Origin of the sequence: Dyella sp. (assembly GCF_035508675.1) — a bacterium.
In the GTDB taxonomy this organism is placed as follows: domain Bacteria; phylum Pseudomonadota; class Gammaproteobacteria; order Xanthomonadales; family Rhodanobacteraceae; genus Dyella_B.
The window spans coordinates 1-51,487 of the sequence record NZ_DATJMN010000105.1 but is presented as its reverse complement, the minus strand read 5'-3'; the positions used below and the strand labels follow the sequence as shown (position 1 = coordinate 51,487).

Genomic DNA, 51,487 nt, shown 5'->3' with positions numbered 1-51,487 from the left:
GGTGGAACCTACGCGCTCCAGCGTACCTTCCTGCAGCAGGCGCAACAGGCTCATCTGCGCATCCGGCGGCAGATCGCCGACTTCATCCAGAAACACCGTGCCGCCTGCCGCCGCCTCGAAGTGGCCCACGCGGCGGGCATTCGCACCCGTGAACGCGCCGCGCTCATGCCCGAACAACTCCGACTGCACCAGGTTGGCCGGCAACGCACCGCAATTGATGGCCGCAAAAGGATGAGCGCGGCGCGGCGATAACTTATGCAGCGCACGCGCAGCCACTTCCTTGCCAGTGCCGGTTTCGCCGGTAATCAGCACCGGCAGTTCCACCGGCGCGTATTTGCGCAGGCTCGCCACCACCGCCATCATCGCCGGGCTGTTGCCGGTAATGCCTGGCACGTCCGCATGGACGATGATCGGTGGCGGCGCATCGCCTGCCAGCTTGGCCAGCGTGTCAACCAGCCGATGCATATCTACTGGCGCGGTGAAGAAATCGATGCTGGCACGGAGCACGCGCTCCACTTCGGGCGCCTGCACCGAGGTCTCGGCAGACAACAGTGCCAGCCACGGAATACGCGGATGATCGGCCATCAGTTTGGCCATGCTGCGCAAAGCCTCGACGTCGGCCATGCGCACGTCGGCCATCGCCACGACCGTATCGCCTCGCCGGATGCCCACGCCACCCCCTGGGGCATTCGCATCCGCCACTCGCGTATGCCAACCTGCCTGCGCCAAACGCGCTCTTTCTATACTCGTCGGCTCCCCGAACCACACTAAACAGCGGATCGACGTATCGCTAATCATCGCAACGCCTCCCTCCAGGATAGCTGGCCCGCGGTCCCAGCCACATCCCATGGCAGGCCTTCGCCCCCGCGCCCGTGGGCCAGCATGCGCCAGAAACTCGGCGCCGTTCACGGAATATACACCCGAATTTCGTGGGCGATCACTTTTTGAGCAGGCAAAACGCCTATTGCCATGCCCGCCCGCCATGGCATGGGATGTCCATGCTAAGCATCAAATGGCGGCGGCCTGATGACAGGCGCTTCTTGAACGCGTTAGTTCAAGAACAGATCGGGCAGCAGCGGCGCACCGGGCTGATAAGCGTAATGATCGAAATCGCGCGTGCCCGCTTCGCGCAACACGTCCTCGTCGATCGCGAAGCGGCCGGTGCACTGCCGCGCAGGCTGGGTCAGCAGCACGTGCGCAGCATCCGCAACGATCTCGGGACGGCGACAGTGTTCGGGCCTTACGCCATCGATCATGGCAATAGCTGCCGTGGCAATGACTGTGCGCGGCCATAGCGCGTTCACGGCGATGGCCAGCGAGGCAAGTTCCGCACTCATGCCCAGCACACACAGGCTCATGCCGTACTTGGCAATGGTGTAGGCGGTATGCGGGGCGAACCATTTCGGATCGAGGTTCGGCGGTGGCGCCAGCATCAGTACATGCGGATTGCTGGCCTTTTTCAAATAGGGCAAGCACGCCTGCGTCACCATGAAGGTGCCCCGCGTGTTCACTTGATGCATGAGATCGAAGCGTTTCATCGGCGTGCCTTCGGTGCCGGCAAGCCAGATGGCGCTGGCATTGTTGACTACGATATCGATGCCACCGAACCGCTCCAACGCTTGCGCGACCGCCGCCTGCACGTCGCCTTCTTCGCGAATGTCCACCTTCAACGCCAGCGCCTTCCCGCCGGCCGCTTCCACGTCGGCAGCGGCCGTATGGATGGTGCCCGGCAGTTTGGGATTGGGCACGCCGCTCTTGGCAGCGATCACGATATTGGCGCCATCGCGTGCTGCACGCAGCGCTATCGCAAGCCCGATGCCGCGCGAGGCGCCGGTAATGAACAGGGTTTTTCCGGCCAGGGTGCTCATAGGAATGCTCAGGCTTTTTGGAAGCGCGGCAGGATATCGCGCAGGGTGGCCAAACGCTGCAATGGATCTGTCATTTCCAGCAGCTGTTGTTGTTCTTCGCGTGTCAACGGCAACAATTCGGCAAGGCGAAAACCCAGCCAGCCAGCATCGTCATAGGAGGCGCGCGGTTCGTGCCGCCAGTGCGGCCCAATGGTTTCAATCAAACGTTCAAGAATGGTCTGCAGCAAGGCGAATTCCACCGGCACTTCCTGCGGTGATTCGTCCGGCCACAATTGCACATCGCCACGCAGCAGGCCATCGGAGCGTGCACGTGTGCGCAATACGCGAAAACGGCTGCCGCCTTCGGCGGAGATGCCCAGCAGACCGTCTTCCCGATGACTGAAGTCCACGATGCGCGCCAGCGTGCCGATGGCCGCCGGGCGCGCCGGCACGCCCACCTCGGCGCCTTCCAGAATGAGGCACACACCGAAGGCTGTACCGCTGCGCGTGCATTCGCGCACCAGGTCCAGATAACGCGGCTCAAAGATTCGCAGCTGCAGCTGGCCGCCCGGATACAACACGGTACCGAGCGGAAACAGGGGCACTTCCATGGGAGGTAACTGAGCGGCCATGCCCTGAATAGTAGCCACTGGACGCCTCACATCGCACGCGGCAGAGTGCGTCGATATCCATGCAGGAAGCCCCACCGGATGTCCGTCACACCACTGGCCGCCGCCATGCCACCCGCCTCGACACCCGTGCAGCCGGCACCCGCCCCGGCCGTGCTGGAAGTCCGCGCCCTGAATAAGTCCTTCAAGCAACGCCAGGTGCTCAGGTCGCTGGACTGGAGCGTGCCAGGCGGACGCGTGATCGGCCTGCTCGGCCGCAACGGTGCCGGCAAGACGACGCTGCTGCGCTGCCTGCTGGGTCTTTCGCCTATCGACGGCGGCAACATCACGCTGTTCGGCGAGCCGATGCTGGAACCGGGTGGCGAGCGCATGCACCGCATTGGTTTCGTGCCGCAGACCTTCGATCTGTTTCCCTGGATGAAGGTGCGCGCTTATCTCGATTTCACCGCGGCCTTCTACGCGCGCTGGAATCATGACCTGGTGACTCGCCTGCTGGCGACCTGGGAGCTGGACGTCAAGCAAAAGATCGGTGAACTTTCACAAGGCCAACGGCAGAAGCTGGCGATCGTGCGTGCGATTGCGCCGGATCCGGACCTGCTGGTACTGGATGAGCCCGTAGCCAGCCTCGATCCCCAGGCGCGCCGCGCCTTCATGGGCGAATTGCTGACGCTGATGCGCGCGCCGGGCAAGACGGTCATTTTTTCTACCCATATCACTGCCGACCTCGAACGCGCCGGCGCGGATATCGCCCTGCTGCGCGATGGCCGCATCCAATTCACCCGGCCGTTGGCGGAATTGCGCGAGCGGCTGAAGCGCGTGGTCTTGGCGCGCGCGGAAGGTTGGGCACAGGCACCCACGGTGGCAGGCAGTCTCAAGTCACACGTGCAGGACGAACAAGCCGTGCTGCTGGTCGAAGATCCCGTTATCGATAGCCTGCATGCGCTCGCCATGCGTGAAAACGCCAGCATGCACATCGAGACACCCACGCTGGAAGATCTGTTCGTGGAGTTGGCATGAGTGTCGCCTGGCAACTCTGGCTGCAGTTGTTTCGCCGCACGCCATTACTGGTCGTACTGGCGAACCTGTTGCGCCTTGCCGCCGCGTATTTCGCCGTACGATGGCTGCGTGGCGAGGAGGAGCTCGCCATCGTCGCCGCGATGCTGTTTGGGGCAGCAACGTGGATATGGCATACCGGCCAGGGTTATCAGCTGCGAGGCCTATGTGTACCGGAGAGTTTTCTGCTGCCAAATTTCCGCAGGCGCTTGCTGGAATACGGCGCCATCGATGTAGCGATGTGGGTGCTGCTGCCGCTGCTCATCACCGTCATCGGCGGCGCGCCGCACTTGTCGCTGATCGCCTGCGCACTGCTGATCCTCGCCGGCATGGGGCTGATGATGGGCAGCAACCCCCGCACCGGCGCCTACATCTGGCCGTTCCTGATCGTGCTGGGCTGGATGCCATCGTTCCTGACCGCCTTCTTCAAAGAAGCGCTGCGCTCGCCACTCACCCCATGGCTGCTGCTGGCTGGCGTGGCTTTGCTGCTGCGGTTCAGCATCGCGCCGTTATTGCGGATCGAGGATCGGGAAACCGCGGCTTCGCCACTGGAAAGCACCAGCCTGGGCCGCATGCAAACCCGCAGCACGCCTGGCGAACCACGGCGCATGGGCCGATTCGGAAAACGCATCAATGCGCTATACGAACAACTGGCAGAGCGGACCCTGCAGCGTGCCTTGGCGGCCTACGCGGGCAGCCCAAGCTTTCGACGACGCATGATCCTGGTGCGGCGCTTGCTGCTGCCGAACGACAACCCGGAAGCCATCGTGCTGCGCATAGTCCTGGTGGCCGTGATCGTCTGCTTTTATTTCGTCGCCATCATGCATCGCCAGCATTTCAACCCGGTGGTTATCGGCGCCTACGCGATCATGCTGAGCGTCTCGCGTTTTCCGCAGTTGAATGTCGGCATGCTGCGCATGCGGCCGAACATGGCCGATCTTTATCTGACACTGGCGCCGGAGACACGCGCCGAGTACCAGCAAACCATCTCGGATGCATTGCTGATCCTGGTGCCCATCAGCCTGCTTACCGCACTCGTCTACACCGTGCTCGGCGCCGTGTTGATGCATGCGCCGGATCCGTGGCACATGCTGTTCGTGGCAGCGATCGTTTCGCTGGCCACCAGCCTGGCTGCGCTCGCCTTGCATCTGATCGGCCCGGAAGGCAGCACAGGCCGCGCCATCGTCAACCTGGCGGTGATGTTCGGCACGATGGCCGTGTATTGGGGCGGTTATTGGCTGGTAGGCACCGCCGGCTACCTGATCGGCGGTGGCCTGCTTGCGCTGGTGTCACTGGGATTTGGCGCCGGGGTGTGGATGGCGGCGCAGCGTGAATATGTGTCGCGCGCGCCGCGCTTCGATGCGCCGATCGGTTGATGCTTGCAGGTAGGCCGGAACGAGGCGTAGCCGAATCCCAGCCCAGGCATACATCATGGCGATGCTGGGATTGCCATCCCAGCCTACGCGTGCAGCGCTTCGACGAAACGGCGCGGCGCGTTCTCGAAGCCGCCGTTGGACATGAACACTACATGGTCGCCGGCACGCGTTTGCGACCTCAGCACAGCAAGCAAATCGCTGACGGTAGGCGCAGTGCTGGCGCGGCCGTGCAAGGCGTCGGTCACGCGACGGGCGTCCCACGGTAGTTCGGGTCGATGCAGAAACACCACGGCGTCGGCGTCGGCCAGTGAGGGCGCCAAGGCGTCGGCGTGCGCACCCAGCCGCATGGAGTTGGAACGCGGTTCCAGCGCCACCAGGATGCGCGCGTTACCCACTTTCGCGCGCAAACCGGCCAGCGTGGTGGCAATGGCGGTGGGATGATGGGCGAAGTCATCGTAGACGCGCACGCCAGCGACTTCGCCCACCAGCTCCATGCGACGCTTTACGCTCTGGAACGTGCCGAAGGCCGGCAGCAGCGCGCGCGGATCGGCGCCTGCTGCGGTGGCCGCGGCCAATGCGGCCAGCGCATTCATCACGCTGTGATCGCCCAGCAGCGGCCAGTTCACCTCGCCGATCGCTTCACCTTGGTATTGCACGGCGAAGTGCGATCCATCGGCTTCGATCAAGCGTGCCTGCCAGTCGCCCTTGCCGATGCCGAAGGTTTCGACCGGCGTCCAGCAGCCCATCGCCAGCACTTCGGCAAGATAGGCATCGTGCGCATTGACGATCAGCTTGCCGTTGCCCGGCACCGTGCGCACGAGGTGGTGGAACTGGCGCTGGATCGCGGCGACGTCCGGGAAGATGTCCGCATGGTCGTACTCGAGATTGTTGAGAATGGCGATGCGGGGGCGGTAGTGCACGAATTTGGAGCGCTTGTCGAAAAACGCGCTGTCGTATTCATCCGCCTCGATCACGAAAAGCTTGCCCTGCCCCAGCCGCGCCGAGATACCGAAGTTGCCGGGCACGCCGCCGATCAGGAAACCCGGCGCCAGCCCCACGCTATCGAGCAGATGCGCCAGCAGGCTGGTGGTGGTGGTCTTGCCATGCGTACCGGCTACCGCCAGCACCTCGCGCTCGACCAGCAAGCGCTCGCCCAGCCACTGCGGACCGGACACGTAGCGCAGGCGCTCATCGAGCATGTGCTCCACCGCCGGATTGCCGCGCGTCATGGCATTGCCGACGATGACCAGATCGGGCGCGGGCTGCAAATATTCGGCCCGGTAGCCTTGCATCAAGGCGATGCCCAGCGCTTCGAGCTGGGTGCTCATCGGCGGGTAGACGTTGGCGTCAGAGCCCTCCACCGTTTCGCCGAGTTCGCGCGCCAAGGCGGCGACGCCGCCCATGAAGGTGCCGCAGATACCGAGAATGTGCAGACGCATGCGATGTGTGTGTCTAGGCCCGGCTCTCTTCCCATCTTTGATCACTAACGCCTTGATCAAGGACAGCGAAGACTAAGCCAAAAGCGTCAGCTATGGGCCGCCGCCGTCTCGTTGGCCAGCGCACGCTTCACGCGCGCCGTGACCTCATCCAGTTCGCCCACGCCATCGACCACCTGCAACTTGCCGCGGCGTGCGTAGAACTCGGCCACCGGCGCCGTCTGTTCGGCGTAGACCTTCAGGCGATCGCGCACCACTACCGGGTCGTCGTCCTTGCGGTGTTCCGCAGCGAAGCGGATTTCGCAGCGCTTGATGATCACCTCGCTCGGTACCTCCAGCTTCACCACCGCATCCAGCGGCTGGCCGATCTTGGTCAGCAGGTGGTCGAGCGCGTCGGCTTGCGCGAGATTGCGCGGGTAGCCGTCGAGGATGAAGCCGGGCCGGGTATCGGCTTCGGCCAAGCGCTCCTCCAGCATGCCGAGCAGGATGTCGTCGGACACCAGTTGGCCGGCATCCATCACCGCCTTGGCCTTGATGCCCAGTGGAGTACCCGCTTTCACCGCCGCCCGCAGCATGTCGCCGGTCGAGATGTGCGGCACGCCGAGATCGGCCTTCAGCCGAGCCGCCTGGGTACCCTTGCCCGAGCCGGGCGCGCCAAGAAGGACAAGTCGCATATATCTCCACAAGATCCCGCGTTCTGTCGCACACTGCGGCAGTTACCGGGATTCCTTAGATGAATGGCGGTCAAGGTAGCGTCTGCGTGGGGTTGCGTCAAACGACAAACGCTCCGAATTCACGCCAAGTCGCTGATATATATGTGATCCATCATTAACGTCGAATTGTCACATAGGCTTTGGAGAGCGCCCATGAAGTCGAAAGCACGTTCCGCTACCGATCGCATGCTGTACGCCCAGTCCGGCGGCGTCACCGCCGTGATCAACGCCACCGCCGCCGGCGTGATCCAAACGGCGCGCGCGCGCCGCATTCCGGTATATGCCGCACGCAACGGCATCCTTGGTGCGTTGCGCGAAGAACTGATCGACACCACCCGGGAAACGGCTGCCGCCATCGCCGCGCTCAGGCACACGCCGGGCGGCGCCTTCGGCTCCTGTCGCTACAAGTTGAAATCGCTGGATGACAACCGCCGCGAGTATGAGCGGCTGATCGAGGTGTTCCGTGCCCACGACATCCGCTGGTTCCTCTACAACGGCGGCAATGATTCGGCCGATACGGCGCTGAAGATTTCCCAGCTAGGCAAAGCGATGGATTACGACATCCGCTGCATCGGCGTACCCAAGACGGTGGACAACGACCTGATGATCACGGACTGCTGCCCTGGCTTTGGCTCGGTGGCGAAGTACACGGCTGTTTCGACGTTGGAGGCGAGCCTGGACGTCGCCTCCATGGCAGACACCTCCACCAAGGTGTTCATCCTGGAGGTGATGGGGCGTCACGCGGGCTGGATCGCCGCCGCGTCGGGCCTGGCCGGCGAAGGCCCGGATACACCGCCACACATCATCCTGTTCCCCGAGCGGGTGTTCGACGAAACCGCCTTCCTCGACAAGGTGAAAGCCACGGTCGAGCGCGTGGGGTGGTGCACGGTGGTCGCCTCCGAAGGCATCCGCAACGCCCAGGGACAATTCCTCGCCGAGGCCGGCACGCGCGATGCCTATGGCCATGCCCAGCTCGGCGGCGTGGCGCCGGTGCTGGCCGCGCTGGTAAAGGAAAAGCTTGGCTACAAGTATCACTGGGCATTGCCCGACTACCTGCAACGCTCCGCGCGCCATATGGCTTCCAAGACCGATGCGGACCAGGCCTACGCCGTCGGCAAGGCTGCGGTCGAATACGCACTCGGTGGCATGAACGCCGTCATGCCGGTCATCGTGCGCACATCGGAATCGCCGTACCGCTGGAAAATCGAATCGGCGCCGCTGGATAAAATTGCCAACCATGAAAAGAAGATGCCGGCGGATTTTCTTACCCACGACGGTTTCGGCATCACCGCGGCAGCGCGACGCTATCTCGCCCCCTTGATCCGCGGCGAAGCGCCACTGCCCTATGGTCGCGACGGTTTGCCCAAGTATGTGCGGCTGAAGAACGCGGCAGTGGCGCCGCAATTGCCGGCATTCGGCCGCTGATCGGTAAGCCTGTATCTTGCGCTCGCCGGGATGTGTCCCAGCCAAGTTCGGACGAGGTGAGTGCGCACGCTTCACATGGCCCACACATCAGAACGCCCTAGCGTGCGCTGCTCTTGGCGTTTGAAAAAGCCACACTGCAGCTATGTGCCCCCCAAGATCATCGCCTAAATAACAGCGGCCTACTGAGGAGTCGTTTCATCGACATCATGTCCGCCATGGGCGCTACCCCGCCAGCGTGAACTAATAAGGGTCTGCCCATTGCCTATCGACGACATTGCATATCGATGACAACGAAGGGTGCGGCAAAGCATGTCGCGCATGCTGTCGCACCCGCTTGACCGCTGCGACGCACAACGAATAAATCGCGAACCTCTGTCTATACTGCTCCCAGCAGTCCGCTTCAGATCACTTGGGTTCAACCAACGATGGGGAGGCACCGATGCTGCAGCAGTATGGCTTATGGATCGCGTTAGCTTGCGCGGTCGTGGCGATTTTGTACGGGGCGTTTTCGGTACGCTGGATATTGGCGAAATCGCCAGGCACCCCGCGCATGCAAGAGATCGCCTCGGCTATCCAGGAAGGCGCACGCGCCTACCTCAACCGCCAGTACCGCACGATCGCGCTTGTGGGCGTGGTGCTGCTGGTGATCATCGGGTTTGCCCTGGACTGGGGCACGGCCATCGGCTTCCTGATCGGCGCGGTACTGTCCGGCGCTACCGGCTATATCGGCATGAACGTCTCGGTGCGCGCCAACGTGCGTACCGCGGAAGCGGCACGCAGCGGACTGGCTGCCGCCTTGAACGTGGCATTCCGTGGTGGCGCGATTACCGGCATGCTGGTGGTCGGCCTGGCCTTGCTGGGCGTGGCTGGCTATTTCGCGGTGCTCACACACATGGGCTATGACAACGACCGCGCCTTGCACGCCATGGTGGGGCTGGCCTTCGGCTCCTCGCTGATCTCGATCTTCGCGCGCCTGGGCGGCGGCATCTTCACCAAGGGCGCGGATGTGGGCGCCGACCTGGTCGGCAAGGTGGAGGCCGGCATTCCGGAAGACGATCCGCGCAATCCCGCGGTAATCGCCGACAACGTGGGCGATAATGTGGGCGACTGCGCCGGCATGGCCGCCGACCTGTTCGAGACCTACGCGGTGACGCTGATCGCCAGCATGCTGCTCGGCAGCGTGGTGGGCGAACAGGCCGGCGTGAACGCAGTGCTGTATCCGCTGCTGCTGGGTGGTGCATCGATCCTCGCTTCGGTGATCGGCACGTTCTTCGTGCGAGCCCGCGCCGGCGCGAAAATCATGAGCGCGCTTTACATGGGCGTGATGGTTTCCGCGGTGCTGGCCGCCATCGCATTCTGGCCCATCACCAAGGTGCTCATGGCCGATGCCACGCTGGGCGTCACCCGCCTATACGGCAGCGCGCTGATCGGCCTGGTGCTGACCGGCGTGATCGTGGTGATCACCGAGTACTACACCGCCACCGAATACGCGCCGGTGCGCCACGTGGCGAAGTCGTCGACCACCGGCCATGCCACCAACATCATCGCGGGACTGGGCGTGTCGATGAAATCGACCGCGCTACCCGTATTGGCGGTATGCGCGGCGATCTGGGGGGCGTTCGCATTAGCCGGTCTGTACGGTATCGCCGTTGCGGCTACCGCGATGTTGTCGATGACCGGCATGGTGGTCGCGCTCGATGCCTACGGCCCGATCACCGACAACGCTGGCGGCATCGCCGAAATGGCCGACCTTCCGCCGGAAGTCCGCGGCGTCACCGATCCGCTCGATGCGGTGGGCAACACCACCAAGGCCGTTACCAAGGGGTACGCGATCGGCTCGGCCGGCCTGGCTGCGTTGGTACTGTTCGCCGACTATACGCATCGCCTGTCGCTGGAGCATGCAGGCACGATCTTCACCTTCGATCTGTCCGACCATCGCGTGATCGTTGGCCTGCTGATCGGCGGCATGATTCCGTACCTGTTCGGCGCGATGGCGATGGAAGCGGTAGGCCGCGCCGCCGGTGCCGTGGTCGAAGAAGTGCGTCGCCAGTTCCGCGAAATCGCTGGCATCATGGAAGGCACCACCAAGCCCGATTACTCGCGCGCCGTGGACATGCTGACCAAGTCGGCGATCAACGAAATGCTGATCCCCTCGCTGCTGCCGGTGCTGGTGCCGATCATCGTCGGTTTCACTCTTGGCCCGGTCGCATTGGGTGGCATGCTGATCGGCACCATCGTCACCGGCTTGTTCGTGGCCATCTCCATGACCACCGGCGGCGGTGCGTGGGACAACGCGAAGAAGTACATCGAGGATGGCAACTTCGGCGGCAAAGGTTCGGATGCGCACAAGGCTGCGGTCACCGGCGATACGGTCGGCGATCCTTACAAGGACACCGCAGGGCCGGCGGTGAATCCGCTGATCAAGATCATCAACATCGTGGCGCTGCTGCTCATCCCCTTGCTCTGAGCATTCGCGCAGGATCAGGGCTGCAGCGCCAGCCCTGATCCCAACCTACTGACTTCCCTCACTGGCGTTTTTCCGCCGAGTTGGCATGCTGACGGTTCTGCGTGCGCTCGGCGCGCATCCATCATGGGGAGGGAAGCATGAATCTGAAAGCATCGATGCGCCTGGCGCTGGCACTCGTCGTCATAATGAGTGGCATGACCCAAGCCCAAGACACTCCCGCGCCTGGCGCCGCCGCTAGCACCGACGATCCTTATCTGTGGCTGGAAGACATCCACGGCACGCGCGCGATGGCTTGGGTAAAAGCCCAGAACGCCATCACGCAAAAGCAGTTCGCCGCCAGCCCTGCATTCACGCACACGCGCGACCGCATCCTGGAAGTGCTCGATTCCGATGCGCGCATTCCATACGTGGAACGCCGCGGCGATTACCTCTACAACTTCTGGCAGGACAAGGCGCATCCGCGTGGACTGTGGCGCCGCACGACGCTGGAGGAATACCGCAAGCCCGAGCCGAAGTGGGACGTGCTGCTGGATATCGATGCGCTCAACCAGGCCGAAGGCAAGCGCTGGGTGTTCAAAGGCAGCGATTGCTTGAAGCCGGCTTACCAGCGCTGCCTGCTCAGCCTGTCGCCGGATGGCGGCGACGCGGTGGAAGTGCGCGAGTTCGACATTCCCAGCAAGTCGTTCGTGAAAGACGGCTTCCTGCTGCCGGTCGCGAAAACCCAGGTGGGCTGGATCGACCAGGATGACGTATACGTAGGCACCGATTTCGGGCCGGGTTCGATGACCACCTCGAGCTATCCGCGCATCGCAAAAATATGGAAGCGCGGCACGCCGCTCAGCGCCGCCCGCACGGTGTACGAAGGCAAGCCGGACGATCTTGCCGTCAGCGCCTACCACGACCGCACGCCTGGCTTCGAGCGCGACTTCATCAGCGTGGCGCACGACTTCTTTCATAGCGACATGTACCAGCTCAAGGACGGCAAGCTGATCCATCTGGACGTGCCGGCCGATGCCGCGACGGTGGATCCGCATCGCGAATGGCTGCTGGTGCAGTTGCGCAGCGCATGGACGGTGGGTGGCACAACCTATCCTTCCGGCGCGCTGATCGCGACCAAGTTCGACGATTTCATGGCCGGCAAGCGCCAATTCACCACGCTGTTCGCGCCGGACTTGCATACCGCCTTGTCGAACTATGCCTGGACGCGGCACCACCTGATTCTGGACATCATGGACGATGTGAAGAGCCGTCTCGATGTGCTCACGCCGAAGGCCGACGGCAGCTGGGCACGTGAAGACATGCCTGGCGCCCCTCAATTCAGCACGGTGTCGGTGGTGGATACCGATCCGGACAACAGCGACGAATACTGGCTCAGCGTGACCGGCTTCCTCACCCCGTCATCGTTGGCGCGTGGCGTGCTCGGCGCGGGCCAGGCGCAGACGGTCAAACAGAGCCCGGCCTTCTTCGACGCATCGAAATACGAGGTGAGCCAGCACTTCGTGACCTCCAAGGACGGTACGCAAGTGCCCTACTTCGAGATCGCACCGAAGCATATGAAGCTCGATGGCCGCAACCGTACCCTGCTCTACGGCTATGGCGGTTTCGAGGTATCGCTGCAGCCGTTCTACAGCGGCAGTATCGGCCGCGCGTGGCTGGACCGCGGCGGCGTGTATGTGATCGCCAATATCCGTGGCGGCGGCGAGTACGGTCCACGCTGGCATCAGGCAGCGCTGCAAAAAAATCGCCCGCGCGCCTATGAAGATTTCTCGGCCGTGGCCAGCGACCTGATCAAGCGCGGCGTGACCTCGCCCACGCACCTGGGCGCCGAAGGCGGCAGCAACGGCGGCCTGCTGATGGGCAACATGCTCACGCTTTATCCGCAACTGTTCGGCGCGATCGCCTGCGAGGTGCCGCTGCTGGACATGAAGCGCTATGTGCATCTCTCTGCTGGCGCATCATGGATCGCCGAATATGGCAACCCGGATGATCCCAAGCAATGGGCCTTCATCAAGACATTTTCGCCGTATCAGAACGTCAAGGCCGGCATGACCTATCCCGCGGTATTGTTCTACACCACCACCAGCGACGATCGCGTCGGTCCGGCGCAGGCGCGCAAGATGGCCGCGAAGATGGAAGGCATGGGTTACAGGAACGTGTGGTTCTACGAGAACACCGAGGGCGGCCACGGCGCCGGCGCGGACAACAAGCAGGCGGCTTACATGCACGCGTTGGCTTATGAGTTCTTATGGGACCGGTTGAAGTAAGGCATCGCGCTTGGTTGCACCCCTCTCCCGTCGGGAGAGGGGATAAAATCGCCTCATGAAATCGCACCTCCCGATACGCCCCGAACTGCGCGAATGGATCCTCGGCACCACCCGTGCCGGCCACAGTGTCGACACCGTGTTGAAAATGATGCAGGAGACCGGCTACGACCCGCGCCAAAGCCGCAGCATCGTCGCCTCCGTGCTGAACATGCCGATTTCGGCCCTGGATGCACATACGCAAACCCCGGCAGCCAAAACCCAGGGCCGCCGCACCCGGCACCCCGAGGCGCCGCAGATGGTGGTCAATGGCTACACCGTCCATGTGGGGCTCAGCATGGAGTCGCCCGCGCTGCGGGTGCTCAATGACTTTCTCTCCGTCGAAGAATGCACGGCGCTGATCGAACAGGCCGCGCCGCGCTTGCAACGCGCCAAGACGGTCGACCAAGCTGGCAAGCAACAGATCGACGCACGCCGTACCAGCGAAGGCATGTTTTTCACCGTCGGCGAAACGCCGCTGGTCCAGCGCATCGAACAGCGCATCGCCAGCATGCTGAGCATCCCGGTGGAGCATGGCGAAGGCCTGCAGATTCTGCATTACCGGCCCGGGCAGCAATACGAGGCGCACTACGACTGGTTCAATCCCGAGCAGCCGGGGTTTGCCGCCATCACCGCCAAAGGCGGCCAGCGCATCGCCAGCCTGGTGATGTATTTGAATACGCCCGAAGCCGGCGGCAGCACCGCGTTTCCGCAGGTGGGGCTTACCGTGACGGCGCTGCGCGGTTCGGCCGTCTATTTCGCTTATGACACCGGCGACGAGGCATCGCTGCACGCAGGCCTGCCGGTGGAGAAAGGAGAGAAATGGATCGCCACCAAATGGCTGCGCGAATGGCCGTTCCAGAAAACGTCGCGCTGACGGTAACTACGCTTGAGGCACGGGCCGCATGGCCCAGCGTGCACCCAAGGCAATCACCAGGCCGATAACCACGTGCACCACCACGCTGCTGACGATCCAGCTCGGCACCACCGGCGCTTTCGGCGCGGCCGATAGCGGTACGACAATCAGGTTCATCACCACGAACAGCACCAGTCCATACAGGCTGCCGTACCGCCAAGGCCGCTCGACCAGCGCGCGGCTACGCCGACTCGCCAGGACATACACACTCACCATCGCGCCCATGATGGCGTAGTGCAGCAGCGCACCCAAGGCCGCCGTGCCGGCGCCCCCGAGAAACGCTCGCTTGCCCAGCAAGCCGGCGGCGATGTTTTGCATGAGGCGCACGGGCGGCACGTGATACAGCGAGAACCAGAACGTACAGGCAAACAGCAAGTCCGCGCTGGCGAGCGCCAGGGTGACGAGTACCGCAAGCAGCACGATGCGTTGCGCGCGCAGAGGCTGCCGCGCAGCGGAATCAAACGTTGTTGACATGATCACCACTCGATGAGAACAAAGGCACCCACGCCCGAAAAACTCCGCGAAGCAGTTGTTGGGGGACAACCGCTCCGCGGCATCGAAGCGAGGAGACGTCGCCGCCGGGTTCGTCTGCCTGGGGAGAGCGCCGACGATAAAGTGTTGTTAGCGAGCCCTGCGACACACGCAGACTAGGCAGCTTGGCACATTCCCTCCATAGCCAATTGCCCGTATTTTCTTGGGGCCATTGGGAGGGCGTTGCGTGTTTCTAGAACTCGACGGGCGGGGGCCGCTCTACGATCAGCTGACGCGTGCATTGAAAGCTTCCATCCTTGACGGCCGCATCAGCGCGGGCACGCAACTGCCGCCCACGCGCGAGCTGGCGCAGGAACTGGAGATTTCCCGCACCACCGTGCTCGCCGCTTACGAACAGCTGCGTGCGGAAGGCTTTATCGATGGCCGGGTGGGCTCCGGCAGTTTCGTCAGCCACCTGCAAGCCAGGCCGCCGCAGCATCCGGTCCGCACCGAGGTTCCGGCGCCTTCCCGATATGCGCAGCGTGCACGCGTGGTGCGCAATTGGGATATTCCACGCATGCATCGCGGGTTGCGCTACAACCTGCAATATGGCTATCCGCTGGTCAATCCAGCGCTCAACAACGCCTGGGGGCGCGAGCTGGCACGCGCGGCAGCGTATACACGCCTCAACGTCAACGAAGTAGCCGGGTTCAGTGCGTTACGCCAACAGACCTGCGACTACCTGGCGCGCCGTCGTGGGGTACAGGCGCAGCCTGAGGATGTGCTAATTGTCAGCGGCACCCAGCAGGCCATCGATCTTACGGCGCGCGTGCTGCTCAACGAAGGCGATCGCGTGGTGCTGGAGGAGCCGCACTATTTCCTTGCCCACCAGGCACTGGTCGCGCATGGCGCCGACATCATCGCCGTGCGCACCGACCAAGACGGACTGGTGTGCGACGCACTGCCGGCGCAAGCGCCGCGCCTGCTCTACGTCACACCGTCGCATCACTTTCCGTCCGGCGCCGTGCTTTCCATGCAGCGCCGGCTCGATCTGCTGCATTACGCCGAGCGGCACCAGTGCTGGATCCTGGAAGACGACTACGACGGTGAATTCCGCTACGACGCGCATCCGCTGGCCGCGCTGCGTTCGTTGGACGAACAGGATCGCGTGATCTATGTCGGCACCTTCTCCAAGGTGATGTTCGGCGGCCTGCGTCTCGCTTACATGGTGATACCGGCGGCCCTGCGCAATGATTTCATCAGCGCGAAATACCTCAGCGACATGGCCTGCCCGGTGATCGATCAGGCCGCGCTGGCGCATTTCATGGAAAGCGGCGGTTTCGAACGACACCTGCGCCTGGCGCGCAAGGAATTGAAGGCACGCCGCGACGCGCTGGTCGCTGGATTGAAAGAGCATGCGCGCGAGCGGGTCGAGATCACCGACACGCCGGCCGGCATGCATCTGGTGGTGTGGCTGCGCGGTTACGATGCGCCGCGCCGCGAGGCGCTGGTGGCCCATGCACACCAGCTTGGGCTGGGCCTGCATCCGATGAGCCCGCTGTATCTCAGGGCGCCGGAACGCCAGGGCCTGCTGCTGGGCTATTGCGGCCTGTCGGTGAACGAATTGCGCGAGGCGATGCAGCTGTTTGGCCGTTGCCTGGATGAGCTGGAGCGCGCCTGAAGCGAGCCCTCGCCGGTTGGTGCGCCGCGGCAAGCTTTGCCTTATCCTGATCGGCTTTCCCCGCTTTGATTAACGTAAGGAGTGCCCGATGGGCCTGGATAGGGTTAACGCTGGCCGCGATGTGCCGAACGAAATCAACGTCGTCATCGAGATTCCGAAGGACGCCGAGCCGGTCAAATACGAGGTGGACAAGGATAGTGGCGCGATTTTCGTGGATCGCATCCTCTCCACCCCCATGCGCTATCCCTGCAACTACGGCTACGTGCCGGGCACCCTGGGCGGCGACGGCGATCCGCTCGATGCGCTGGTGATCCTGCCGCTACCGCTGGTGCCGGGCTCGGTGATCCGCTGCCATCCGGTCGGCATGCTGAAGATGACCGACGAAGCCGGCTCCGACGAGAAGCTGGTGGTGATCCCGTCGAAGAAGATCTTCCCCGGCTATGCACATATCGAGGACATCAAGGGCGTGTCGGGCCACTGGCTGGAGCGCATCGGCCACTTCTTCGAGCACTACAAGGACCTGGAGAAGGGTAAGTGGGTGAAGGTGGAAGGCTGGGTTGGCGCTGAAGAAGCCAAGGCCGAAATCCTCGCCGGCGTGGAGCGCTGCAAGCAAAAGGCGTAACGCCTGCGCTCGCCCCTTTGCCGTCATTTCCGCGCAAGGCGGAATGACGGCGTGGGAGTGCCAGAGGAACGGCCGTCTAGACGTCCAAGCCCCGCTCCCACGGCGGCAGGTCGCCAAACTGCTCCGCCAGAAAGTCCACGAATGCCCGCACGCGCAGCGGCACCAGCCGGCGCTGGGGCATCACGGCATAGATGCCGGTCTCGGCAATCGAATATCCAGGCAACACCACGTTCAGCCGTCCGCTGCGCAAGTCATCGCACACGTGCCAGGTGGAATGCTGCGCAATGCCCAGCCCCGCCAGCGCCGAATCACGCAACAGTTCGCCCAGCGTCGACTCCAACCGGCCGTTGACCCGCACCGTATGCAACTGCCCTTGCGCGTCGTGCAGGCGCCAGATGTCCTGTCGGCCATGGCTGCCCACCAGCAACAGGCACTCGTGCTTGCCGAGGTCTTCCGGCGTTTTCGGCGTGCCGAAACGCCGCAGATAGTCCGGCGAGGCGCATAACACGCGGCGGTTCACCGCCAGCTTGCGCGCCACCAGGCGCGAGTCGTGCAGCGCGCCGATGCGGATGGCGAGATCGAAGCCGGCGCTGATCAGGTCCTGCAGCTCGTCACTGAAATGCACGCTCAGGCGCACGCGCGGATAGCGCGCCATAAAGGCCGGCAGCAGCGGCGAAACGTATTGGCGCCCGAACGACGCCGAGGCGGTAAGCCGCAAGGTGCCGCCCACGTCAGATGCCGCCTGGCGCAAGCCGGATGTAAGCGCCTCCAGGTCCTCGACCAGGGTTCGCCCCTGCTCGGCCAGGGCCAGCCCTTCCGGGGTGGGACTCAGCCGCCGCGTGGTTCGATGCAACAGGCGGACACCGAGGTGCTGCTCCAGCCGCTTCAGGCGCTGGCTGGCCACGGCCACAGAGAGGTCCAGGCTGCGCGCGGCGGCGCTGATCGAGCCCTGGTCCAGCACGCGCATGAACAGAACGAGATCGCCGACGCGGTCCATATTGTCAATGCTTTGTTGAAAGTGATTCGCCATCCTGGCGGTTTTTGCTGAAGATGCAAGCGCCTAGGCTGCACGGCATCGTTTTCCCGACGGAGCCGCCGCATGTCTTCCCACCCTTCCCGCCCCATGCCCCTGGCGCTGTACGCGCTGGCCGCCGGCGCCTTCGGCATCGGCACCACCGAGTTCGTGATCATGGGTTTGCTGATCCAGGTGGCGGCCGACCTGAAAGTCACCATCGCCACCGCCGGCCTGCTGATTTCCGGCTATGCATTGGGCGTGTTCGTGGGCGCGCCGGTGCTTACCGTCGCCACCAGCCGCCTGCCGCGCAAGGCGGTGCTGATCGGGCTGATGGCGATCTTCACCCTCGGCAACCTGTGCTGCGCCATCGCGCCGAATTACAGCGTGCTGTTGCTGGCGCGCGTGATCACCTCGCTGGCGCACGGCACTTTCTTCGGCGTGGGCTCGGTGGTGGCGACCGGCTTGGTGGCGGCGGATCGCCGCGCCTCGGCCATCTCGATCATGTTCACCGGCCTGACCATCGCCACCCTGCTGGGCGTGCCGGCAGGCGCGTGGCTGGGCTTGCACTTCGGCTGGCGCTCGACGTTCTGGGCGGTTGCCGCCATCGGCGTCGCCGCGATGTTGGTGATCGCAGCGCTGGTGCCGGCCGATCATACACATGGCCATCGCATCGCGGTACGCGATGAATTGCGCGCCATCGGCAATCCTTCCGTACTGCTTGGCTTGCTGATGACAGTGCTTGGCTTTGCCGGCGTGTTCACGGTGTTCACCTATATCCAGCCGATCCTGACCGAAGTGACCGGTTTCGCGCAGAGCGCCGTCTCGCCGATCCTGCTGGTGTTCGGCGTCGGCTTGATCGCGGGCAACCTGCTGGGCGGCAAGCTGGCCGATCGGCACCTGGTGCGCGCGCTGCTGCTGACGCTGGTGGCGCTGATCGCCGTGCTCGGCATGATGACGTTCGCGCTGCACAGCAAGGTGCTGGCGGTGCTGTTCGTCGGACTGCTCGGCATCGCCGCCTTCGCGACGGTGCCGCCGCTGCAATGGTGGGTGTTGCACAAAGCCGACGATGCCAAGAGCCTCGCGTCCAGCTTGAACATCGGCGCCTTCAATCTCGGCAACGCACTGGGTGCCTGGCTGGGCGGCATCGTGGTGGCGCGTGGTCCGGGCCTCGACGCACTGACGTGGGTGGCGGCGCTGGTCACGTGCTCCGGGCTGTTGATCGCACTGTGGGCGCAGCAGCGCGACGCCCATCTGCAACACCTGTCGCTGGACGGCTGCGCCAGCCGTGGCGTGTGATCGTCCCACTTCCGTCATTTGACGACACATAGAGGAACCATCATGGATTACCGATTACTCGGCGCATCGGGTTTCAAAGTGCCGGCGCTTGGTTTTGGCGCCGGCACGTTCGGTGGCAAGGGGCCGCTGTTCAGCGCCTGGGGTAATGCCGATACAGTCGAGGCACGCCGCCTGCTCGACATCTGCCTGGATGCCGGCGTGAATCTGTTCGACACGGCGGACGTCTATTCCGACGGCGAGTCGGAACGCATCCTTGGCGAAGCGCTCAAAGGACGGCGCGACCAGGCGATCATCTCCACCAAGCTCACGCTGCGCGCGGGCCATGGCCCGAACGATGTCGGTGCGTCGCGGCACCATCTCATCACCGGCGTCGAACGCGCGCTCAAGCGATTGAACACCGATTACATCGACCTGCTGCAACTGCATCACTTCGATGCGATGACGCCGGTGGAAAGCGTGATGCGCACGCTCGACGACCTGGTCCACGAAGGCAAGCTGCGCTATCTGGGCGCATCCAATTTCTCCGGCTGGCAGCTGATGAAATCGCAGGCCGTGGCGGATCGTTACGGCTACACGCGCTTCGTCGCCAACCAGACGTACTATTCGCTGGTCGGTCGCGATTACGAGTGGGAACTGATGCCGTTGGGGCTGGACCAGGGCGTGGGCGCGGTGGTGTGGAGCCCGTTGGGCTGGGGCCGCCTTACCGGCAAGATTCGCCGCGGCCAGCCGCTGCCGGAGGGCAGCCGCCTGCATGACACGGCCGGCTTCGCGCCGCCGGTGGACGAAGAACGGCTGTATCGCGTAGTCGATGCGCTGGAGCAGACCGCCGCGGAAACCGGCAAGAGCGTGCCGCAGATCGCGCTGAACTGGTTGCTGCAGCGCCCCACCGTATCGACGGTGCTGATCGGTGCGCGCAACGAAGCGCAATTGCGGCAGAACCTGGGCGCGATCGGCTGGACGCTCACACGCGAACAGGTGATGCGACTGGATGCCGCCAGCGCCGTCACGCCGCCTTATCCGTATTACCCGTATTGGAATGGACAATTCGCCGAGCGCAACCCACCGGCCGTGCAGACCGTTTGAACCTCGCCTTGAGAGATATCGCCATGAAAGCTGTCGCCCTCACCCGTTACCTTCCCATCGACGATCCGCAATCGCTGCTTGACGTGAACCTACCCAAGCCGGAGATCGGCGTGCACGATCTCCGGGTGCGCGTGGAGGCTGTTTCCGTCAACCCCGTCGATACCAAGCTGCGCTCGCCCAAGCCGCAGGTAGAACCGCAGCCGCGCGTGCTCGGTTTCGATGCATCCGGCACGGTGGAAGCGGTTGGCGCCGAGGTCATCGGCTTCAAGCCCGGCGACACGGTGTACTACGCGGGCGATATCACCCGCGCCGGCAGCAATGCGCAATACCAGGCGGTGGATGCGCGAGTGGTGGCGCATCGTCCGCACCGGCTGGATGCCGCCGCAGCCGCCGCACTGCCGCTGGTGACGATCACCGCGTGGGAGCTGCTGTTCCACCGCATGCCTTACGATCCTGAGCATGGCGGTGAAGGCAAGTCGCTGCTGGTGATTGCAGGCGCCGGCGGCGTGGGTTCGATCGCCATCCAGCTTGCACGGCGCGCCGGCTTCACCGTCATCGCCACCGCCTCGCGGCCGGAGACGCAGGCGTGGTGTCGCGCGATGGGCGCGCAGCATGTGATTGATCACCGTCAATCGCTTACCGCGCAATTGAAAGCCTTGGGTTTCAACGCCATCGACGCCGCCATCAACCTGGCCGACACCGCGCACTACTGGACCGAACTCGGCGAATTGCTGGCGCCGCAAGGGCACGTCGGCTTGATCGTGGAACCGAAGACGCCGGTGAACATCGGCGACCCTTACAAGGCCAAGTGCATCGGCATTCATTGGGAAATGATGTTTGCGCGGCCGCGCTTCAAAACCGCGGACATCGCCGAGCAAGGACGCATCTTGGCGCGTGTTGCCCAGTTGATCGACGAAGGCGAGCTGCGTGGGATTCAGCGCGAGACGTTGAACCCGATCAACGCGGAGAATCTGCGCGAGGCGCATCGGCGCCTGGAGTCGGGCAGTACGATCGGAAAGCTGGTGATTGCGGGCTGGTAGTCAAAAGGCGCGGACGTCGATCCTGCGAAAGCGCAACGACGTCCGCGCGGCTTGTTTCAATGTTTCACGGGTTTGGCCGGCTCACCCTTCTTGCCCAGCTCTTCGAGCAAGGTCGACAAATCCTCGGCGTGTTCTTCTTCCTTTGCGAGGATTTCTTCTATCACGCGCCGCGACGTGGGATCGTCGTGCCCAAGGTATTCCACGATGTCGCGATAGCTGTCGATGGCAATGCGCTCGGCAACCAGGTCCTCCTTGATCATGTCGACCAGATCGCCGCCTTCGACGTAATCGGAGTGGCTGCGCGTCAGCAGACCCTCCGGATTGAAATTGGGCGCGCCTTCCAGCTGCGTAATGCGCCGGGCCAGCATGTCGGCATGCTGCTCTTCTTCCTGCGCATGCTCCAGAAATTCCGCTGCCACGCTCTTGGCATGAATGCCTGACGCCATGTAGTAATGCCGCTTGTAGCGCAAGGTACAGACTATCTCGGTTGCCAGCGCTTCGTTAAGCAGCTTGATGACGGTGTCGCGGTCGGCCTTGTAGCCTGCCGTGATGGCACCTTGATCGATATGCTCGCGCGCACGCTTGCGGATCGTCTGAATATCCGTGAGGAAGGGCTTTGCCGCCATGGCTTTCTCCTATGAGCGAGTGGCAACTTCCCTTCCATCCTGTCTTCACTGCTGCGAAGCACGGGTGAAATTAAGGTAGCGAAGGCGTTCCGCGTTCAGCCTTGTCGCCCAAGGGAGCCGCTCATGAAAGCATGTAATCGAAGCTGTAGTAATGCTTGCCTTCTTCGATTCGAATCTGCATCGACCCGCTCAAGCCGCTCAGCGCCTCCGTTCCCGAATCCGGCACCACCGTCACCGACAATTCCGGCACACCGCGATCCATGACGCCACGATGCTGCAGCACGAAACTTCCCGACTTCCCATGCAACGTACCAGTCACGCGCTCGATCGCCACATAGCCCGCCGAACCCTGGACCTGGCCCATCGCCGAAAGCATTTCGCCCAGGCTGGTGGCTTCCAGATCGCCCTGGAATTGCTTGTCGATCGTCATCCGACCAAGGTTGGCCTGTTCGAGGCCGGGGGCCGGCGGCTGCGGGGCGAGTTTCACTTCGAACCGTCCGTTTGCTTGCATGACCTGCTCCGATTCGCTTTCTGGATGCGACCTTAGTACAACTGCGTCCATGGCGATTGGAAAAACGCGACAAACCCGCCCGAACGAGCGCAGCCTGGACGTCGACCTGGGCAAGCCGCGCGGCGTATTGCATCCGCGCCTGGCGGAAGGTGATTTCAAGCACGCCCGCCGTGCACCGTCGCCCGCCCTTGGCGGCTTGATCGAACATTACTGGTATGTGTCATGGGATTTGCGCGACCTTCCCCCGCAGCAGCAGGAAACCCTGCCCCATCCGAACGTACATTTCGTGATCGAACCGGGATGCACTGGCATCTACGGCGTGCATACCGGACGCTTCGTCCGTCGGCTCGAAGGACAGGGGCAGGTGTTCGGCATCAAGTTCAAGGCCGGTGGCTTTTTTCCGTTTTACGGCGCACCGGTGTCGGAGCTATTGAATCGTTCGCTCGATCCGTCACGCGTTTTCGGTCACGAGGCGGCGCGCTTCGTGTCGGACATCTTCGCCAGTACCGACCTCGATGCCATGGCGACGCTCGCCGAAAGACTGTTGCTCGCTCACTTGCCTGCTGCGGATGCAAACGTCGCGCGCGCCGGGGAGCTCGTTGCGAGCATTGCCTCGGATCACGGCCTGACTTCGGTCGACCTGCTGGCACAGCGAAGCGGATTGACCAAGCGTACCTTGCAACGGCTGTTCAACCACTACGTTGGGGTCGGCCCCAAGTGGGTCATCAACCGTTATCGCTTGCACGAAGCCATCGCGCAGTTGCAGGCGGGCATACCGGTTGCGTGGACAGAACTGGCGCTGACGCTCGGCTACTTCGATCAGGCTCATTTCATCCGTGATTTCCGCAAATTGGTGGGACGGTCTCCTGCGGAGTACGCACAGGCCGAAGGCAATCTTGGCGGCTGATGCCGCCACGCCCTCAACCCTAAGCAGATATTCCCGGGACGCAGGCAGTAGCGGTCAATCGGAAAGGGGATCTCGTTCCAGAATTGAGATCCCCATTACCCAAATTCAACGAAGCGCCGTTCTTAGAGACCAAGAATGGTCAACGTCGTGGGGCCACCCGCACCCGTAAGACCACCCGGGGCATTGCATTGATTATTCAACAATCCCTGCAGGCCGAGCAGCGTAAACGTCGCCACGGCTGAATTGCCCGCGTAGCGCCCGGCTGTGATGCTTCCATTGTTGGACGTAATGACGAGATTTCCGTCAACCGCCTCCACCGTCACGTTGAAGGAAAAAGTGCTGGTTGCAGGAAGGGCGCTGTCGTTCCAGTTGATGGTCCAGACAAGATTGTTCACCGGCGCCAGCAGGCCACTGCACGCGAAAGTTGCCTGGAACTGATTGATGGACGAAGCTGGCGTAAGCAGGCCGCCTAGTCCTGTGCACTCCCAATTGGATGTCGTGGTAACCGTGTGCGGTGCGGGGGTATTGCTAACACCCGGGCTCCAGGTAGCCGAGTGGAGTCCCGTGCAGTCCTCAAGCGCAAGACCTGTGGCCTTTGACGATGCTGGCAACACGGCAAGCCCCAATCCAAAGAGCACGGTCAGAGCGAACGCGGAACCGAATCTTGAAGCCCATCTATTTACATATGACGTAAACATGGCTGACTCCTAGAGAGAAAACATGTCGGAAGCGAAAGGGACGAATGGGGTGCGCGAACCGCACCACGGCCAGTGCTCGATGTATTCGCCCGATTCGCTGGGATTGGGCAATGAACGATGCCAACCGCTTGGCACATCATCCGGTTTCGATCGACATCCCCCTGGGCATTCGAAAGCGCCCTGATGCCCGCGCAACTTGTACGTCTTGGCGTGTAGCACAGCGATGAAATGCACGTGTGGGTATTTAGATATTCCTAAAGCAACCCGGCCCCTTTTACACCAGCCATTCCGATGCGCGATTCATGGCCGCATCGCAAGCCATCGCCTCACGCATGATCGACTAAGAGCCGCCGCATCAGCTCGCACACAACTTTGCGTCGAAGAAGAGAGCGATACCGATTCGGGAGTGCGCTTCGCACTCATTCCACACAGCGATCAGGTACTGCTGCCAATCGGCGTGGCTTGCGGCTGGCATACGCGCCTGGGCATCCTGGCCGATCGTCTCAGCGGCATCGAGCCGCCTGCATTCCGGAAAGACGTATTAGAAAGGGAGGCTGTGTAAGTAACCGGGCGGATAAAAGGCGGACCTGCCCTTGGCATCCCACTACGCTTCAGTCGATGCTGCGTCCCATAAGCAGCACAAATCTCGAATTTTTATGGGATCTATACGCCGCCGAGGGGCAGGCATATCGCAATTTTATGCAGCGGCGCCGGAGAATGCCAGGCATGAAGACTCCAACTGCACGCACGGCGTTCGCGACGCGAACAAAACGGGGTTTCGGCCGGGTCGTACTGGCCTTACTTTTCCTGCTGTCGGTTTTCCAGCTATCGCATCTACCCAGGATTGCTGCGGACCCTAGCACGATCGACTTATGGCGAGCACTGGCGGTTGGATCGCTTTTCCTGTTCTTCTGTTTCCCCACAACGCGCCGCCCGCACTCTGGCCCTTGAGCGGCCTATGGCCGTAAGCAAGCGATATTGACTCAATGGGCGCTTCGCCCCGGTGATCGTCAAGGAAGGCCAGAGTTGAAGGCGTTTTTTATTTTTTGTGCCAAAGCTTGGCGCGACCCGCAGAAACACGGGTCGCGCCGCAATCACTGTCAAGCCTTGTGGTAAACCTCCGCGCCTTGTGCGCGGAACTCGGCTGCCTTCTCAGCCATGCCTTCATCCAGTGCAGCGGTCTCGTCCACGCCATGCTCGGCGGCGTAGTCGCGCACGTCCTGGGTGATCTTCATCGAGCAGAACTTCGGGCCGCACATGGAGCAGAAGTGCGCGGACTTGTGTGCGTCCTTCGGTAGCGTTTCGTCGTGGAATTCCTTGGCCTTTTCCGGATCAAGGCCGAGGTTGAACTGGTCGTCCCAGCGGAATTCGAAGCGCGCCTTGCTGAGTGCGTTGTCGCGCACCTGCGCGCCGGGATGGCCCTTGGCGAGGTCGGCGGCGTGCGCGGCAATCTTGTAAGCAATGATGCCGTCGCGCACGTCCTGCTTGTTGGGCAGGCCAAGATGTTCCTTCGGCGTGACATAGCAGAGCATGGCGGTGCCGAACCAGCCGATCATCGCCGCGCCGATCGCGCTGGTGATGTGGTCGTAGCCGGGCGCGATGTCGGTGGTCAGCGGTCCCAGCGTGTAGAACGGCGCTTCGTGGCACTTCTCCAGCTGGCGCTCCATGTTTTCCTTGATCAATTGCATCGGCACGTGGCCGGGGCCTTCGATCATCACCTGCACGTCGTGTTTCCAGGCGATCTGGGTGAGTTCGCCCAGCGTGTCGAGTTCGCCGAACTGCGCGGCGTCGTTCGCATCCGCGACGCAACCGGGGCGCAAGCCATCGCCGAGGCTGAAGGATACGTCGTACGCCTTCATGATCTCGCAGATGTCTTCGAAGTGCGTGTAGAGGAAATTTTCCTTGTGGTGCGCCAGGCACCACTTGGCCATGATCGAGCCGCCGCGCGAGACGATGCCGGTGACGCGCTTGGCGGTGAGCGGCACGAAGCGCAGCAGCACGCCGGCGTGGATGGTGAAGTAATCCACGCCCTGCTCGGCCTGCTCGATCAGGGTGTCGCGGAACAACTCCCAAGTAAGGTCTTCGGCCACACCGCCGACTTTTTCCAGCGCCTGGTAGATCGGCACGGTACCGATCGGCACCGGCGAGTTGCGGATGATCCACTCGCGCGTTTCGTGGATGTTCTTGCCGGTGGAAAGGTCCATTACGGTGTCGCCGCCCCAGCGGATCGACCACACCAGTTTTTCCACTTCTTCGGCGATACCGGAGCTGACCGCGCTATTGCCGATGTTGGCGTTGATCTTGGTGAGGAAGTTGCGGCCGATGATCATCGGCTCGCTTTCCGGGTGGTTGATGTTGGCGGGGATGATGGCGCGGCCGCGTGCCACTTCGTCACGCACGAATTCCGGCGTGATCAGCTTCGGCAGCGCGGCACCGAAGGATTCGCCCGGATGCTGTTTGCATAGCGCACTGCCCTTGAGTGCCTCGATGCGCTGGTTCTCGCGGATGGCGATGTATTCCATCTCCGGCGTAACGATGCCGCGGCGTGCGTAGTGCATCTGCGTAACGTTGGCGCCGGACTTGGCCCGCAACGGAGCGCGCGTATGGCCAAAGCGCACAGGATCGAGTTTGGCGTCGGCGGCACGCTCGCGGCCGAAAGCAGAGGTGAGTCCGGACAACTGCTCTACATCACCGCGCTCGGTGATCCACGCCGCGCGCAGCGCAGGCAGGCCCGCCGCCAGGTCGACCGTGTAGGCAGGATCGGTATATGGGCCGGACGTGTCGTAAACGGTGATGGCCGGATTGGCCTCGCCGCCGAACAGCGTCGGCGTCTGCGCCTGCGTGACTTCGCGCATCGGCACGTTCAGATCAGGGCGGCTGCCCTGCACGTGGATCTTGCGCGAGCCCGGAATGGGGCGGGTGACGGCTTCGGAGAGTTCTTGCGCGGCGCGCACGAGATCGGAGGGCAAGGCATTCATCGGCATTCGTCCAGTGCTGAAGCGGTGTCCCAACAGGACGCGCTTTATTGAAAAGTCCGCACATGGATGTGCGGGGTGTTGCGAACGGATTCGCATACCAGCAACTGAAGCGATGGCGCCAACGCACGGCCGGAACCGCGCGGCGAAGCTCCCTACACCGGTGCTAACCGGATCAGGTTCGAAGGGACTCTCTCAGCCGACAGGTGGTCGGCACCCCCGCTTCCTAACAACAACCCCGCTATTTGACCACGAAGCGGGGTGATAAACGAGTGGAGCCGGCTCGCGGTTCAGCGCCGCGGCGCATAGGCACGCAGGAACATGGCCACGCCCGCGCGCGCATTTTCTTCCACTTCCCTCGCGTACGTCTGCGCGCAGTCGGCGCAGCCAAACATGCGGCGCATCATCATGTCGCCCTTGATCAAGGAGATGAACTGGACGCCGGCACGCGGCACGTCGTCGATGTCCAGCTTGCCCGCATCGACCGCTTGCTGCAGCAGGCGCTCCATCAGCCCACGAGTACGCATGGGGCCTTCTTCCCACATCAACTTGCCGAAGCGGGGATTGCCTTGGCGGCAATCGCTGAGAATGGCGCGGAACGTACCGACGTTTTCGGGATCGCAATCCAGATGCGCGTGGATGAGGGCAATGCGGTTGAGAATCTCGCCGATGTCGGCGCTGGAATCGAACTGATAGGTCTCTTCGGGGAGCAGGTCCTGGATGCGCGAACGAATGACTTCGCGGAACAGGTTGTCCTTATCGCCGAAATGACTATAGACCGTAAGCTTGGATACGCCCGCTTCCGCGGCGATGGCGTCCATGCTGGTGCCGGCGAATGCATTGCGTATGAACAGAGCCTTGGCGGCGTCGAGGATGGCCGCGCGCTTTTCCATGTCCTTAGGGCGGCCTGGCCCATGCGGCTTGGCTAGCGGGATCGAGTTCATGGATGCACCTTCACAAATCGAGAAACCCAATTTAATATACGGGTCGGTTTACTTATTTTCCGAATGATACCGAATATTTCGGCCGATGTGCGCAACGACTCCTCAAATGGCGCTCAGCGCTCCGTACCGCAAGATCCAGCGCCTGCTTTCGGAGTGGCTGGAAGATAGCCGGACAGCGCGTAGACAGGTATTCGCGATTCGGGCACTGGTGCCGACTCTGGATGCTACGGACAAGCATCGTTTATGCCGGTGGCTGGCTTGGTGGTGTGTCGCGGCTGGATATCGCGGCGAACAGTTGCTTGGACGCATCGAGCGATTGGATGCCGCGCTTGGCGCAAGCACTGAAGCGGCGCTTTCAAGGCTGCCGCTCGGTGTGGATCGGAGCATGCTTCGCGCTCGTCGGAAAAGCGCGTAAGTGTCCGCGGACACAGGACATTGCATGACTTACGTCAAGTCACCGCGATGACTTCCGGCACTTAATGCGCGGCATGCCGCACCGCAACCTTACCATTGTCGAAACAGGGTCTAAACGCTTATCCTTTTTGACCTTTTTTGATTCATACAGGCTTGTTTCATGGCGATGAACTTCGATCAGGCGCGTCAAAACATGGTTGAGAACCAGGTGCGCCCCTGGGAGGTACTGGATGGGCGCGTGCTTGACGTGCTGCGTCACGTCCGCCGTGAGGACTTCGTGCCGCCCGCCCATCGCCAACTGGCGTTTGCCGATCTGAACCTGCCGCTTGGCCACGGCGAAGTGATGATGAAGCCGGTCGTCGAAGGCCGTGTGCTGCAGGCAGTGGCATTGAAGCCCGAGGACAGCGTGCTGGAAGTCGGCACCGGTTCGGGTTTCCTCACTGCCTGCCTGGCCAGCCTCGCCGCGCACGTGACCAGCGTGGACATGCACGCGGATTTCACTGCTACTGCTGCTGCGCGCCTGAAGGCTGCCGGCATCGCCAATGTGCAATTATTGACTGCCGAGGCCGTAAACGGCTGGCAGCCGCAGGGCACGTTCGATGCCATGGTTGTCACCGGCGCCGTTTACCGTATTCCCGACCGTTTCCTCACCTGGCTCAAGCCCGGCGGCCGACTGCTTGCCATTCGCGGCGAGTCGCCGGTGCAGCAAGTGGTGGTGCTCACGCACGAAGGCAACGGCCGTTATCGCGAGGAAAGCTTGTTCGAGACGGATCTTCCCTATCTCGCGCACGCCGAACCTCCTCGCCGATTCGTTTTCTGACCTGTCGATTTTCCGAACCTACGAGGCGAAACCATGCGCTTGAAGCTTCTGACCCTTGCCCTGTCCCTGGCTGCAGTTTCCCTGCCCAGCCATGGCGAGGATTTGCTGGATGCATACCGTCAGGCGCGTGCGAACGATCCTGTGCTTGCACAGGCCGACGCCACCCGCCTCGCCGTTCGCGAAGGAATTCCGCAGGCGCGTGCGCTGCTGCTACCGCAGATCAGCGCGGGCATGAGCCTGCAGCAACAGAGCCTGTCCGGCAACAACAGCCTGAATGGGACCGGGGTCAACAGCGGAATTACCAGCGGGCACGAGCGGACACGCTCGATTTCGGCCAGTGTGGATCAGACCATCCTCAACCTGTCTGACATTGCGAGCCTGCAAGCCGCGCATTCCACCTACGATGCGCAGGAAAAAACCTATGAGGCTGCCGCACAGGAATTATTCGTGCGCGTCGCCAGCGCCTACTTCACGGTGCTGAACGACCAGGAGCAGGTCGCCTACGCCAAGGCCAATGAGGAAGCCTATCGCGTCACCTACGACCAGGCCGAGCAGCAGTACAAGGTGGGCATCGCCGCCGTTACCAACGTGTACCAGGCGAAGTCATATTACGAAGCCGCCAAGGCCACCACGGTTACTTACGAGAATACGCTGGCCAATGATCGCCAGGCGCTGAGCGTGATCACCGGCAAGCCGGTGGGCGATCTGAAGAAGCTGCGCGATGACCTGCCGATGACACCGCCTTCGCCGGCCGATCCGCAGGCGTGGGTGGACAGTTCGCTGAAGAACAATCCAACCCTTATGTCTGCGCAGCTTTCCGTCGACGCGGCGGAGCACAACATCAACGCCGCCCGCGCCAACCATCTACCGACCATCACGGCCAGCTTGACCCGTGCCAAGAGCACGGCATGGCTGGAAAACGGCAGCTACAATGCCTTTGGCTCCGTCGGCAACGGCCGCTACGGCAACACCATCGGCGTCACGCTGTCGGTGCCGATCTTCGAAGGCGGCGCCACCCAGGCGAAGGTACGCCAGAACATCTATCAGCGCGACGAAGCCCAGGATTCGCTGGAGCTGACCCGCCGCCAGACCATCCAGAACACGCTGAACTACTACAACTCGGTGCTGGCCGGTATCAGTGAAGTGGAATCGGGCAAAGCCGCCGTGGACTCCGCGCAGAAAGCCGTGGACGCCACCAAGGCGGGCTTCCAGGTGGGCACGCAGATCATGCTGGACGTATTGAACTCCATCCAGCAGCTCACCCAGGCACAGAGCACGTACTCGACGGCGCGTCATCAGTTGGTGCTCAACCGCCTGCTGCTGAAGGAATCGGCCGGCACCATTACTTACGACGACCTGCAGAGCGTCAATTCGCTGCTGCAATAATCTGCTTGAAGCGACTGAAAAAGGCCGGGTGTATCTCCCGGCTTTTTTTGTTCCTGAAAAAACTACTCCTGCAGCATCCGGTCGATCAGATGCATCACGCGCCCCACGGCGCCACGCTCGCTATCGAACACCACGCGCGCCTGGTATCCCATCTGCCTGCAGCGCGCTTCGTCCTGCAACAGTTCGAGCACTTCGCCGCCCAATGCCTCGTTTTGTAGCACGCGCTTGGCACCACCGCCGCGGATCAGGGTGAGGGTGATTTCCTCGAAGTTGAAGGTATGCGGCCCCACCAGCACCGGCCGGGCCAGCGAGGCAGGCTCAAGCACGTTGTGTCCGCCGATCGGCACCAGGCTGCCGCCGACGAAGGCGAGATCGGACGCCGCAAAGAACGGCATCAGTTCGCCCATGGTGTCGATCAGGAACACCTGGTGCGACTCCCCCGGCGCGCGGTCGGCACTGCGCATGGCCATGGTGAAGCCGAGGCTGCGCACGGCGTGTTCCACCAGCCGGAAGCGCTCGGGATGGCGCGGGGCGATCAGCAGCAAGGCATCGGGCAGCCGCTTGAGCACTTCCAGATGCGCTTCCAGCACCGCCAATTCCTCGCCTTCATGCGTGCTGGCGGCAATCCACACCGGGCGCAAGCGTCCCCATTGCTGGCGGAACGCCTCTCCGGCTTGCAGCGCGCCGTCCGGTACCGGCATGTCGAACTTGAGATTGCCGCTGACCGTGACCAAGGCCGGATCGGCGCCCAGCAGGCGGTAGCGCGCCGCATCGGTACGCGACTGCGCCGCAATCTGCCTTACGCAACGCAACGCCGACCGCAGCAGCGCCCGCATCGGTGCGTAGCCACGCAGCGAACGACCCGACAGGCGCGCGTTGACGATCATCAACGGAATGCCGCGCCGGTAGCAGCCGAAATACAGGTTCGGCCAGATCTCCGTCTCCACGATCAGCGCCAGCCGCGGCCGCACCTGCTTGAGGAAACGATGCACGGAGAACGGCAAGTCGTACGGCAGGTACACATGAAACACGCTGTCGCCGAACAGCTGCTGCACCCGCGCCGAACCGGTCGGCGTCACCGTGGTGACCACCAGCGGCGCGTTGGGATAGTCCTGGCGCAATGCCTTGATCAGCGGCTCCGCCGCATTCACCTCGCCGACTGAAACCGCATGCACCCAGATGCTGCCGCGCAGGTCCGGCGCCTTGAAAATGCCGAAGCGCTCCGGCCAGCGCTGGTGATAGTTGCCATAGCGCATCCCGCGCGTCAGCAGCCGCATCACGATCAGCGGCGTGGCCAGGTACATCAGGAGGGTATACAGATAGCGCAACGTCGCGTCGGCTCCGGTCCGGGACGCGGAAGTATACGGGTCTGCGGCCGGGAGCCCACCGAACGAGAGGGAATGCAGGCGTGCCGCTACAATCGTCCGAATGCCTGGAACACCTTACCCCCCTTTTACCCGTGCCCTGCTCGCACCACGCCTTTGGCCGGCGTGGCTCGGCGTCGGCATCATGAAATTGATCGCCATGCTTCCCTTCCCCGTTTTGATGGGGATGGGCCGCACGCTGGGCTGGATCATCCAGCACTTTCCCTCGCCACGGCGCAAGGTCGCCGCCACCAACGTCGCGCTGTGCTTCCCAGAACTGGACGCCAAGGCGCAAGCCGCCTTGGTCGACGCGCACCTACGCGATATCGGCCTGATGCTGATCGAGTTCGCGTTGGGCTGGATGGGCTCGGATCGCGCCATCGGCAAGATCCCAGTGACCATCGAAGGGTTGGAACATCTGGAGGCCGCGCACGCCCAAGGACGCGGGGTATTGCTGGTCGGCGGCCACTTCTCGCACCTGGAACTGTGTGCGCGGCTGGTTTCGCAGCGCATTCGCATCGCCGGCATGTACCGCCGCATGGACAACCTGGTGTTCGAGTGGACAGTGCTGCGCGCCCGCCTGAGTTATGCGCGCGCGATGTTCGACAAGGACGACATCCGCGGCACGGTGAAATACCTGCGTAGCGGCGGCACGCTCTGGTACGCGCCCGACCAGGACATGCGCAGCAAGGACAACGCCTTCGTACCATTCTTCGGCGTGATCGCGGCCACCATCACTGGGACGCATCATCTTGCGCGATTGTCCCGTTCGGCGGTGGTACCGTTCTTCCATCGCCGTCTGCCGGGTAGCCGGGGCTATGCCTTGCGCCTAGGCGCGCCCCTGGAAGACATGCCCAGCGCGGATGCCGCGACCGATACCGCGCGCGTCAACCGCTGCATCGAGGAGATGGTGCGCGAGGCACCCGAGCAGTATCTGTGGGTGCATAAGCGCTTCAAGACACGCCCGGAAGGCGCCCCGCCTATTTACTAGGAACCCGCCCGGCTTGCGTCGGACAGGCTGACGTCAGCGTCTCTCGGTACATAGGGCGCATTAGCTTTCGACGCGTCGCCCTTCATGCCCTACCACAGCCCGTTTGGCCGGCCGGAATCCCGCCCGGCAGCCTTGATTGCCTTCGATTGCCGTAAAATCTTGCGCCCGGCGACCAAGGAGTAACGCGTGACCGCGCAGCAAAGCCTGCAGGCCCGAGCCTGCCCGATCTTCATGTATCACAACATTGCGCAGGCGCCGCGCGACCTAAAACGCTGGCGTAGCCTCTACGTGAGCCCGGGCGCGTTCGCGCGGCAAATGTGGCTGCTCAAGCGTCTGGGCTACACCGGCCTGTCGATGTCCGATGCGATGCCATACCTGCGCGGCGAACGGCACGGCCCCATCGCCGTCGTCACCCTGGACGACGGCTACGTCGATAACCTCGAGTGCGCGCTGCCAGTACTCCAGCGCTACGGCTTTACCGCCACCTGCTACGTGGTGAGCGGCAGCATCGGCCGCTACAACAACTGGGATGCCGAAAAGCTCGCCGTGCAGAAACCCTTGATGACCTCGGCGCAATTGCGTGCCTGGCATGAAGGCGGCATGGAGGTCGGCGCGCATACGCGGACCCATCCGCACCTGCGACAGTGCAACGATGCCCAGCTGCGCGACGAAATCGCCGGCAGCAAGGCCGATCTGGAAGACATCCTGGGCGCACCTGTCACACAGTTCTGCTATCCCTACGGCGACATGGACGATCGCGTCGCCGAGGTGACACGTGCATCGGGCTATGCAGCCGCCACCACCACCCAGCGCGGCCGCGCCACCCTTGGCACGGATCTGTACCGTCTGCCGCGCGTGCAGATCGCCCGTCACCATACACTGCCGCAGTTCGCGATCCGCGCGTTCACCCAGTACGAGAACAAGCGTTACGAGAGCAGGCGTTACGAGAACAGGGGCAACGAGAGCAGCCGCGCATGAAATTCCTTTTCGTCGGCACCAATCCCGAAAACACCGGTGCCGCCACGCACTTCGTCGCCTTGGCCCAGGCCATGGTGGAGGCAGGGCATCAGGTCAGCGCCGTGGTCTATCCCAACGGGCTGATCGCCAACGCACTCGCCAGGTCAGGCGTCACGCTTTATCCGGCGAAGTTTCGCAACGTGTTCGATCTGCGCGGCTATCGCGCCACCTTCAAGGCGGCACGCGATCTGCAACCGGATTGGCTGGTCGGCAACTTCGGCAAGGAATACTGGCCGTTGATCCTGGTAAGCCGTTTGCTGGGCGTGCCGGTTGCCCTGTTCCGCCACCGCACGCCACCGATGGGCCGCGTCTCCGGCTACCTAGTGCCGCGCCTGGCACAACGCTTTTTTGCCGTCTCCGCGCACGCGCGGCAGGCTTACCTCGATCGCGGCGTGCCGCCGCAACGGGTGCGCGTGCTGTACAACCCGGTGAACATGGCTTGGTGCAAGCCCGATGCGCAGCGTCGCAGCGAGATCCTGCACCGGCTCGGCATCCCGCAGGATGCGATCGTTCTGGGCTATTTCGGCCGTATCCATCGCAGCAAGGGCATCCTTACCCTGCTGGAAGCGCTCGACGGCGCGATGGCGCAGGAACCGCGCCTGCACGGCCTGTGGCTGGGCCACGGGCCGGACGTGCAGGAGCTGGGTGAACGCATCGAAGCCGGCTCTTTCGCCCATCGCCATCACATGCTGGGCTGGATCGACGACGTCCATCCCTACTACAGCGCGATCTCCATGCTGGCCTTTCCTTCGATCGCCACGGAAACCTTCGGCCGCGTGTCGGTGGAAGCGCAGGCCGCCGGCGCGCCGGTGCTCGGCAGCGACATCGGCGGCGTACCCGAAACGCTGTCGCCCAACCTGACCGGGTTATTGCTGCCGCCGGGCGATGTCAGCGCCTGGCGCGACGCCATCCTCGCGATGTGCGAGGCGGACATGCGCGAGCCAATGGCCGTGGCAGCGCGCGATTTCGTGAACAGGCATTTCAGCACACGCGTGATCGCGGATGCGTTTGTGCGCATCTTGAACGACGGCTGATGCCAGCCTACTCACGCCGGGCGGGAGATGGCGCAGAGCGCGCAGCCCGGCGCGCCTCGTGCAATTTGGCGTATTTCAGAAACACATAGCACGCACCAAGCACGCTGGCGATAAACCCCGCCCAACCGCTCAGGAAATACCGCTTCAGCACGAATTGCCGCAAAAAGAACAGCGGCGGATAAACCACCATGCGCATACCGGTAAAACGCTGCCCGCGGCGCAGCTTGTGCGCCACCATGCCGCTGCTGTAGCGATTGATCTTTTCTACCCGCGTGGCGATATCGCCATCGCCGTTGTTGACGAAATCCGCGCCCCATAGCGTTTTCACCGGCCCGCGCACTTCCACCGCCGCGTGCACTTCCACGTCGTTCATACCGCCACGCCGGCGGTTGAACAGGCGCAGATGGCCATTGCGATGACTCCAGCGATGCTGCACGGTCCAGAACATACGCTCGCGGCGCGGAATACGGAAGCCGGCATGCCGTGGATCTTCCAGCGCACGCTCGATGATGGCGCGCGTACCCGGCGAGAGAATTTCATCCGCATCCAGATTGAGCACCCAATCGTTGCGCGCCAGTTCGTAGGCGCGCTGCTTCTGCGGCCCGTAGTCGTCGAACGGATGCACCTCCACCCGCGCCCCATGCATGCGCGCGATCGCTACCGTGCTATCGGTGGAACCGGAATCCAGCACGACGATTTCATCCGCCCAGTCCACTTCACGCAGGCAGGCGTCGAGGGTGTCGGCGTTGTTGTAGGTGATCAACACCACCGAGAGCGGCTCACGCAGCATCGCCCCGCTCCTTTTCGACCGCAAACAGGACGGCACACCATAGCCCCAGCAACCACGCGAACAACAGCCCCCACCAGGCCGAATAGAACGCCAAATGGGAATTGAGCGGAAACAACATCGCCGCCAGCGACACCGTTACCGGAAAAGCCGTGGCGCGACCGACAGGTCCTGCTCGCCGCGATGCTCTGCAAGCAAGCACGACCCCAGTCAGCCACAGCAACGCGCCGACCAAGCCAGTTTCGGTGAGTATTTCCAATACGAGCTGATGTGGATGGCACGCGCCTTCGCCTTCGCCACAGTTTTCCGCTACCAAGAAGTGATCGTTTACCGGCGCGTACTGCGGATACGCGTAACGAAAACCACGCACGCCCACACCCAGGAATGGATGTGCCTCGATCATCGCCAAACCGGTGCGCCAGATATCGAGACGGCCGGTCATGGCCTCGTTGATACCTCGTTCGTTACCGCTCAGCACCATCAGGGTGCGCTGCATGCGCGCATCAAAACGCGAAGAAGTCTTCCAGGCAACGCCACCCGCGGCGAGCAACACCGCCACACATCCCGCGCACACGACCAAAAAGCGTGCAAGCGAACCCGCCTCGCGCGCGATGAACACCAGCGTCACCAAACCGAAGGCGATCCACGCCGAGCGCGACCCGCTCAGCATCACCGGTCCTAGCAGCAACACGAATGCGATGATCAGACCGCGCAGCCCCCACCGTTGCCGCGCCGCCCACAGCACAAAAGGTGACAGCACGGCCAGTGTAGGCCCGAGCTTGGGATCATCCGCACCGAACAAACCGGAAATGCGCTCCGGCTCAGCGTGACCACGCAGGCTCCAACCAGTGAGCATCTGCATCCATGCATCCAGCGTCCAGAAGCCGATCACGATGGCGACGGCAAAATAGAACCCGTGCGCGCGCTGCTCGCCACGAAGCACGTAGCAGGCATACAGCCCAAGCGGCAGATAGCGCAGGACGGCCAGCACCGTACCCCAACTCTTGCCTGGCGCCACGGCGGTAAACGAGGAGAGCGCCGCCGCACCGATGTAGCAAACCAGCAAGGAAAGCAGCAGGCGAACCGAGGGCCGCTTCAGTTCAGCGGCGGCATCACGCCACCATGCGACCAGCATCCCGATCAGGCACAACAGCGTGCCCAGTTCGGCGCTGCGTCCGAACGGCAGCAAGGCAACCAGCAACCACAAGGGCAGCAGCGGCGAGCGTAGAAGGCTTTGGGGTGACGGGCGCATGCCGGATCCGTGGGAAACGTCCAGGCATTGTAGGCGACAGGTGCGACGCGGTTAGCGCTGCTCCCGGTCGCGACGGGAACAGGCCTCAGGCCGTCACTTCCTCGTACAACGCCAGCGCGGCGTGCTGCATGTCGATCAGGCGATAGCGTTGCAGCGGTGCGATCGGTGGCGCGACGCGCAGCAGTTCCGCCGCACGCTCGACCAGGCGCTCGCGGTCGCCGGGCGGTACGCGGCCGGCAGGATAGAGTTCGGCCAGCAACTCGCCCACACCGCCGTGGGCGTAGCCGAGCACGGGGCGGCATAACGCCAAGGCTTCCACCACGGTGCGGCCGAAGGCTTCGGGCTTGTTGGAAAGCTGCAGGATCAAGGCGGACATGGCGTAGATGTCGCGCACATCCTGGCGCGGGGGCGTCATCACCACATGGTTCTCCACGCCGCGACCTTTGACCAGGTCTTTCAGTTCGCGCACATAGGCTTCACGGCCGGGCTCGACCACGCCCAGCAGCAGCAAGCGCGTATCGATACCGCGCTGCTTGAGTTCGGCCACCAGCTCGATCGCGTCGTGATGACCCTTCAGGCGCGTGCCGCGTCCGGGCAGGGTAAGCAGCGGCGCGCCGGCGAGCTTGGGATATTCGTTGAAGAAGGCTTTCTGCCAGCTCTCCTCGGGCCGGTGCCCATATGGAAAGGCTTCCGGATCGATGCCGCGCGGAACAATGCGGATACGGGTGGTATCCAGCTTGCTGTAATGACTGATGAGGTAGTCGCGCACCGTTTGCGAAACCACCACGATGCGTTCGCCGCGCAGCATGATGGCGCTGTAGCGGCCCGGCGAATTGAGACCGTGCACTGTGGTGACGAAGTGCGGCCTGGGCGACATGCCCTTGAGCGCCCACCAGCCCATCCAGGCCGGCAGCCGCGAACGGACGTGGACGACGTCCGGCTTCAGTTCGCGCAGGATGCGCCGCAAGCGGCCCAGCCGGCCGAGCGTGGCGAGCGATTTTCGGCCGATGTCGAGCGTGACGTGCTCGCTGCCCTCGGCTTCGAGCTGCGCGGTCAGGCGGCCCCCCGCCGAAATGACCACCGAACGATGTCCGGCCTGCACCAATGCCTGCGCCACTTCCAGCACCGAGCGCTCCGCACCGCCCGAGTGCAGCGCGGGAATGAGCTGCACAACGGTCAGCGTTCTGGCCGGTGTGGCGGCAACGGACATGGTTCCCTCATTCGCGACTCTCATCCGTAGAATCCAAGCAGCAATCGTGCCGGTCGGCGCAGCCTGTGCCTGGGGTGAAGACCGGCTTCAATCGCGCAGGATGTAATGCGCGCCGCAGTAAGGACATACGGACTCGCCGCCGTCCTCCACGATGGGCAGGTAGACCTTCGGATGGGAGTTCCACAGCGCCATGCCCGGCATCGGACACGACAGCGGCAGGTCCGAACGCGTCACTTCGTAACGATTTTCGGCATTCGCCGGTATGAGCTTCTGGGCTGCGGCAGGGTGACCCGACATGGGATGTTGCTCCGGGGCGAGGCTAGGGGACCGCTTATCTTAGCAAGGTAAAAGGGGTGAGTAGCGAGGGCGCAGCGCCCCGCGACTCACCCCTCATTCGCCTTCCCTTGCGCCAGGCTTACTGGCCGGCCTTCGGCACCGAAGCCTCGGTGGTGATGTTGATCTGGATCTCGTCGCTCACCTTGATCGGCTCACCTGGCTTCGACACATATGCGCCCAGGCCGAACTCCGAGCGCTTCAGCGTGCCGGTGGCGTTGAAGCCGATTGCCGGCTGACCGGTCATCGGGTGCGTGCCGATGTTGTTGAGCGTGGCATTGAGCACCACCGGCTTGGTCACGCCGTGCACCGTGAGGTCACCGGTCACCTTGTAGTGCTTGCTGCCCAGCGGTTGCACGCTGGTGCTCTTGAAGGTGATGGTGGGGTACTTGTCGGCGTCGAAGAAATCCGGCTCCTTCAGGTGTTTGTCCAGCGCCGGTACGTGCGTATCCAGATTGCTCAGCGGCATGGTCACGTCCACCGAGGACTTGGCCGGGTTCTTGTCGTCGAACACCAGGGTACCGTCGGAAATGCCGATGTCGGCCACCGGATGGGAGAAGCCGAAGTGGTTCCAGCTGAACAGCACCATGGTGTGGCCCGGATCGAGCTTGTAGGTTACCGGCGCGGCCTGGGCCGAAAGCGCCGTGCCGAGCAGTGTAGCCAGCAACACGTAGCGAAGATTACGCATGAAAAAAGTCTCCTGCCTTCATCGAGTGGATTAAGAAAATCGCTTTCGCGGGAACAACAGGATCGTCTTCGGAGCGTAGTCCGAACGGCGATCACGGGAAAAAGCCTTATGCAATGCGGCAGGCCTCGTCGAATGCGAGCCGCGGACTACGTGGAAACAGATCACGACTGGCGTCGCCATAACCGATATTGATCAGAAAATTCGATTTGATCGTGGTGCCGGCGAAGAACGCCTGATCCACGCCGGCATTGTCGAACCCGGACATCGGCCCGCAATCGAGCCCCAACGCGCGCGCCGCTACGATCAGATAGGCCCCTTGCAATGTCGCGTTGCGAAACGCCGTCGTATCGATATGCGGCTGATTGCCGACAAACCAGCTGCGTGCATCGGCATGCGGAAACAGCTTGGGCAGGTATTCATAGAAGGCGTGATCGTTCGCGACGATCGCCGTAACCGGCGCCGCCATGGTCTTGGCGCGATTGCCTTCGGACAGGAACGGCTTGAGCTTCTCCTTCGCCTCGGCGGACTTCACGAACACCACGCGCATCGGCGAGGAATTGGCGCTGGTCGGGCCGAACTTCGCAAGTTCGTACAATGCTTGCAGCTGTTCGTCGGTCACTTCCTTGGGCAGGAAGGCATTGTAGGTACGGGCAGTTCGGAACAACTGATCCAGGGCTGCCTCGGCAAGCTTCTCGCTCATGGGTATCCTCTGCGTCAAGAAACAAAGCGCAGAGTGTAAGCGCTAGCCGGACGAACCAGCGACGATAAAGGCGAACGTACTGTGCACGATCCGGCAACAATCGATCCATCAGGCCACCAGCCGCCTCACACCCCGGCAGGGGAATGCTGGGCGATTACCGACCAGGCTGCGGGCAACCAGCGCCAGGCTCTGGCGTTGGCCGAGCAGATGGGCATGCCGGTGCGGCACCTCGTTCTATCGTTGCGCGCGCCATGGTCATGGTTGTCGCCACGCCTGACCCTGGGCGGCCGACTGGCACTGCCAGCTTCGCAACGCGCGGCGTTCGCACCGCCGTGGCCTACGCTCGCGATCGGATGCGGGCGCAGCGCGGCCTTGCTGACACGCCTGCTGCGCGGGCTGACCGAAGGTTATTGCCATACCGTACAGATGCTTGATCCGCGCGTGGAGCCGAGCCACTGGGACACCATCATCGCCCCGAAACATGATGGGCTGACCGGCCCCACCGTGCTGAACCCGTTGGGCTCATTGAACCCGGTCGACGATAGCTGGCTCGCCGATGGCCGCGATGCCAGTCCGGCGCTGGGTTATCTGCCGCGACCACGCGTTGGCGTGCTGCTGGGCGGCCCACGCACCGGCATCCGCATGGATGCCGATTACGCACGGCAGCTCATCGAACATCTGCTTGCACGCAGGCAGCGCGAAGGCGGCAGCCTGCTGGTGCTCACCTCGCGCCGCACGCCAGCCGCTGTCGCCGAGCTGATGCGCACGGCACTGCGCGGCATCCCCGGCCTGCTCTGGACCGGTCCGGATGATGGCAACAATCCCTACCCTGGCGTGCTCGGCTGGGCGGATCGCCTGGTCGTGACGCCGGATTCGGTCAACATGTTGAGCGAAGCGTGTGCCGTGGGCTGCGCGGTACACACCTTCGTCGTGGGAAACCTGCCGGCAAAGCTGGCGCGTTTTCATCGCAGCTTGCGCGAAGCGGGCCTATTGCATGACATCGATGCCGATGCGCCGACGCAGCAGGTGCCATTACGTGAAACAGCGGCGATTGCCGGGGTTTTGCGCAGGCGTGTGCTGTCGCGATAAGCGGCGTCGGCATCTCGCGCCATAACCGCGCAGATCCTCGTAGGTTGCCGATGAGCGCACGCGAACCCCAACGTTGCCATGCAGATGGCGATGTTGGGTTCGGCATGTGTCTCACCGCCAACGCATGCTTCCAACCCATGGCCGGCATTTTGCGCGCATGCTAGAAATCAAACCCAAGCGCACGCGTCACCACGCTCACTTCGCCGCACAGCGCTTCCAGCTCCGCATCGCGCGGCGCGATACGCGAACGCAAGTCCAACGTGCAGAACAGCGCACGTCGCAACAGCTCGGCATGCGCCCGCGTGAAGCAGTTTGCCTGCGCAGTATCAAGCAGGCCTGCGTCCTGGCAGACTTCGATCAATCCGGCATTGGCCGTCGTCGATAGCAGGTATGGCACGCTCGACGCATGTGCGAGCACCAATCCTTGCAAGGCGAATTCGATGTCGAGCAAGCCGCCATGTCCCTGCTTCAGATCGATCCGCGCCGTATCGGAACGATCCCGTTCCGCACGCCAACGTTGACGCATGCTGCTGACTTCCGCCAACACCGCTGCGCGATCACGCGGCACGGCCAGCGTGCGGCGCCGCACTTCGGCCAGCTCTCCATTCAGGAGCGCGTCGCCCGCCACCGGACGTGCGCGCAACAACGCCTGATGCTCCCACGTCCATGCACGGCTTTCCTGGTAAGCGATAAACGCCTCCAGGCTGCCGACCAGCAAGCCTTTGGAACCGTCAGGCCGCAAGCGCGTATCCACCTCGTACAAGCGCCCGGCACGCGTGAGCACCGTCAGCCAGTTCACCACGCGCTGGGTAAGGCGCTGATACCAGCGCGACCCTTCCAGCGGCCGCGGGCCATCACTCATCGCGTGCGCGCGCCGGCCGTCGAACACGAAGACCAGGTCGAGGTCGGATGCAAAGCCCAGTTCCTCACCACCCAGGCTGCCGTAGCCCAGCATCGAAAATCCCGAACCCGTACCCGTACCCGGCAAACGTCCATGCGCAGCGATCACTTCACGCTCGGCGAGCGCCGCGACAGCGTTGACCACGGATTCTGCCAATGCCGCAAGCCGGCGGGCCGTGGCCACGGCATCGGCACGTCCGTCGTTGAACGCCAGGCCCAGCCGAAACGCGATGCTCGATTTGAACTCGTTGATGCGCTCCAGTTCCGCCTCGGCTTCGCGCTCGTCCAGTGTGGTAAGCACGTGTGCGATGTCCGCACTGATGTCGGCGCTCTTGAGCGGCAACTGATCGATGCGCGGATCGAGCACATCATCCAGCAGCAAGGGTTGCGCGATCACGCGCTCGGCCAGAAAGGCGCTATCGGCAAACAGCTGCGCCAGGCGCTTGCGCGCCGAAGGCAGCTCTTCCAGCAAGGCGAGATAGGAAGGCCGGCGCGCAACCGTTTGCACCAGGCGGCACAAGCGCAACAGGCACCCGACCGGCGCTGCCGTCTCGCGCGCCGCGGCCAGCAATTGCGGCATGAGGTGATCCAGTTGCTCGCGTGCGCGTGCGGACATGGCACGCACTTGCGAAGCCTGCGGCAACTTCAGCAAGGCCTCCGCCGCTTCGCCACCCGGTACGAAACCGGAGCTTTCCATCACGCGCGCCTCCAACGACTCGTCGCAAGCGCGCTGCCACAGTATCGCATCGGCCGCCAGCACGCTGGCCTTTGCGCCGCCTTCCGGCATCAACACGGCTTCGAATTCGTTGGCGACGATGTCGCGGTGTTTCGCCAGCGCCTCGGCCAGCGGCTCCCACGCCGGATAATCCAGCGCCAAGGCCAGGCGCTCGCGGGTAAGATCGTCGTCGGGCAGATCATGCGTTTGCGCATCGCGCATCATCTGCACGCGGTTTTCCAGGCGACGCAGAAAAACATAGGCCTGGCGCAAGGCTTTCGCCCGCGCCGCGGGAATATGCCCGCGCGCCTCGCAGGCGGTCAGCGCCGGCAGCAAGCCGCGCACGCGCAAGCTGGGTTCGCGGCCACCGCGAATCAATTGCACCAGTTGCACGATGAACTCGATCTCGCGAATGCCGCCCGGCCCGAGCTTGAGGTTGTCGGCCAGGTCCTTGCGCGCCACTTCGGCATCGATCAACGCCTTCATCTCGCGCAGACCCGCGAACGCGGTGTAGTCGAGATACTTGCGATACACGAACGGCCGCAACAGCTCCTGCAATTGCTTGCCCGCGCTGCGATCGCCGGCCACGGCGCGCGCCTTGATCCAGGCATAGCGCTCCCAATCGCGCCCCTCGCGCTGGTAGTACTGCTCCATCGCACTGAACGGCAAGGCGAGCCGGCCCGCATTGCCGAACGGCCGCAAACGCAAGTCCACCCGCGCGCAGATGCCATCCGTAGTCGGCTCGTGCAGGAGCCGCACCAGCTGGCGCCCGAGGCGTACAAAGTATTCGCTGTTGTCCAGCACCCGCGCGCCGTCGCTTTCACCACCCTGCGGGTAGGCCAGCACCAGATCGATGTCGGAGGAGAAGTTCAGCTCGCTGCCGCCAAGCTTGCCGAAGCCGACTACTACCAGGCGCTGCACGCTGCCGTCTTCACCACGCGCATGGCCGTAGCGCACCGCCAGCGAACGCTCGGACCAATCGAGCGCGGCGCCGAGCAGTGCTTCGTAGAGCACGCTGGTCGCGGACAGCGTTTCCGGCAGGTCGTCCAGACCGTTGACGTCGCGAAACACCAGACGCAACGCCTCGGCATGCCGGAACCGCCGCAATGCCGACATGCAGGCGGTTTCATCGCTGTCGAGCTTCAATGCCTCGATGCGGGCCGACGCATCGGCACTGGCGCGCAACCGCTCCAGGCCAAGCGGTGCTAGCAATTGCGGCTGGCTGCGCCAGGTTTCGAAGGCGAAATCGCTCGCCAGCAAGGTACGGCGGATACGCTCGGCGACGCCTGCATCATCGTGCAAAGGCACGCCTGCCGCGCGGCAGCGCGCCACCAGCTGAGCGTAACGATCGTCGATGAGTGCCCGCAGTGCAGGCGATTCGGAGGGTGGGGAGATGACAGCCATAGGCTCATTATGAGCCCTGGGCCAGCTCAACAGAACTGCGCCAAAACGGCAAGAACGCTCAGCTTCCTTCGCCATCGGCCGACAGCGCCAGACCCCACGCAAGCCGCAATCTCGCACCAGGCAACCCGTCATGGAATTTGGCGCATGAGCGAAGTCCTGGAACACGAGCATGCATCCAGAACGCATGCAGAAGATGTCCCCACACTCAAATATGGTGATGAGGGTGACACCGTGCAGGAGCTGCAGCAGCAGTTGCGCAGCATCGGCTATTGCGACATCGATGGTCCCGTGAACGCCGACGGTAACTTCAGTGATCGTACGCACCGCGCCGTAACCGCGTTTCAGCGTGATTATGGTCTAGTCGCGGATGGTATCGCCGGCCCCAAAACGTGGCAGGCATTGCGTCACGCGCTGCAGCGTTTCTTACGCAAACGGCCGTGATTTCCATGGCGCCAGTCCAAGCGCCTCGATGCCGTTTCGTAGGCTGAGACGAAATCCCGGCCTAGGCAATCCAGCAACTCAAGCCTCAACCCTGCGCCAGGGCCCTACTGCAATCGGAAAACTCGCATGCGGTGGATGCAGGGTGGCACGTGCCTGCACACGGCCTTCCTGGTCGGTCGCAAAGACCGTCAGCGCCTGCAGATGGATGTCGACCATGTCGCCGGTCGCTGCAGTATGCCGACCCCAATCGCGCTCGCTCCATTCGGCCTCCAACGGTTCCTCCCGTCCTTCCACCCGCAGGCTTGCACGTACGGTGCCGGCGACATGGCGCAGATTGAGCAGCTGCGCCCTGATGCCATCGCCTGCCACGGGTGCCAGCGCGATGTCCTCGGGGCGCACATGCACGGCGATCTCGTGCGTATCTTCCGCGGCAAAATTTTCGATGCGCCACGCATGCCCGAACAGGTGCAGATGCTGGCCGTGCACGACCCCCGGCAGGGCTTGGCCGCGCGCGATGAACCTGGACGCGAACGGCGTCGCCGGCTGCCGGTAGATTTGCTCCGGCGTACCGATCTGCTCGATGCGGCCGCTGTTCATCACCACCACGCGATCGGCCATCTCCAGCGCCTCGTCCTGATCATGCGTGACGAACAAGGTGGTGATGCCGAGCGAGCGATGGAATTCGCGCAGCCAGCTGCGCAGATTCACCCGCACCTGCGCATCCAGCGCGCCGAACGGCTCGTCCAGCAGCAACAAGCGTGGCTCGATGGCCAGCGCACGCGCCAGGGCCACGCGTTGGCGCTGGCCGCCCGACAGCTGTGAGGGATAGCGATCCGCAAACCCTTCCAGTTCCACCTGGCGCAGCAGATGCTCGACCTTCGCCTTGATCGTCGCCGCCTTGGGGCGCACGCGCCATGGCCGCACGCGCAAGCCGAACGCCACGTTCTGCGCCACCGTCATGTGCGGGAATAGCGCATAGTGCTGGAACACCAGCCCCACGCCGCGGCGGCGTGCATCCAGCGCCAACAGATCCTGCCCGTCACGAAATATGCTGCCGGCATCCGGCTGGTCGAGTCCGGCAAGAATGCGCAGCAAGCTGGTTTTTCCCGAGCCAGAAGGACCGAGCACGGCAATGAACTCACCGTCGCCGATGGTCAGGCCAACGTCGTCCAACGCCACGAAGGCACCGAATTGGCGACGCAAATGGGAAATCTCGATACCCATGCGGCGATGGATCCTCAATGATGGATGTTCAGTGCGTGGCCATGTCGCCACTCGACCACGCGCTTGATGCCAAGCGTGATGACAGTAAGCAGTGCCAGCAGTGAAGCGGCGGCAAAGGCGGCAGAAAAATCTTCCTGGTAAAGCTGGTCTACTTGCAGCGGCAAGGTATTGGTGATGCCGCGCAAATGTCCCGAAACGACATAGACCGCGCCGAATTCGCCCATGGCGCGCGCGTTGCACAGCAGAACGCCGTACAGCAGCGCCCAGCGCACGCGCGGCAAGGTGACACGGAAAAAGATTTGCCACCCGCCCGCACCCAGCGTGAGCGCCGCTTCTTCCTGTTCCGAGCCCTGCGCCTGCATCAAGGGAATCAACTCGCGCGCCACGAAGGGCAAGGTGACGAACACCGTCGCCAGCACCAGGCCCGGCAAGGCAAAGATCACCTGCAAGCCATGCGCTTCCAGCCAGCCGCCCAGCCAGCCATCCTTGCCATAGACCAGGATCAGCATCATGCCGGCCACCACCGGCGACACGGAAAACGGCAGGTCGATCAGCGCACCTAACAGCGCCTTGCCGCGAAACTCGAAGTGCACCATCGACCACGCGGCAGCGAGGCCAAAGACCAGGTTCAGCGGCACCGCAATGGCCGCCACCGTCAAGGTCAAGCGCACGGCGGCGAGCGTATCGGGCTGCTTGACCGCATCGAGGTAGAACGCATAACCCTGGCGAAACGCTTCGGCAAAGATCGCCAGCAACGGCAACACCAGCAACCACGCCAGCACGGCGAGCGCTGCCAGCACCAGCACCGTGCGTGCGATGCATGCCGACAACGCAGGGCGGCCGATCGATACCACGGAAGCCACGGCGGCCATCAGCGTGCCACCGCCCAGCGTCGTGTCCAACGCTGCAGCCCTGCCATCGCCACCAGCAGCAGCAATGACGCCGCCAGCATCACCGCGCCCAGCGCCGCGGCGCCGCGGTAGTCATACTGCGAATCGATTTTTTGCACGATCAGGTACGGCGCAATTTCGGTGCGGAACAGGCGATTGCCGGAAATGAAGATCACCGAGCCGTATTCGCCGATCGCACGCGCCAGCGCCAATGCGTAACCGGTCAACAAGGTCGGCAGCAACAACGGCAGCAGCACGCGAAAGAAGCGCTGGCTCGCCGAAGCGCCCAAGGTATAGGCTGCCTCCTCCAGATCGCTTTCCATGCTTTCCAGCACCGGCTGCAAGGTACGCACCACGAACGGAAAGCCGACGAACACCATCGCCAGCAGCACGCCCAGGCGGGTATAGGCCACCTCGATGCCGAGCGGCGCCAGGCGACTGCCCAGCCAACCGTTCGGCGCATACAGCGCGGTCAAGGCAATGCCGGCCACCGCCGTCGGCAGCGCGAATGGCAGGTCGACCAGCGCGTCGCACAGCCGCCGGCAGGCGAAGCGGTAGCGCACCAGCACCCACGCGACCAGCAAGCCGAGTACCGCATCGATCGTCGCGGCCAGCAGCGCGGCGCCGAAGCTCAGTTTCAGCGAAGCCAGCACGCGCCGCGTACCGATCTGCGCCCACCAGCCGGCCGGGCCCAGCTCGCACGCCGTCCACAGCAAGGCCGCCAGCGGCAGCAGCACGCAGCTGCCCAGCACCAGCAAGGTGTAGCCGGTACTGAGCCGAAAACCTGGCAGCAGATGCCGCGCCATGAGCGTTACTGCGCTCCTTCGGTGATCGCGTCGAACACGCCGCCATCGGCGAAATACGTGGCCTGCACCTTGCGCCAGTCGCCGAACTGCTGGCCGATGGTGAAGGTCTTCACCGCCGGAAATTGCGCCGCGTATTGCGCCGCGACGGCAGCCAGACGCGGACGGAAGAAATGCTTGGCAGCCAGCGCCTGCCCTTGCGGGCTGTACAGGAATTGCAGGTAGGCTTGGGCGACTTTCTGCGTACCGTGCTGAGCGGCGACCGTATCTACCACCGCCACCGGCGGCTCCGCCACGATGGTGGAGGACGGCACCACGATCTGGTAGCTGTCCTTGCCGAACTCATGCAAGGTCATCAATGCTTCGCTTTCCCACGCAATCAGCACGTCGCCGATGCCTCGCCGGACAAAGGTGTTGGTGGCGCCGCGCGAGCCGGTATCCAGCACTGGCACGTTCTTGTAGAGCGCGGTGACATACGCGCGTGCCTTGTCTGCACTGCCGCCCGGCTGGCGCTCGGCCCAACCCCACGCAGCGAGGAAATTCCAGCGCGCGCCACCGGACGTCTTTGGATTGGGTGTGATCACTTGCACGTCGGGACGGATCAGGTCCGGCCAGTCGTGAATCTTCTTGGGATTGCCCTTGCGTACCAGGAACACCACCGTGGAGGTGAACGGCGCGCTGTTGTCCGGCATGCGCGTCTGCCAATCTTTTGCCAGCAAACCTTTGTCCGCCAGCACGTCGATGTCGTAGGCCAGGGCCAGCGTGACCACGTCCGCCTGCAAACCGTCAAGCACGGCACGCGCCTGCTTGCCGGAACCGCCATTGGAGGTGGTGACGGTGACGTTCTGCCCCGCCTGCTTGGCCCAGTACGCCTTGAACGCGGCATTCACGTCCTGGAAATACTCTCGGGTCGGGTCGAAGGAGACGTTCAAGAGCTTGGCATCCTGGGCATGCACCCAGGCCGCACTCAGCGAAAGCAGCGCTGCCAGAATGATCCACCGGCGTTTCATGCGTGTCGTCTCCTTGGGGCAAGTCCGCCCACTTTGCACTATAGGTTTGGAAGGCTGGACGTCCGAAAGCGCGGATCGTCCTATCCATATGGCCGCGCGTTGGCCGCGGCCGCCTAGATGAAGATCTCCGCACGCAGCTCGACGATGTGCGGATCGATCACCAGTCCCTTGCGGCTGCTGAAAGCGCGGATGACATTGGCCTGCAGGCGCAGATGCGTGCCGAGGTACCAGTTGGCGCCGGCGGTCCAGTCGTGCTCGCGGCCGCCCAGCACGCGCCCGTCGTTGAGGTTCAGCTCGCTGTAGCGCACGGCAAACTCCAGCGCGCCCCAGCCGTGCGAAGGAATCACATTGCTCACATTGCCGTCGTGATACTGGCGTGATTCGCCGGTGAGCACCCAGCTGCCGAAGACGTAGTAACCATCCAGATCGTAAGCAGGCTTGGGTACGTCGAAGCTGGTTTGCGCGCGCAGGTACTCGCCCTGCACCGACCATGGGCCATCGATCCAAAGTTCTTCCAGGCCTAGCCGATTGATGTGATCGACGTTGGTGAGCGTACCGGAGCTGACCAGGGAAACGGTGGTGAGCCCTGCCTCCGGCGGCGCCTTGAAGCTGGCCGTGGCCGGCTGCTGCACGCCGAGCGCATTGACCAGGCCATACGGCCGCTCTTGTGAAACGGCCAGGCCCAGGTGCAGCACGTTGGTCGGCGCGTGGATCGGCACCCAGGCCGCGCGCGCCGCCAGCGTATGGCCGTGATTCTTGCCGGTCAGGTTTTGCCCGTAGTAGCCCAGACTGGCCAGCCAGTGCGTGCGCTGGATGGCCCAGTCGACGCCGACGCGGCGGTTCTCGTAAACCGCCTGCGAAGGCAGCGCCAGCTCGATGAAGGTGGTCTGCGTCGACGTTGTAACGCCTTCGAAGCTCACCGGAGTCTTGCTCTGGCCGAAGCGCAGGGCGCCGTAGTCGTCGCCGAACAACGCCCGCGACTGCAGGCGGGCAAACACGTCCTGCCATTGCCGGGACTGGAAGTCGTAATACACGGTGGCGTCGTAGACACCGGGTTTCTTCACGTAGAAACCCAGGTATTTGCGGCGATTGGTCTGCGCATCGGTGAATTTGCCGTCATCGTTCGAGAAATCATTCACGTCGTACTGATAGCGCAGCACCAGGCCGATGTCGGTTCCATCGGCCGCGGTGTAGTGCGTGGGCCAGTTGTAGAGCCCGTTGTCCTCGCCTGCCTTGAGGGTGGAGGGAGCCAGCACGGCAAGGGAAGCCGATGCGGCCAGCATCAACACCACAAGCGCAGGCTTGGATCGTCGCGACAAAGACATGGGCAGCTCCGGCGCCATCGGCGGCGCGTGTGACAGGCGAGTGAATGGGTCCCTGGATGAAACGCCTGGTGAATGGGGAAGGCGTCCTGATTCCATGCTGCCTGCGGCATTTCCTGCGATGGAAAGGAGGGAATGGCATGGGGATATGCCGGCCCATCATTTCTTGGCAAAAAAACGAAGTTCTAACATCGTTGCACTAATTGGACGTCTATACGTCCAGGACACTGAACATGACCGCCGCCACACTATCGCCGTTGCCCGAAGACAAGCAGCCCTTGGTTGCGCGTCTGATCGACGGGCTGGAAGCGCCGGCGCTGCTGTGGCTCTCCGGCTATCTTGCAGGGGTGGCGGGTCAACGCCAGCCATCCGGCAAGCATGCGGCCGTCGAACCCGCCGCCACGCTCGACACCCAGGCCCGACTCACCGTGCTGTACGGCAGCCAGACCGGCAATGCCAAGCGGCTGGCCGAAGACCTGGCACGCCGCGCATCCGCCGCCGGCCTTGCCGTACGCGTGGTGCGCGCCGATGCATATGCCACGCGTGAGTTGAAGCAGGAACGCCTGCTCTACGTGGTGATCAGCACGCAAGGCGATGCCGAGCCGCCGGACGATTCACGCGCCCTGGTCGAATTCCTCGCCAGCGCCCGCGCGCCCAAGCTGGAAGCGCTGCGCTATGCCGTGCTCGGCTTGGGCGATTCCAGCTATCCGAACTTCTGCGCCATCGGCCGCCAGCTCGACGAACGCCTGGCGACATTGGGCGCGCAGCGCTTGTTGCCGGCGGGCGAAGCGGATGTCGACCTGGAAACCGTGGCGCAACCCTGGCTGGAACAGGCGCTGCAGCAGGCGCGCGAGCAGCTGAAAACCTCCGCGCCGACCGCCAAGGTCACCACCTTGCGCACCGCGCGCAGCACGCCGGTATGGCATCGCGAACAACCGTTCCAGGCGCCGCTGTTGCTCAACCAGCGCATTACCGGCCGCGACAGCGACCGCGACGTGCGCCATTTGGAATTTTCCCTGGACGGTTCCGGCCTGCATTACGCGCCGGGCGATGCGCTCGGCGTGTGGCCGACGCAAGCGTCAGCCCTGGTCGAAGCCGTACTGAATACCCTCAAGCTGGATGGCGACACGGCCGTCCGCGTGGGCAGCGAAGAACATACGTTGCGCACCTGTCTGGCCCAGCATCGCGAATTGACCCAGTTGACGCGTCCCTTTTTCACCGCGCATGCCGAACGCAGCGGCGACGAGCAATTGCGTGAGCTGCTGGCGCCAGCAGCACGCGATGCGCTGGCCGAGCTGTTCGCGCGCTGGCAGGTGCTGGATCTGCTGCGCCGCCATCCTGCCGCTTGGACGGCCGAAACCCTGGTGGCCGCCCTGCGGCCGCTGGCGCCGCGCCTGTACTCCATCGCCTCGGCCCAATCGGTGGTGGGCGATGAAGTGCATCTCACCGTCAGCCACGTCGATTACGCGCTGGATGGCGAAGCGCGCTGGGGGTCTGCCAGCCGTTATCTCGCGCAACATGCGGAAGGCGAAAACGTACCGGTCTTCATCGAAGCCAACGAACGCTTCCGCCTGCCCGCCGACGATCGCGACATCCTGATGATCGGCGCCGGCACCGGCGTGGCGCCTTACCGCGCCTTCGTGCAGGAGCGCGCCGAACGCG

The 51,487-nt window shown here is 63.4% G+C and carries 45 protein-coding genes and 1 riboswitch; of the genes, 20 read left to right on the top strand and 25 right to left on the bottom strand.

Features of this window, described 5'->3' with window-relative positions; translation table 11 throughout:
• The 3 genes from VMA74_RS06365 to VMA74_RS06355 all read right to left on the bottom strand — a co-directional run.
• Positions 1-798: sigma-54-dependent transcriptional regulator (locus tag VMA74_RS06365; RefSeq protein WP_325365796.1), on the bottom strand; the 798-nt coding region annotated here is incomplete at its 3' end.
• Positions 799-1,049: 251 nt separating this feature from the next.
• Positions 1,050-1,868: an NAD(P)-dependent oxidoreductase gene (locus VMA74_RS06360; RefSeq protein ID WP_325365795.1), complete on the bottom strand. Its 819-nt coding sequence runs from the start codon at positions 1,866-1,868 to the stop codon at positions 1,050-1,052.
• An 8-nt stretch (positions 1,869-1,876) separates the two neighbouring features.
• Positions 1,877-2,458 carry an LON peptidase substrate-binding domain-containing protein gene (locus tag VMA74_RS06355; protein ID WP_414649565.1) on the bottom strand — a complete coding sequence of 194 codons (582 nt, stop codon included), beginning with the start codon at positions 2,456-2,458 and terminating at the stop codon, positions 1,877-1,879.
• A gap of 99 nt (positions 2,459-2,557) precedes the next feature.
• On the opposite strand from VMA74_RS06355, the gene VMA74_RS06350 reads away from it, so the two are divergent.
• Together VMA74_RS06350 and VMA74_RS06345 are read left to right on the top strand one after the other, a co-directional pair.
• Positions 2,558-3,493, top strand: a complete 936-nt coding sequence (locus tag VMA74_RS06350) for an ABC transporter ATP-binding protein (RefSeq protein WP_325365794.1) — start codon at positions 2,558-2,560, stop codon at positions 3,491-3,493.
• Complete coding sequence (locus VMA74_RS06345) at positions 3,490-4,905, top strand: hypothetical protein (protein WP_325365793.1); 1,416 nt, start codon at positions 3,490-3,492, stop codon at positions 4,903-4,905. The genes VMA74_RS06350 and VMA74_RS06345 overlap by 4 nt, the downstream gene beginning before the upstream one ends.
• Before the next feature lie 83 nt (positions 4,906-4,988).
• Here the strand turns inward: VMA74_RS06345 and mpl are convergent, their stop codons facing one another.
• Complete coding sequence (gene mpl, locus VMA74_RS06340; protein WP_325365792.1) at positions 4,989-6,344, bottom strand: UDP-N-acetylmuramate:L-alanyl-gamma-D-glutamyl-meso-diaminopimelate ligase; 1,356 nt, start codon at positions 6,342-6,344, stop codon at positions 4,989-4,991.
• A gap of 86 nt (positions 6,345-6,430) precedes the next feature.
• Complete coding sequence (locus tag VMA74_RS06335) at positions 6,431-7,015, bottom strand: adenylate kinase (protein WP_325365791.1); 585 nt, start codon at positions 7,013-7,015, stop codon at positions 6,431-6,433.
• A gap of 192 nt (positions 7,016-7,207) precedes the next feature.
• Between VMA74_RS06335 and VMA74_RS06330 the strand changes: the two genes are divergently transcribed.
• The 4 genes from VMA74_RS06330 (at position 7,208) to VMA74_RS06315 (ending at position 14,123) form a co-directional block, all read left to right on the top strand.
• Positions 7,208-8,479 carry a 6-phosphofructokinase gene (locus VMA74_RS06330; RefSeq protein WP_325365790.1) on the top strand — a complete coding sequence of 424 codons (1,272 nt, stop codon included), beginning with the start codon at positions 7,208-7,210 and terminating at the stop codon, positions 8,477-8,479.
• Between the two features lie 439 nt (positions 8,480-8,918).
• Positions 8,919-10,946 carry a sodium-translocating pyrophosphatase gene (locus VMA74_RS06325; protein ID WP_325365789.1) on the top strand — a complete coding sequence of 676 codons (2,028 nt, stop codon included), beginning with the start codon at positions 8,919-8,921 and terminating at the stop codon, positions 10,944-10,946.
• A gap of 137 nt (positions 10,947-11,083) precedes the next feature.
• Positions 11,084-13,210: a prolyl oligopeptidase family serine peptidase gene (locus VMA74_RS06320; protein ID WP_414649564.1), complete on the top strand. Its 2,127-nt coding sequence runs from the start codon at positions 11,084-11,086 to the stop codon at positions 13,208-13,210.
• 55 nt (positions 13,211-13,265) lie between these two features.
• Positions 13,266-14,123, top strand: a complete 858-nt coding sequence (locus VMA74_RS06315; protein ID WP_325365788.1) for a 2OG-Fe(II) oxygenase — start codon at positions 13,266-13,268, stop codon at positions 14,121-14,123.
• 6 nt (positions 14,124-14,129) lie between these two features.
• On the opposite strand, the gene VMA74_RS06310 is transcribed toward VMA74_RS06315, so the two are convergent.
• Entirely contained in the window at positions 14,130-14,636 is a 507-nt protein-coding gene (locus VMA74_RS06310) for a hypothetical protein (protein WP_325365787.1), read from the bottom strand.
• A gap of 244 nt (positions 14,637-14,880) precedes the next feature.
• On the opposite strand from VMA74_RS06310, the gene VMA74_RS06305 reads away from it, so the two are divergent.
• Complete coding sequence (locus tag VMA74_RS06305) at positions 14,881-16,314, top strand: PLP-dependent aminotransferase family protein (RefSeq protein WP_325365786.1); 1,434 nt, start codon at positions 14,881-14,883, stop codon at positions 16,312-16,314.
• An 88-nt stretch (positions 16,315-16,402) separates the two neighbouring features.
• A complete protein-coding gene (gene ppa / locus VMA74_RS06300; protein WP_325365785.1) occupies positions 16,403-16,936 on the top strand; it encodes an inorganic diphosphatase in 534 nt (177 codons plus the stop codon).
• Positions 16,937-17,012: 76 nt separating this feature from the next.
• On the opposite strand, the gene VMA74_RS06295 is transcribed toward ppa, so the two are convergent.
• Positions 17,013-17,933, bottom strand: coding sequence for a LysR family transcriptional regulator (locus tag VMA74_RS06295; protein ID WP_325365784.1), 921 nt, complete (start codon positions 17,931-17,933; stop codon positions 17,013-17,015).
• Positions 17,934-18,035: 102 nt separating this feature from the next.
• Here VMA74_RS06295 and VMA74_RS06290 point away from each other — a divergent pair, with 102 nt between their 5' ends.
• The 3 genes from VMA74_RS06290 to VMA74_RS06280 are packed head-to-tail and all read left to right on the top strand — an operon-like array spanning position 18,036 to position 21,370.
• Positions 18,036-19,247 (top strand): MFS transporter, encoded by a 1,212-nt coding sequence (locus VMA74_RS06290; protein WP_325365783.1) that lies wholly within the window; start codon positions 18,036-18,038, stop codon positions 19,245-19,247.
• Between the two features lie 42 nt (positions 19,248-19,289).
• The gene (locus tag VMA74_RS06285) at positions 19,290-20,330 is read left to right on the top strand and encodes an aldo/keto reductase (protein ID WP_325365782.1); all 1,041 of its coding nucleotides are present in this window, start codon (positions 19,290-19,292) and stop codon (positions 20,328-20,330) included.
• 23 nt (positions 20,331-20,353) lie between these two features.
• Positions 20,354-21,370, top strand: coding sequence for a zinc-binding alcohol dehydrogenase family protein (locus VMA74_RS06280; protein WP_325365781.1), 1,017 nt, complete (start codon positions 20,354-20,356; stop codon positions 21,368-21,370).
• A 56-nt stretch (positions 21,371-21,426) separates the two neighbouring features.
• On the opposite strand, the gene VMA74_RS06275 is transcribed toward VMA74_RS06280, so the two are convergent.
• Together VMA74_RS06275 and VMA74_RS06270 are read right to left on the bottom strand one after the other, a co-directional pair.
• Positions 21,427-21,996 (bottom strand): ferritin-like domain-containing protein, encoded by a 570-nt coding sequence (locus VMA74_RS06275; RefSeq protein ID WP_325365780.1) that lies wholly within the window; start codon positions 21,994-21,996, stop codon positions 21,427-21,429.
• Between the two features lie 121 nt (positions 21,997-22,117).
• Positions 22,118-22,507 (bottom strand): DUF3224 domain-containing protein, encoded by a 390-nt coding sequence (locus VMA74_RS06270; protein WP_325365779.1) that lies wholly within the window; start codon positions 22,505-22,507, stop codon positions 22,118-22,120.
• Positions 22,508-22,556: 49 nt separating this feature from the next.
• Between VMA74_RS06270 and VMA74_RS06265 the strand changes: the two genes are divergently transcribed.
• Positions 22,557-23,414, top strand: a complete 858-nt coding sequence (locus VMA74_RS06265; RefSeq protein WP_325365778.1) for a helix-turn-helix domain-containing protein — start codon at positions 22,557-22,559, stop codon at positions 23,412-23,414.
• A 122-nt stretch (positions 23,415-23,536) separates the two neighbouring features.
• Here the strand turns inward: VMA74_RS06265 and VMA74_RS06260 are convergent, their stop codons facing one another.
• The 3 genes from VMA74_RS06260 to VMA74_RS06250 form a co-directional block, all read right to left on the bottom strand.
• Complete coding sequence (locus tag VMA74_RS06260; protein WP_325365777.1) at positions 23,537-24,112, bottom strand: hypothetical protein; 576 nt, start codon at positions 24,110-24,112, stop codon at positions 23,537-23,539.
• 1,100 nt (positions 24,113-25,212) lie between these two features.
• Positions 25,213-27,090: a phosphomethylpyrimidine synthase ThiC gene (gene thiC, locus VMA74_RS06255; RefSeq protein WP_325365776.1), complete on the bottom strand. Its 1,878-nt coding sequence runs from the start codon at positions 27,088-27,090 to the stop codon at positions 25,213-25,215.
• A 132-nt stretch (positions 27,091-27,222) separates the two neighbouring features.
• Positions 27,223-27,318, bottom strand: a riboswitch (TPP riboswitch).
• A gap of 59 nt (positions 27,319-27,377) precedes the next feature.
• Complete coding sequence (locus tag VMA74_RS06250) at positions 27,378-28,031, bottom strand: TetR/AcrR family transcriptional regulator (protein WP_325365775.1); 654 nt, start codon at positions 28,029-28,031, stop codon at positions 27,378-27,380.
• Between the two features lie 574 nt (positions 28,032-28,605).
• On the opposite strand from VMA74_RS06250, the gene VMA74_RS06245 reads away from it, so the two are divergent.
• Positions 28,606-29,265, top strand: a complete 660-nt coding sequence (locus VMA74_RS06245) for a protein-L-isoaspartate O-methyltransferase (RefSeq protein WP_325365774.1) — start codon at positions 28,606-28,608, stop codon at positions 29,263-29,265.
• 33 nt (positions 29,266-29,298) lie between these two features.
• The gene (locus tag VMA74_RS06240; protein ID WP_325365773.1) at positions 29,299-30,651 is read left to right on the top strand and encodes a TolC family outer membrane protein; all 1,353 of its coding nucleotides are present in this window, start codon (positions 29,299-29,301) and stop codon (positions 30,649-30,651) included.
• Positions 30,652-30,713: 62 nt separating this feature from the next.
• Here the strand turns inward: VMA74_RS06240 and waaA are convergent, their stop codons facing one another.
• Positions 30,714-31,979: a lipid IV(A) 3-deoxy-D-manno-octulosonic acid transferase gene (gene waaA, locus VMA74_RS06235; protein ID WP_325365772.1), complete on the bottom strand. Its 1,266-nt coding sequence runs from the start codon at positions 31,977-31,979 to the stop codon at positions 30,714-30,716.
• Between the two features lie 100 nt (positions 31,980-32,079).
• Between waaA and lpxL the strand changes: the two genes are divergently transcribed.
• From lpxL to VMA74_RS06220, 3 genes are all read left to right on the top strand, one after another.
• Positions 32,080-33,006, top strand: a complete 927-nt coding sequence (gene lpxL / locus VMA74_RS06230; protein WP_325365771.1) for an LpxL/LpxP family Kdo(2)-lipid IV(A) lauroyl/palmitoleoyl acyltransferase — start codon at positions 32,080-32,082, stop codon at positions 33,004-33,006.
• 231 nt (positions 33,007-33,237) lie between these two features.
• On the top strand, positions 33,238-33,984 hold the full coding sequence (locus tag VMA74_RS06225) for a polysaccharide deacetylase family protein (protein WP_325365798.1): 747 nt from the start codon (positions 33,238-33,240) through the stop codon (positions 33,982-33,984).
• Entirely contained in the window at positions 33,981-35,057 is a 1,077-nt protein-coding gene (locus VMA74_RS06220; RefSeq protein WP_325365770.1) for a glycosyltransferase family 4 protein, read from the top strand. The genes VMA74_RS06225 and VMA74_RS06220 overlap by 4 nt, the downstream gene beginning before the upstream one ends.
• Positions 35,058-35,064: 7 nt before the next feature.
• On the opposite strand, the gene VMA74_RS06215 is transcribed toward VMA74_RS06220, so the two are convergent.
• The 6 genes from VMA74_RS06215 to VMA74_RS06190 all read right to left on the bottom strand — a co-directional run bounded on the left by VMA74_RS06215 (position 35,065) and on the right by VMA74_RS06190 (position 40,027).
• Entirely contained in the window at positions 35,065-35,847 is a 783-nt protein-coding gene (locus VMA74_RS06215) for a glycosyltransferase family 2 protein (RefSeq protein WP_325365769.1), read from the bottom strand.
• Entirely contained in the window at positions 35,837-37,096 is a 1,260-nt protein-coding gene (locus VMA74_RS06210; RefSeq protein WP_325365768.1) for an O-antigen ligase family protein, read from the bottom strand. The genes VMA74_RS06215 and VMA74_RS06210 overlap by 11 nt, the downstream gene beginning before the upstream one ends.
• Before the next feature lie 85 nt (positions 37,097-37,181).
• Positions 37,182-38,306, bottom strand: a complete 1,125-nt coding sequence (locus VMA74_RS06205) for a glycosyltransferase (protein ID WP_325365767.1) — start codon at positions 38,304-38,306, stop codon at positions 37,182-37,184.
• 87 nt (positions 38,307-38,393) lie between these two features.
• Positions 38,394-38,603: a zinc-finger domain-containing protein gene (locus VMA74_RS06200; protein WP_325365766.1), complete on the bottom strand. Its 210-nt coding sequence runs from the start codon at positions 38,601-38,603 to the stop codon at positions 38,394-38,396.
• Between the two features lie 118 nt (positions 38,604-38,721).
• Positions 38,722-39,327, bottom strand: a complete 606-nt coding sequence (locus VMA74_RS06195; protein WP_325365765.1) for a YceI family protein — start codon at positions 39,325-39,327, stop codon at positions 38,722-38,724.
• Between the two features lie 106 nt (positions 39,328-39,433).
• On the bottom strand, positions 39,434-40,027 hold the full coding sequence (locus VMA74_RS06190) for a malonic semialdehyde reductase (protein WP_325365764.1): 594 nt from the start codon (positions 40,025-40,027) through the stop codon (positions 39,434-39,436).
• A gap of 81 nt (positions 40,028-40,108) precedes the next feature.
• Here VMA74_RS06190 and VMA74_RS06185 point away from each other — a divergent pair, with 81 nt between their 5' ends.
• The gene (locus VMA74_RS06185; RefSeq protein ID WP_325365763.1) at positions 40,109-41,116 is read left to right on the top strand and encodes a mitochondrial fission ELM1 family protein; all 1,008 of its coding nucleotides are present in this window, start codon (positions 40,109-40,111) and stop codon (positions 41,114-41,116) included.
• A 160-nt stretch (positions 41,117-41,276) separates the two neighbouring features.
• Here VMA74_RS06185 and glnE read toward each other — a convergent pair whose 3' ends face one another.
• Complete coding sequence (gene glnE / locus VMA74_RS06180; RefSeq protein ID WP_325365762.1) at positions 41,277-44,135, bottom strand: bifunctional [glutamate--ammonia ligase]-adenylyl-L-tyrosine phosphorylase/[glutamate--ammonia-ligase] adenylyltransferase; 2,859 nt, start codon at positions 44,133-44,135, stop codon at positions 41,277-41,279.
• A 144-nt stretch (positions 44,136-44,279) separates the two neighbouring features.
• Between glnE and VMA74_RS06175 the strand changes: the two genes are divergently transcribed.
• Entirely contained in the window at positions 44,280-44,576 is a 297-nt protein-coding gene (locus VMA74_RS06175) for a peptidoglycan-binding domain-containing protein (protein ID WP_325365761.1), read from the top strand.
• Positions 44,577-44,654: 78 nt separating this feature from the next.
• On the opposite strand, the gene VMA74_RS06170 is transcribed toward VMA74_RS06175, so the two are convergent.
• The 5 genes from VMA74_RS06170 to VMA74_RS06150 form a co-directional block, all read right to left on the bottom strand.
• On the bottom strand, positions 44,655-45,800 hold the full coding sequence (locus tag VMA74_RS06170; protein ID WP_325365760.1) for a sulfate/molybdate ABC transporter ATP-binding protein: 1,146 nt from the start codon (positions 45,798-45,800) through the stop codon (positions 44,655-44,657).
• Positions 45,801-45,814: 14 nt separating this feature from the next.
• Entirely contained in the window at positions 45,815-46,672 is an 858-nt protein-coding gene (gene cysW, locus VMA74_RS06165; RefSeq protein WP_325365797.1) for a sulfate ABC transporter permease subunit CysW, read from the bottom strand.
• Complete coding sequence (cysT, locus tag VMA74_RS06160) at positions 46,672-47,496, bottom strand: sulfate ABC transporter permease subunit CysT (protein ID WP_325365759.1); 825 nt, start codon at positions 47,494-47,496, stop codon at positions 46,672-46,674. Before cysT ends, cysW begins: the two co-directional genes overlap by 1 nt.
• A gap of 5 nt (positions 47,497-47,501) precedes the next feature.
• Positions 47,502-48,503, bottom strand: a complete 1,002-nt coding sequence (locus tag VMA74_RS06155) for a sulfate ABC transporter substrate-binding protein (protein ID WP_325365758.1) — start codon at positions 48,501-48,503, stop codon at positions 47,502-47,504.
• Positions 48,504-48,616: 113 nt separating this feature from the next.
• Positions 48,617-49,828 (bottom strand): OprO/OprP family phosphate-selective porin, encoded by a 1,212-nt coding sequence (locus VMA74_RS06150; protein ID WP_325365757.1) that lies wholly within the window; start codon positions 49,826-49,828, stop codon positions 48,617-48,619.
• Between the two features lie 230 nt (positions 49,829-50,058).
• Between VMA74_RS06150 and VMA74_RS06145 the strand changes: the two genes are divergently transcribed.
• Positions 50,059-51,487, top strand: a 1,429-nt coding sequence (locus tag VMA74_RS06145) for a sulfite reductase flavoprotein subunit alpha (protein WP_325365756.1), incomplete at its 3' end; no start/stop codon positions are given.

Excerpts from the sequence above, each read along its gene's own strand:
- VMA74_RS06360 (WP_325365795.1), bottom strand. The coding sequence starts at position 1,868 with ATGAGCACCCTGGCCGGAAAAACCCTGTTCATTACCGGCGCCTCGCGC.
- VMA74_RS06355 (WP_414649565.1), bottom strand. The coding sequence starts at position 2,458 with ATGGAAGTGCCCCTGTTTCCGCTCGGTACCGTGTTGTATCCGGGCGGC.
- VMA74_RS06350 (WP_325365794.1), top strand. The coding sequence starts at position 2,558 with ATGTCCGTCACACCACTGGCCGCCGCCATGCCACCCGCCTCGACACCC.
- VMA74_RS06345 (WP_325365793.1), top strand. The coding sequence starts at position 3,490 with ATGAGTGTCGCCTGGCAACTCTGGCTGCAGTTGTTTCGCCGCACGCCA.
- mpl (WP_325365792.1), bottom strand. The coding sequence starts at position 6,344 with ATGCGTCTGCACATTCTCGGTATCTGCGGCACCTTCATGGGCGGCGTC.
- VMA74_RS06335 (WP_325365791.1), bottom strand. The coding sequence starts at position 7,015 with ATGCGACTTGTCCTTCTTGGCGCGCCCGGCTCGGGCAAGGGTACCCAG.
- VMA74_RS06330 (WP_325365790.1), top strand. The coding sequence starts at position 7,208 with ATGAAGTCGAAAGCACGTTCCGCTACCGATCGCATGCTGTACGCCCAG.
- VMA74_RS06325 (WP_325365789.1), top strand. The coding sequence starts at position 8,919 with ATGCTGCAGCAGTATGGCTTATGGATCGCGTTAGCTTGCGCGGTCGTG.
- VMA74_RS06320 (WP_414649564.1), top strand. The coding sequence starts at position 11,084 with ATGAATCTGAAAGCATCGATGCGCCTGGCGCTGGCACTCGTCGTCATA.
- VMA74_RS06315 (WP_325365788.1), top strand. The coding sequence starts at position 13,266 with ATGAAATCGCACCTCCCGATACGCCCCGAACTGCGCGAATGGATCCTC.
- VMA74_RS06310 (WP_325365787.1), bottom strand. The coding sequence starts at position 14,636 with ATGTCAACAACGTTTGATTCCGCTGCGCGGCAGCCTCTGCGCGCGCAA.
- ppa (WP_325365785.1), top strand. The coding sequence starts at position 16,403 with ATGGGCCTGGATAGGGTTAACGCTGGCCGCGATGTGCCGAACGAAATC.
- VMA74_RS06295 (WP_325365784.1), bottom strand. The coding sequence starts at position 17,933 with ATGGACCGCGTCGGCGATCTCGTTCTGTTCATGCGCGTGCTGGACCAG.
- VMA74_RS06290 (WP_325365783.1), top strand. The coding sequence starts at position 18,036 with ATGTCTTCCCACCCTTCCCGCCCCATGCCCCTGGCGCTGTACGCGCTG.
- VMA74_RS06285 (WP_325365782.1), top strand. The coding sequence starts at position 19,290 with ATGGATTACCGATTACTCGGCGCATCGGGTTTCAAAGTGCCGGCGCTT.
- VMA74_RS06280 (WP_325365781.1), top strand. The coding sequence starts at position 20,354 with ATGAAAGCTGTCGCCCTCACCCGTTACCTTCCCATCGACGATCCGCAA.
- VMA74_RS06275 (WP_325365780.1), bottom strand. The coding sequence starts at position 21,996 with ATGGCGGCAAAGCCCTTCCTCACGGATATTCAGACGATCCGCAAGCGT.
- VMA74_RS06270 (WP_325365779.1), bottom strand. The coding sequence starts at position 22,507 with ATGCAAGCAAACGGACGGTTCGAAGTGAAACTCGCCCCGCAGCCGCCG.
- VMA74_RS06265 (WP_325365778.1), top strand. The coding sequence starts at position 22,557 with ATGGCGATTGGAAAAACGCGACAAACCCGCCCGAACGAGCGCAGCCTG.
- VMA74_RS06260 (WP_325365777.1), bottom strand. The coding sequence starts at position 24,112 with ATGTTTACGTCATATGTAAATAGATGGGCTTCAAGATTCGGTTCCGCG.
- thiC (WP_325365776.1), bottom strand. The coding sequence starts at position 27,090 with ATGAATGCCTTGCCCTCCGATCTCGTGCGCGCCGCGCAAGAACTCTCC.
- VMA74_RS06250 (WP_325365775.1), bottom strand. The coding sequence starts at position 28,031 with ATGAACTCGATCCCGCTAGCCAAGCCGCATGGGCCAGGCCGCCCTAAG.
- VMA74_RS06245 (WP_325365774.1), top strand. The coding sequence starts at position 28,606 with ATGGCGATGAACTTCGATCAGGCGCGTCAAAACATGGTTGAGAACCAG.
- VMA74_RS06240 (WP_325365773.1), top strand. The coding sequence starts at position 29,299 with ATGCGCTTGAAGCTTCTGACCCTTGCCCTGTCCCTGGCTGCAGTTTCC.
- lpxL (WP_325365771.1), top strand. The coding sequence starts at position 32,080 with ATGCCTGGAACACCTTACCCCCCTTTTACCCGTGCCCTGCTCGCACCA.
- VMA74_RS06225 (WP_325365798.1), top strand. The coding sequence starts at position 33,238 with ATGTATCACAACATTGCGCAGGCGCCGCGCGACCTAAAACGCTGGCGT.
- VMA74_RS06220 (WP_325365770.1), top strand. The coding sequence starts at position 33,981 with ATGAAATTCCTTTTCGTCGGCACCAATCCCGAAAACACCGGTGCCGCC.
- VMA74_RS06215 (WP_325365769.1), bottom strand. The coding sequence starts at position 35,847 with ATGCTGCGTGAGCCGCTCTCGGTGGTGTTGATCACCTACAACAACGCC.
- VMA74_RS06210 (WP_325365768.1), bottom strand. The coding sequence starts at position 37,096 with ATGCGCCCGTCACCCCAAAGCCTTCTACGCTCGCCGCTGCTGCCCTTG.
- VMA74_RS06205 (WP_325365767.1), bottom strand. The coding sequence starts at position 38,306 with ATGTCCGTTGCCGCCACACCGGCCAGAACGCTGACCGTTGTGCAGCTC.
- VMA74_RS06200 (WP_325365766.1), bottom strand. The coding sequence starts at position 38,603 with ATGTCGGGTCACCCTGCCGCAGCCCAGAAGCTCATACCGGCGAATGCC.
- VMA74_RS06195 (WP_325365765.1), bottom strand. The coding sequence starts at position 39,327 with ATGCGTAATCTTCGCTACGTGTTGCTGGCTACACTGCTCGGCACGGCG.
- VMA74_RS06190 (WP_325365764.1), bottom strand. The coding sequence starts at position 40,027 with ATGAGCGAGAAGCTTGCCGAGGCAGCCCTGGATCAGTTGTTCCGAACT.
- glnE (WP_325365762.1), bottom strand. The coding sequence starts at position 44,135 with ATGGCTGTCATCTCCCCACCCTCCGAATCGCCTGCACTGCGGGCACTC.
- VMA74_RS06175 (WP_325365761.1), top strand. The coding sequence starts at position 44,280 with ATGAGCGAAGTCCTGGAACACGAGCATGCATCCAGAACGCATGCAGAA.
- VMA74_RS06170 (WP_325365760.1), bottom strand. The coding sequence starts at position 45,800 with ATGGGTATCGAGATTTCCCATTTGCGTCGCCAATTCGGTGCCTTCGTG.
- cysW (WP_325365797.1), bottom strand. The coding sequence starts at position 46,672 with ATGGCCGCCGTGGCTTCCGTGGTATCGATCGGCCGCCCTGCGTTGTCG.
- cysT (WP_325365759.1), bottom strand. The coding sequence starts at position 47,496 with ATGGCGCGGCATCTGCTGCCAGGTTTTCGGCTCAGTACCGGCTACACC.
- VMA74_RS06155 (WP_325365758.1), bottom strand. The coding sequence starts at position 48,503 with ATGAAACGCCGGTGGATCATTCTGGCAGCGCTGCTTTCGCTGAGTGCG.
- VMA74_RS06150 (WP_325365757.1), bottom strand. The coding sequence starts at position 49,828 with ATGTCTTTGTCGCGACGATCCAAGCCTGCGCTTGTGGTGTTGATGCTG.